This is a genomic window from Streptomyces sp. NPDC048255 (assembly GCF_040652415.1).
Lineage (GTDB): Bacteria > Actinomycetota > Actinomycetes > Streptomycetales > Streptomycetaceae > Streptomyces.
In genome coordinates, this window is record NZ_JBEZMA010000005.1 from 57,672 (window position 1) to 113,520 (window position 55,849).

At 71.4% G+C, this 55,849-nt stretch carries 53 protein-coding genes, 1 tRNA gene and 1 pseudogene (2 of these 55 only partly in view); 30 read left to right on the forward strand and 25 right to left on the reverse strand.

Annotation, left to right across the window (positions count from 1 at the left end):
* On the reverse strand, nt 1–1,438 hold the 5' portion of the coding sequence (locus tag AB0D94_RS06810) for an ABC transporter ATP-binding protein (RefSeq protein ID WP_362046626.1). The gene continues 263 nt to the left of window position 1, outside the view; the window shows 1,438 of its 1,701 coding nt (coding positions 1–1,438); the start codon lies at nt 1,436–1,438; the stop codon falls past the left edge of the window.
* Nucleotides 1,439–1,724: 286 nt separating this feature from the next.
* Here AB0D94_RS06810 and AB0D94_RS06815 point away from each other — a divergent pair, with 286 nt between their 5' ends.
* The 6 genes from AB0D94_RS06815 (at nt 1,725) to AB0D94_RS06840 (ending at nt 7,531) form a co-directional block, all read left to right on the forward strand.
* Nucleotides 1,725–2,801, forward strand: coding sequence for an iron chelate uptake ABC transporter family permease subunit (locus AB0D94_RS06815; RefSeq protein WP_362046629.1), 1,077 nt, complete (start codon nt 1,725–1,727; stop codon nt 2,799–2,801).
* A complete protein-coding gene (locus AB0D94_RS06820; protein ID WP_362046632.1) occupies nt 2,798–3,904 on the forward strand; it encodes an iron chelate uptake ABC transporter family permease subunit in 1,107 nt (368 codons plus the stop codon). The genes AB0D94_RS06815 and AB0D94_RS06820 overlap by 4 nt, the downstream gene beginning before the upstream one ends.
* The gene (locus tag AB0D94_RS06825) at nt 3,901–4,767 is read left to right on the forward strand and encodes an ABC transporter ATP-binding protein (RefSeq protein WP_362046635.1); all 867 of its coding nucleotides are present in this window, start codon (nt 3,901–3,903) and stop codon (nt 4,765–4,767) included. The genes AB0D94_RS06820 and AB0D94_RS06825 overlap by 4 nt, the downstream gene beginning before the upstream one ends.
* Before the next feature lie 211 nt (nt 4,768–4,978).
* The gene (locus tag AB0D94_RS06830; protein WP_362046638.1) at nt 4,979–6,556 is read left to right on the forward strand and encodes an amidohydrolase; all 1,578 of its coding nucleotides are present in this window, start codon (nt 4,979–4,981) and stop codon (nt 6,554–6,556) included.
* Nucleotides 6,553–6,837 carry a hypothetical protein gene (locus tag AB0D94_RS06835; RefSeq protein WP_362046641.1) on the forward strand — a complete coding sequence of 95 codons (285 nt, stop codon included), beginning with the start codon at nt 6,553–6,555 and terminating at the stop codon, nt 6,835–6,837. The genes AB0D94_RS06830 and AB0D94_RS06835 overlap by 4 nt, the downstream gene beginning before the upstream one ends.
* A gap of 214 nt (nt 6,838–7,051) precedes the next feature.
* The gene (locus AB0D94_RS06840) at nt 7,052–7,531 is read left to right on the forward strand and encodes a GNAT family N-acetyltransferase (RefSeq protein WP_362047003.1); all 480 of its coding nucleotides are present in this window, start codon (nt 7,052–7,054) and stop codon (nt 7,529–7,531) included.
* A 90-nt stretch (nt 7,532–7,621) separates the two neighbouring features.
* Here AB0D94_RS06840 and AB0D94_RS06845 read toward each other — a convergent pair whose 3' ends face one another.
* The 11 genes from AB0D94_RS06845 to AB0D94_RS06895 form a co-directional block, all read right to left on the reverse strand.
* Nucleotides 7,622–8,800, reverse strand: a complete 1,179-nt coding sequence (locus AB0D94_RS06845; protein ID WP_362046644.1) for an acetylornithine transaminase — start codon at nt 8,798–8,800, stop codon at nt 7,622–7,624.
* Nucleotides 8,797–9,852: an acetylglutamate kinase gene (gene argB, locus AB0D94_RS06850; protein WP_362046648.1), complete on the reverse strand. Its 1,056-nt coding sequence runs from the start codon at nt 9,850–9,852 to the stop codon at nt 8,797–8,799. Before argB ends, AB0D94_RS06845 begins: the two co-directional genes overlap by 4 nt.
* Nucleotides 9,853–9,863: 11 nt before the next feature.
* The gene (gene argJ / locus AB0D94_RS06855; protein ID WP_362046651.1) at nt 9,864–11,015 is read right to left on the reverse strand and encodes a bifunctional glutamate N-acetyltransferase/amino-acid acetyltransferase ArgJ; all 1,152 of its coding nucleotides are present in this window, start codon (nt 11,013–11,015) and stop codon (nt 9,864–9,866) included.
* Nucleotides 11,012–12,052 carry an N-acetyl-gamma-glutamyl-phosphate reductase gene (gene argC, locus AB0D94_RS06860; protein ID WP_362046654.1) on the reverse strand — a complete coding sequence of 347 codons (1,041 nt, stop codon included), beginning with the start codon at nt 12,050–12,052 and terminating at the stop codon, nt 11,012–11,014. Before argC ends, argJ begins: the two co-directional genes overlap by 4 nt.
* 75 nt (nt 12,053–12,127) lie before the next feature.
* Complete coding sequence (locus tag AB0D94_RS06865; RefSeq protein WP_362046657.1) at nt 12,128–12,796, reverse strand: isochorismatase family protein; 669 nt, start codon at nt 12,794–12,796, stop codon at nt 12,128–12,130.
* A 110-nt stretch (nt 12,797–12,906) separates the two neighbouring features.
* Nucleotides 12,907–13,626, reverse strand: coding sequence for a siderophore-interacting protein (locus AB0D94_RS06870; protein WP_362046660.1), 720 nt, complete (start codon nt 13,624–13,626; stop codon nt 12,907–12,909).
* A gap of 33 nt (nt 13,627–13,659) precedes the next feature.
* Nucleotides 13,660–14,388 carry a DUF2470 domain-containing protein gene (locus AB0D94_RS06875; RefSeq protein WP_362046663.1) on the reverse strand — a complete coding sequence of 243 codons (729 nt, stop codon included), beginning with the start codon at nt 14,386–14,388 and terminating at the stop codon, nt 13,660–13,662.
* A 232-nt stretch (nt 14,389–14,620) separates the two neighbouring features.
* On the reverse strand, nt 14,621–15,628 hold the full coding sequence (locus AB0D94_RS06880; protein WP_362046666.1) for a CU044_5270 family protein: 1,008 nt from the start codon (nt 15,626–15,628) through the stop codon (nt 14,621–14,623).
* Nucleotides 15,625–16,191 (reverse strand): sigma-70 family RNA polymerase sigma factor, encoded by a 567-nt coding sequence (locus AB0D94_RS06885; protein ID WP_362046669.1) that lies wholly within the window; start codon nt 16,189–16,191, stop codon nt 15,625–15,627. Before AB0D94_RS06885 ends, AB0D94_RS06880 begins: the two co-directional genes overlap by 4 nt.
* A gap of 324 nt (nt 16,192–16,515) precedes the next feature.
* Nucleotides 16,516–16,589, reverse strand: a tRNA-Pro gene (locus AB0D94_RS06890).
* A gap of 147 nt (nt 16,590–16,736) precedes the next feature.
* On the reverse strand, nt 16,737–17,675 hold the full coding sequence (locus AB0D94_RS06895; RefSeq protein WP_362046672.1) for a metallophosphoesterase: 939 nt from the start codon (nt 17,673–17,675) through the stop codon (nt 16,737–16,739).
* 68 nt (nt 17,676–17,743) lie between these two features.
* Here AB0D94_RS06895 and AB0D94_RS06900 point away from each other — a divergent pair, with 68 nt between their 5' ends.
* A complete protein-coding gene (locus AB0D94_RS06900; RefSeq protein WP_362046675.1) occupies nt 17,744–18,205 on the forward strand; it encodes a GatB/YqeY domain-containing protein in 462 nt (153 codons plus the stop codon).
* Between the two features lie 125 nt (nt 18,206–18,330).
* On the opposite strand, the gene AB0D94_RS06905 is transcribed toward AB0D94_RS06900, so the two are convergent.
* Nucleotides 18,331–20,646 (reverse strand): transglycosylase domain-containing protein, encoded by a 2,316-nt coding sequence (locus AB0D94_RS06905; RefSeq protein WP_362046678.1) that lies wholly within the window; start codon nt 20,644–20,646, stop codon nt 18,331–18,333.
* 397 nt (nt 20,647–21,043) lie between these two features.
* On the opposite strand from AB0D94_RS06905, the gene AB0D94_RS06910 reads away from it, so the two are divergent.
* Entirely contained in the window at nt 21,044–21,394 is a 351-nt protein-coding gene (locus AB0D94_RS06910; RefSeq protein ID WP_266935892.1) for a WhiB family transcriptional regulator, read from the forward strand.
* A 28-nt stretch (nt 21,395–21,422) separates the two neighbouring features.
* Here AB0D94_RS06910 and AB0D94_RS06915 read toward each other — a convergent pair whose 3' ends face one another.
* Complete coding sequence (locus tag AB0D94_RS06915) at nt 21,423–22,751, reverse strand: ArsA family ATPase (RefSeq protein WP_362046683.1); 1,329 nt, start codon at nt 22,749–22,751, stop codon at nt 21,423–21,425.
* Entirely contained in the window at nt 22,748–23,731 is a 984-nt protein-coding gene (locus tag AB0D94_RS06920) for an ArsA-related P-loop ATPase (RefSeq protein ID WP_362046685.1), read from the reverse strand. The genes AB0D94_RS06915 and AB0D94_RS06920 overlap by 4 nt, the downstream gene beginning before the upstream one ends.
* 72 nt (nt 23,732–23,803) lie before the next feature.
* On the opposite strand from AB0D94_RS06920, the gene AB0D94_RS06925 reads away from it, so the two are divergent.
* The 5 genes from AB0D94_RS06925 (at nt 23,804) to AB0D94_RS06945 (ending at nt 26,706) form a co-directional block, all read left to right on the forward strand.
* Nucleotides 23,804–23,965: a DUF4177 domain-containing protein gene (locus AB0D94_RS06925; RefSeq protein WP_007264966.1), complete on the forward strand. Its 162-nt coding sequence runs from the start codon at nt 23,804–23,806 to the stop codon at nt 23,963–23,965.
* Complete coding sequence (locus AB0D94_RS06930; protein ID WP_362046690.1) at nt 23,962–24,435, forward strand: RidA family protein; 474 nt, start codon at nt 23,962–23,964, stop codon at nt 24,433–24,435. The genes AB0D94_RS06925 and AB0D94_RS06930 overlap by 4 nt, the downstream gene beginning before the upstream one ends.
* A gap of 197 nt (nt 24,436–24,632) precedes the next feature.
* Nucleotides 24,633–25,568 (forward strand): NUDIX hydrolase, encoded by a 936-nt coding sequence (locus tag AB0D94_RS06935; RefSeq protein ID WP_362046693.1) that lies wholly within the window; start codon nt 24,633–24,635, stop codon nt 25,566–25,568.
* Complete coding sequence (locus AB0D94_RS06940) at nt 25,565–26,410, forward strand: MBL fold metallo-hydrolase (RefSeq protein ID WP_362046696.1); 846 nt, start codon at nt 25,565–25,567, stop codon at nt 26,408–26,410. Before AB0D94_RS06935 ends, AB0D94_RS06940 begins: the two co-directional genes overlap by 4 nt.
* Nucleotides 26,407–26,706 (forward strand): hypothetical protein, encoded by a 300-nt coding sequence (locus tag AB0D94_RS06945; RefSeq protein ID WP_362046699.1) that lies wholly within the window; start codon nt 26,407–26,409, stop codon nt 26,704–26,706. The genes AB0D94_RS06940 and AB0D94_RS06945 overlap by 4 nt, the downstream gene beginning before the upstream one ends.
* Nucleotides 26,707–26,778: 72 nt before the next feature.
* Here the strand turns inward: AB0D94_RS06945 and AB0D94_RS06950 are convergent, their stop codons facing one another.
* Nucleotides 26,779–27,591, reverse strand: a complete 813-nt coding sequence (locus tag AB0D94_RS06950; protein WP_362046702.1) for a nucleotidyltransferase domain-containing protein — start codon at nt 27,589–27,591, stop codon at nt 26,779–26,781.
* Between the two features lie 176 nt (nt 27,592–27,767).
* The gene (locus tag AB0D94_RS06955) at nt 27,768–28,442 is read right to left on the reverse strand and encodes a Crp/Fnr family transcriptional regulator (RefSeq protein WP_003981529.1); all 675 of its coding nucleotides are present in this window, start codon (nt 28,440–28,442) and stop codon (nt 27,768–27,770) included.
* A 332-nt stretch (nt 28,443–28,774) separates the two neighbouring features.
* On the opposite strand from AB0D94_RS06955, the gene nth reads away from it, so the two are divergent.
* The 3 genes from nth (at nt 28,775) to AB0D94_RS06970 (ending at nt 31,665) form a co-directional block, all read left to right on the forward strand.
* Nucleotides 28,775–29,560, forward strand: a complete 786-nt coding sequence (gene nth / locus AB0D94_RS06960) for an endonuclease III (protein ID WP_362047006.1) — start codon at nt 28,775–28,777, stop codon at nt 29,558–29,560.
* A 247-nt stretch (nt 29,561–29,807) separates the two neighbouring features.
* The gene (locus AB0D94_RS06965; protein WP_362047009.1) at nt 29,808–30,449 is read left to right on the forward strand and encodes a CoA pyrophosphatase; all 642 of its coding nucleotides are present in this window, start codon (nt 29,808–29,810) and stop codon (nt 30,447–30,449) included.
* Between the two features lie 13 nt (nt 30,450–30,462).
* Nucleotides 30,463–31,665, forward strand: coding sequence for a MarP family serine protease (locus AB0D94_RS06970; RefSeq protein WP_362046707.1), 1,203 nt, complete (start codon nt 30,463–30,465; stop codon nt 31,663–31,665).
* Nucleotides 31,666–32,007: 342 nt separating this feature from the next.
* Here the strand turns inward: AB0D94_RS06970 and AB0D94_RS06975 are convergent, their stop codons facing one another.
* The 5 genes from AB0D94_RS06975 to AB0D94_RS06995 all read right to left on the reverse strand — a co-directional run bounded on the left by AB0D94_RS06975 (nt 32,008) and on the right by AB0D94_RS06995 (nt 39,691).
* Entirely contained in the window at nt 32,008–32,967 is a 960-nt protein-coding gene (locus tag AB0D94_RS06975; protein WP_362046710.1) for an alpha/beta hydrolase, read from the reverse strand.
* Nucleotides 32,964–33,422, reverse strand: a complete 459-nt coding sequence (locus AB0D94_RS06980; RefSeq protein WP_362046713.1) for a phage holin family protein — start codon at nt 33,420–33,422, stop codon at nt 32,964–32,966. Before AB0D94_RS06980 ends, AB0D94_RS06975 begins: the two co-directional genes overlap by 4 nt.
* A 74-nt stretch (nt 33,423–33,496) precedes the next feature.
* On the reverse strand, nt 33,497–34,906 hold the full coding sequence (gene nhaA / locus AB0D94_RS06985; RefSeq protein WP_362046716.1) for a Na+/H+ antiporter NhaA: 1,410 nt from the start codon (nt 34,904–34,906) through the stop codon (nt 33,497–33,499).
* Nucleotides 34,907–35,141: 235 nt separating this feature from the next.
* Nucleotides 35,142–37,139, reverse strand: a complete 1,998-nt coding sequence (acs, locus tag AB0D94_RS06990; protein ID WP_362046719.1) for an acetate--CoA ligase — start codon at nt 37,137–37,139, stop codon at nt 35,142–35,144.
* Nucleotides 37,140–37,324: 185 nt separating this feature from the next.
* Nucleotides 37,325–39,691 (reverse strand): SulP family inorganic anion transporter, encoded by a 2,367-nt coding sequence (locus tag AB0D94_RS06995; protein WP_362046722.1) that lies wholly within the window; start codon nt 39,689–39,691, stop codon nt 37,325–37,327.
* A 235-nt stretch (nt 39,692–39,926) separates the two neighbouring features.
* Between AB0D94_RS06995 and AB0D94_RS07000 the strand changes: the two genes are divergently transcribed.
* Entirely contained in the window at nt 39,927–41,237 is a 1,311-nt protein-coding gene (locus tag AB0D94_RS07000; RefSeq protein ID WP_362046725.1) for a hypothetical protein, read from the forward strand.
* On the opposite strand, the gene AB0D94_RS07005 is transcribed toward AB0D94_RS07000, so the two are convergent.
* Complete coding sequence (locus tag AB0D94_RS07005) at nt 41,191–42,318, reverse strand: ATP-binding protein (protein ID WP_362046728.1); 1,128 nt, start codon at nt 42,316–42,318, stop codon at nt 41,191–41,193. The genes AB0D94_RS07000 and AB0D94_RS07005 overlap by 47 nt on opposite strands.
* 109 nt (nt 42,319–42,427) lie before the next feature.
* On the opposite strand from AB0D94_RS07005, the gene AB0D94_RS07010 reads away from it, so the two are divergent.
* The gene (locus AB0D94_RS07010) at nt 42,428–43,249 is read left to right on the forward strand and encodes an oxidoreductase (protein WP_362046731.1); all 822 of its coding nucleotides are present in this window, start codon (nt 42,428–42,430) and stop codon (nt 43,247–43,249) included.
* Nucleotides 43,250–43,831: 582 nt separating this feature from the next.
* Here AB0D94_RS07010 and AB0D94_RS07015 read toward each other — a convergent pair.
* On the reverse strand, nt 43,832–44,704 hold the full coding sequence (locus AB0D94_RS07015) for an HAD-IB family hydrolase (RefSeq protein ID WP_362046734.1): 873 nt from the start codon (nt 44,702–44,704) through the stop codon (nt 43,832–43,834).
* A gap of 521 nt (nt 44,705–45,225) precedes the next feature.
* On the opposite strand from AB0D94_RS07015, the gene ssd reads away from it, so the two are divergent.
* The 9 genes and pseudogenes from ssd (at nt 45,226) to AB0D94_RS07060 (ending at nt 51,624) form a co-directional block, all read left to right on the forward strand.
* Nucleotides 45,226–46,431, forward strand: coding sequence for a septum site-determining protein Ssd (gene ssd, locus AB0D94_RS07020; RefSeq protein ID WP_362047012.1), 1,206 nt, complete (start codon nt 45,226–45,228; stop codon nt 46,429–46,431).
* Nucleotides 46,428–46,997: pseudogene (locus AB0D94_RS07025) on the forward strand (ATPase, T2SS/T4P/T4SS family); the annotation flags it as partial. The gene ssd and the pseudogene AB0D94_RS07025, both read left to right, overlap by 4 nt.
* A gap of 71 nt (nt 46,998–47,068) precedes the next feature.
* Entirely contained in the window at nt 47,069–48,250 is a 1,182-nt protein-coding gene (locus AB0D94_RS07030) for a helix-turn-helix transcriptional regulator (protein WP_362046737.1), read from the forward strand.
* Between the two features lie 167 nt (nt 48,251–48,417).
* Nucleotides 48,418–48,657: a hypothetical protein gene (locus tag AB0D94_RS07035; protein ID WP_362046740.1), complete on the forward strand. Its 240-nt coding sequence runs from the start codon at nt 48,418–48,420 to the stop codon at nt 48,655–48,657.
* Nucleotides 48,658–48,665: 8 nt separating this feature from the next.
* Nucleotides 48,666–48,872 (forward strand): hypothetical protein, encoded by a 207-nt coding sequence (locus AB0D94_RS07040; protein ID WP_362046743.1) that lies wholly within the window; start codon nt 48,666–48,668, stop codon nt 48,870–48,872.
* Nucleotides 48,869–48,997, forward strand: a complete 129-nt coding sequence (locus AB0D94_RS07045) for a hypothetical protein (RefSeq protein WP_362046746.1) — start codon at nt 48,869–48,871, stop codon at nt 48,995–48,997. The genes AB0D94_RS07040 and AB0D94_RS07045 overlap by 4 nt, the downstream gene beginning before the upstream one ends.
* Before the next feature lie 111 nt (nt 48,998–49,108).
* Nucleotides 49,109–49,267: a hypothetical protein gene (locus AB0D94_RS07050; protein WP_362046749.1), complete on the forward strand. Its 159-nt coding sequence runs from the start codon at nt 49,109–49,111 to the stop codon at nt 49,265–49,267.
* A 133-nt stretch (nt 49,268–49,400) separates the two neighbouring features.
* Nucleotides 49,401–50,327, forward strand: a complete 927-nt coding sequence (locus AB0D94_RS07055) for a hypothetical protein (RefSeq protein WP_362046752.1) — start codon at nt 49,401–49,403, stop codon at nt 50,325–50,327.
* Between the two features lie 40 nt (nt 50,328–50,367).
* A complete protein-coding gene (locus tag AB0D94_RS07060) occupies nt 50,368–51,624 on the forward strand; it encodes a tetratricopeptide repeat protein (protein WP_362046755.1) in 1,257 nt (418 codons plus the stop codon).
* Nucleotides 51,625–53,271: 1,647 nt separating this feature from the next.
* Here the strand turns inward: AB0D94_RS07060 and AB0D94_RS07065 are convergent.
* Nucleotides 53,272–53,877: a GntR family transcriptional regulator gene (locus tag AB0D94_RS07065; protein WP_362046758.1), complete on the reverse strand. Its 606-nt coding sequence runs from the start codon at nt 53,875–53,877 to the stop codon at nt 53,272–53,274.
* Between the two features lie 164 nt (nt 53,878–54,041).
* Here AB0D94_RS07065 and AB0D94_RS07070 point away from each other — a divergent pair, with 164 nt between their 5' ends.
* The 3 genes in view from AB0D94_RS07070 to AB0D94_RS07080 are tightly spaced (each overlapping or abutting the next) and all read left to right on the forward strand, a layout consistent with a single transcriptional unit that may run on beyond the window.
* Nucleotides 54,042–54,458, forward strand: a complete 417-nt coding sequence (locus AB0D94_RS07070) for a hypothetical protein (protein ID WP_362046761.1) — start codon at nt 54,042–54,044, stop codon at nt 54,456–54,458.
* The gene (locus AB0D94_RS07075) at nt 54,458–54,703 is read left to right on the forward strand and encodes a hypothetical protein (RefSeq protein ID WP_362046764.1); all 246 of its coding nucleotides are present in this window, start codon (nt 54,458–54,460) and stop codon (nt 54,701–54,703) included. Before AB0D94_RS07070 ends, AB0D94_RS07075 begins: the two co-directional genes overlap by 1 nt.
* A protein-coding gene (locus AB0D94_RS07080) for a cell division protein FtsK (RefSeq protein WP_362046767.1) crosses the window boundary here: on the forward strand, nt 54,700–55,849 show its 5' portion. It continues 257 nt past the right edge of the window; only the first 1,150 of its 1,407 coding nucleotides appear in the window; it begins with the start codon at nt 54,700–54,702; the stop codon falls past the right edge of the window. The genes AB0D94_RS07075 and AB0D94_RS07080 overlap by 4 nt, the downstream gene beginning before the upstream one ends.

The following is a 55,849-nucleotide window of genomic DNA, read 5'->3' on the forward strand; positions in this document are numbered from 1 at the left end:
CGAGCGCCACACGCTGGCGCTGGCCGCCGGACAGCGACCGGCCGCGCTCGGTGAGGACGGTGTCGACGCCCTCGGGCAGGGCCTGGGCGACGTCGTCCGCCGTCGCGGCGGCCAGCGCGGGTGCCATGTCCGCCGCTTCGGTGGCCGTGGCGCCGGCGCGTACGTTGGCGAGCAGGCTGTCCTCGAAGAGGTCCGCGTCGTGGTGGGCGACCAGGATCGCGCGGCGGGCGTCGTCGGGGCCGAGCTCGGTCAGCGGTACGCCGTCGAGCTCGACGGTCCCCTCGGCCGGGTCGAGTTCGCGGCCCAGGCAGAGCAGCAGGTCGTTCGCGGCGGCCGCGTCGCGGGCGACGACACCGACGAGGGTGCCGGGCGCGATGTCGAGGTCGACGCCGCGCAGCACGCCCTGGGTGACACCGCGCAGCCGGAGCCCTCCGGCGACCGGGTCGGGCAGCGTGGCCGTACCGGCCGCGACGGCGGGCGGCGACGCGAGGACCTCGGCGATCCGGTCGGCCGACGCCCGGCCCTGGGCGAACTCGCCGTTGACGTAGGTGAGGAGCTGGAAGGGGCCGAGGAGGTACTGCGCGAGGCCGACGGCCGCGACCAGCTCACCCACGGTGATGTCGCCGCGCATCGCCAGATGGGCTCCCACGAGCCCGATGGCCGCGATGAAGATGCCGGTCAGGGCGAGGATCGCGCCGTCGTGCCAGGCCCGGCTGGTGGCCGCCCGCAGGGCGGAGGCCAGCGAGCTGCGGCTCGTCTCGCGGTAGCGGGAGACCGCCGCGGCCTCGGCGCCGATGCCCTTCAGCACGCGCAGGCCGGCGACCAGGTCGGCGGCGACGCCCGACGCGTGGGCGGCGTGCTCCTGCTCGGCCTCGCTGCGCCGTTCCAGCGGGCGGCTGATGACGTGGCCGAGCCACAGCATCGGCGGTACGCCGAGGAGGACGAGCAGGCCGAGCGGTACGGAGATCCGCAGCAGGGCGACCGCGCTGATCGCCAGACCGGCGACCGCGGACAGCGTGTACGGCAGCGCGGACGCGACCGAGCCGACGCGCCGGGCGTCGCCGGTCGCGACGGCCGTCAGCGCGCCGGGCAGCCGGCCGCTGTCGGCGCCGCCCCGCGGGTCGAGCACCCGGGCGGCGAGGTCCTGCCGGATCCGGTGCGCGGCGCTCTCGCCCGCGCCCTCCGCGAGCCGCGCGGAGTTGCGGTAGCAGTTGGACAGGATGAAGAACAGGGCGGCGAGCACCAGCAGCCAGCGCAGGAGGGCGCCGGAGGAACCGGTCCCCACCGCCTCGTCGATGACCAGACCGATGACGACCGGGACGAGGGCTTCGCACGCCTGGTGCGCCATGCCGAGGAGCGATGCTCCGGTGACACGGCGACGCTGATCGGCGAGGGCTCTCCGGAGGACGGTGCCTCCCGTTGGTTTTCCAGCGGGCATGCACGCCTCCACAAGAACAGGGCAGGATGAAGAACAGGGCAGGATGGTTAGGTAAGGCTACCTTAATTTGAGCGTCTGCCAAGGGTGCCCGCGGGCCCCCGCAGGCACTCCGCGGTCCGGGCATCCTGTCAGGTCACGCCCCTGCGTTGACCCCGTGGCGACTGTGCGGTTAGGCTCACCTAAGTTCAATGATTGCATGTCATGTCGCCTGCGGCATAGCCATGTTCTCGTTCACGCTTCGCGCGGCTCGCGGGGCACTCGAATTCCGCCGCCAGGGGAGTGGTCGTTGTCCGTCGAAGCCCAGGCGGCGTCCGGAACCAAGACCGGTGACCCCGCCGAACCCTTCGTTCCCGCGGCCCGCCGGGCCGCCGTGGCCCTGCGCGGCCTCGGTCTTCTCGTGACGCTCGGCGCGCTCGTCCTGATCTCGCTCGTCAGCGTCTGGGTGGGCTCCCGGGGGATCCCCTTCGCCTCGACCTGGGACCTCCTGTGGAACCCCGACGGGTCGCAGGCCTCCGTCATCGTCCACCAGTACCGGATACCGCGCACCCTGCTCGGCGTCCTCGTCGGGGTGGCGCTCGGGCTGTCCGGCGCCCTGATGCAGGCTCTGACGCGCAACCCGCTCGCCGACCCCGGACTGCTCGGGGTCAACCTGGGCGCCTCCTCGGGCGTCGTCGTCGCCATCGCCTTCGTGGGTGTGGCCTCGCCCCTCGGCTACGTATGGTTCGCCCTCGCCGGAGCCGCCGCCGCCTCGGTCGGCGTCTACCTCCTCGGTTCCTCCGGGCGGAAGCTGGCCACCCCCGACCGGCTCGTCGTCGCCGGAGCGGCGGTGACCGCCGTGCTGTACGCCTTCAACTGGGGCGTGCTGCTCTTCGACCCGGAGGCCTTCGACCAGTTCCGCTTCTGGACGGTCGGCTCCCTCGCGGGCCGGTACTACGACATCGTGCTGCTCGTCCTGCCGTTCGTCGCCGTCGGCCTGGTCGTCGCCTTCCTCCTCGCCCCCTCCCTCAACGCCCTGGCCATGGGCGACCAGATGGGGCGCTCCCTCGGCGTGAACGTCGGCCGCACCCGCGTCCTGGCGGCCATCGCCGTGATGCTGCTGTGCGGCGCCGCCACCGCCGCCGTCGGGCCGATCAGCTTCGTCGGCCTGGCCGTGCCGCACGTCGCCCGGTTCATCGTCGGCGCCGACCAGCGCTGGGTGTTCGCGTACTCGATGGTGCTCGCACCGGTGCTGCTCGTCGGCTCGGACGTCCTGGGCCGGGTGCTCGGCGCCCCCGGCGAGGTGCAGGTCGGCATCGTCACCGCCTTCATCGGCGCACCCCTGTTCATCGCGCTGTGCCGCCGTCGAAAGCTGGTCATGCTGTGAGCGCCGTACCGGAGACGAAAGCCTCCGCCGCCTCCGTGCCCGGATCCGGGCAGACCCCCGCCCCCCGCGTCGTCAGCGGCCGGATCGTCCGGGTGGGCGGCATCTCGCTGCGCGTGCAGGGCCGCACCGCAGCCGTGACCGCCCTCCTGGTCGCCGCGCTCGTCGTGCTCATCGGCATCACGCTGACCACCGGCGACTTCCAGCTCTCCGTGGGGGAGGTCGTCCAGGCCCTGACCGGCAGCGGCTCCGGCGCCGCGGACTTCGTCGTCAACACCCTGCGCATGCCGCGCATCCTGACCGCGGTGTTCGTCGGCGCGGCCCTCGCGGTGAGCGGGGCGATCCTGCAGAGCCTGACCCGCAACTCCCTCGGCAGCCCCGACATCATCGGCTTCACCAACGGCTCCGCCGTGGGCGCGCTCGTCGTGATCATCGTGCTGCACGGCAGCATGACCCAGATCGCCCTGGGCGCCCTGGCCGGCGGCCTCGCCACCGCCCTCGCCGTCCACCTCCTCATGATCGGCCGCGGGATCCAGGGCTTCCGGCTGGTCGTCATCGGCATCGGCGTCAGCGCCCTGCTGCTCGCCGTCAACTCCTACCTGATCACCCGGGCGACCTTCCAGGAAGCCCTGGAAGCACAGTCCTGGCTGGTGGGCAGCCTGGGGAACCGGCTGTGGACGCACGCCAACGCCATCGGCCTCGCCCTCGCCGTCCTGCTGCCGCCCGCCTTCCTCCTCTCCCGCCGCCTCGCCATGGTCGAGATGGGCGACACCACCGCCAGCGCGCTCGGCGTCGAGGTCTCGCGCACCCGTACGGCCCTCCTCGTCATCAGCGTCGCCCTCGCCGCCTTCGCCACCGCCGTCACCGGCCCCATCTGGTTCATCGCCCTCGCCGCGCCGCAGGTGGTCCGCAGGCTCACCCGGTCGTCCGGCCCCGCGCTGCTGCCGTCCGCCCTGATGGGTGCCTTCCTCCTCCTCCTGAGCGACCTCGTCGTACAGCGGGCCTTCGCGCCCGCGCTGCTCCCGGTCGGCACGGCGACCGGCGCCATCGGCGGGCTGTACCTCATCTGGCTGCTGATCACCGAGTCGCGAAAGAGCCGCGCATGACTGGAACCAACTCGCCGCAGCCCCGGCTGCGCGCAGAGGACCTCACGCTGTCCTACGACCAGCGGACGGTGGCCACGTCCCTGAGCGTCGACATCCCCGACCGCTCCTTCACCGTGATCATCGGGCCGAACGCCTGCGGCAAGTCGACGCTGCTGACGGCGCTCGCACGGATGCTGAAGCCCAAGGCCGGCCAGGTCTACCTCGACGGGGCCGCCATCGCCTCGTACCGCTCCCGCGAGGTGGCCCGCCGCCTCGGACTGCTCCCGCAGTCCTCCAACGCCCCCGGCGGCATCACCGTGGGCGACCTCGTGGCCCGCGGCCGCTACCCGCACCAGCGGCTGCTCAAGCAGTGGTCCGCCGAGGACGAGGAGGCCGTCACCGAGTCGATGCGCCAGACCGGCGTGCTCGAACTCGCCGACCGGCCCGTGGACGACCTCTCCGGCGGCCAGCGCCAGCGCGTCTGGCTCTCCATGGTCCTCGCCCAGCAGACCTCCATCCTGCTGCTGGACGAGCCCACCACCTTCCTCGACATCGCCCACCAGGTCGAGGTGCTGGACCTGTGCGCCGAACTGCACGCCCGCAAGGGCCACACGGTCGTCGCGGTCCTGCACGACCTCAACCAGGCCTGCCGCTACGCCACCCACCTCATCGTGATGCGGCCCGGCGGCACGATCGCCGCCGAGGGGGACCCGGCGAGCATCATGACCGCCGAACTGGTGGAGGACGTGTTCGGGCTGCCCTGCCGCATCATCGAGGACCCGGAGACCGGCACCCCGCTGATGGTCCCCGCGGCACCGAAGCGGTACGCGCCCGAGGACGCGGAAGCCGCCCCCCACGACGCCGTGCTCGCCGAACGCGCCTGACCGGGCCGGACACCTCCTAGATGAGTGAGTCCGAAGTGGCGCCTGCGGGGAGGGGCCAGGCACGCGCGTCTGCGGCGTTGTCGTCGGTCGCCGACGCTCCGCGTCGACTCCCTCCTCCGCCTTGCAGCCGCACGCGCCTGGCCCCTCCCCGCCCGCCCTGGCGGGCGGACGACGCCACTTCGGACTCACTCTTCTAGCGACGGGAACCCCCATGCTGTGCACGAGGCTGACGAACGCGCGCATCCTGACCATGGACCCGGACCACCCGGTCGCCCACGACCTCGGCATCTGGCGGGGCCGGATCGTGGGCCTGGACGAGGCCGTGACCTCGCTGCCGGCCCGCGAGGTGATCGACCTGCAAGGCGCCACCGTGCTGCCCGGGTTCATCGACAGCCACGTCCACCTGACGTGGACCGGGCTGAAGGCGAGCAGCGCGAGCGTCGAGCCCTGTCTGCGCGCCGAGGACGTGCTGGCCGTCGTCGAGGGGGCCGCCCTGGCCAAGCCCGCCGGCGCCTGGGTGGACGTCATGGGGTACGACCAGCGGGCGATGGGCCGTCACCTGACCGCCGCCGAGCTCGACCGGGTCAGCCACGGGCGCAAGGTCTTCCTGATGCACGACTCGGGGCACGGCGCGGTCGTGGGCAGCGCCGTACTGGACCTGCTCCCCGCCGACGTCCCGCACCAGGACGGCTTCCTGGCCGAGAGCGCCATGACCGCCGCGCGCCGGCTGCGGCTGCCCTACTCGCAGGCGGAGATCGCCGACGCCGTCGAACACGCGGCGCGCGTCTGCCTCTCCGAAGGGGTGACCGCCGTCGCCGAAGCGGGCATCGGAGGCGGCCTGCTGGGCAACAGCCCGGTGGAACTCGGTGCCTATCAACTGCTGCGGGACCAGGGCAGGCTGCCCCTGCGGGTCCAGCTCATGGCGGCAGGCGACACGCTCCGCCCGCTCGCCGCGCACCAGGACGACGGCATTCCGCGCGCCCTGGACCTCGGCCTGCGCACCGGCTTCGGCGACGAGTGGCTGTCCCTGGGCGCGCTGAAGATCTACACCGACGGCGGCATGATGGCCCGTACCGCCGCGCTCACCGAGCCCTACACGGGCATGGACCACACCGGGGAGCTCCAGGACGACCCCGACCGCCTCACCGACCTCATCGTGGACGGCCACCTCGCCGGCTGGCAGCTCGCCGTCCACGCCATCGGGGACCGCGCCGCCGACCTCGCGCTCGACGGCCTGGAGCGGGCGCAGCGGCTGCGGCCCCGCCCGGACGCGCGGCACCGCATCGAGCACGCCGGCCTGATCCGCCCCGACCAGCTGCCGCGCTTCGCCCGCCTGGGCGTCAGCGCCGTGGTCCAGCCCGCGTTCCTGTACTCCTTCGGCGACGACTACGCGACCGTGATGGGCGCGGAGCGGGCGCCGTGGATGTACCGGGGACGCGGATTCCTGGACCACGGGGTCACGCTCGTCGGCAGCTCCGACCGGCCCGTCACGGACGGCGCCCCGCTGCGGGCCGTCCAGTTCATGGTCGAGCGGGCCTCCGCCTCCGGCCGGCCCGTCGGCCCGGACGAGGCCGTCACGGTGGAGGAGGCGCTGCGCGCGTACACGGTCGCCGGTGCCCACGCCTGCCGGTGGGACGACAGCGCGGGCAGCCTCACGCCGGGCAAGCGCGCCGACTTCGTGGTCCTGGGGGACGATCCGCGGCAGGTGGACCCGTCCAGGATCGCCGGCATCGAGATCGTCGCGACCTACGTGGACGGCCGCGAGGCGACGGAAGGGAAGAAGCTGTGAGCACGTACACGCACATGGAGGCGCGCCCGGACGCGTGCACGGACGTGCACGCACGCACGGAGGCGAACGCGCTGGAGCGCCTGCTCCCGCTGTGGCAGGCCCCCGAGTTCCCGCCCCGCTGGGTCATCTGGCGGGCGGGCGAGCACGAGGTCATGGTCTTCGACCGGGAGTACAACGTCCCCGTGGACGTGGACGACGCGGCACTGGGGGAGGTCCTGCGCCGGATGCGCGCGGCCGGGGTGCCGGAGAGCGCCGACTACCCTGGCAGGGCGTGCGGGTAACCCCGTCCCGGGTACGGGCCGGAGGGACCGGCGGGCCCGGCCGGTGCGAATCCCCTGGCCGGAGCAGCGACTTGGCGTCAGCCTTAGGTGAGGCTAACCTTACCTCGACCGTTCCATCGGGTACGCGGCGATCCTGCCGTCCTCCGCGCCCGAGGGAACCCGAGGAAGGAACGCCTTGATCACGGCCCCGCCGCGCCCCGCCGCGCTCGCCACGCTGCCGCCCCTCGCACCCCGTCCGACCGGCGCCCCCGGGTTCTTCGTACGGCCCGCGCGCCCGGACGACGGCGCCGCGCTCGCCGCGCTCTCCCGGCCGTTCGTCAGGGCGGGAGCGCTCCGCGAGCGTCCGCTCTCCCTCTACATCGCCCAGGCGGCCGACTTCCTCGTCGCCCAGGCCCCGGACGGCACGCTGGAAGGGTGCCTCGGCATCCGGGTCCACCCCGCCACCGGAGTCCTCTACAACTTCTGCGTGGCCCGGCACCGCCAGGGCTCGGGCATGGGCGCCCGGCTGCTCCAGGCCGCGTTCGCCGCAGCCCGGAACCGCTCCCTGGACACCCTGTTCACCGCGACCACCGGCAGCGGCCGGCTGTTCCTGAGCCACGGGTTCCGCCCGGCCTCCCCGAGCCTGGCCCCGGCCGCCTGGGCGGAGTCCCTCGACCCGCGCCGGGGCGCCCGCGTGCTGGCCCGCGCTCTGTAGACGACGGCCTGCAGACGACGAGGGGGCGGGCCCGTGAGGGACCCGCCCCGAACCGCGGACAAGGCCTGTGGCCTACGGTCGGACCGCGGCTCAGGCGTCGAGGATCGCGGGCAGCGTGCCCACCAGGGCGTCCGCCTGATCCGCCGTCACCGTCAGCGCGGGAGCCAGCCGTACGGTGGCCGGCCCCGCCGCGTTGACGAGGAACCCGGCATCCTGCGCGGCCCGCTGGACCCGCGCGGCCACCGGCTCGGCGAGGACCACGCCCAGCAGCAGCCCCGCGCCCCGCACTTCACGGACCAGCGGGTGCTTGAGGCCCTCGATGCCGGCGCGCAGCCGCTCGCCCACCCGTACGACGTGCGCGAGCAGCCCCTCGGCCTCGACGGTCTCCAGTACGGCGAGTCCGGCCGCGCACGCGATCGGGTTGCCGCCGAAGGTGGTGCCGTGCTGGCCGGGGGTCAGCAGGTCGGCGGCGGGGCCGAAGGCCACCGCGGCGCCGATGGGCAGCCCGCCGCCCAGCCCCTTGGCGAGGGTGACCACGTCGGGGTCGATGCCCGGCTCCGCCTGGTGCGCGAACCAGTGGCCGGTGCGGCCGATCCCGGTCTGCACCTCGTCCAGTACGAGCAGGGTGCCCGTGGCCCGGGTGATCTCGCGGGCGGCCCGCAGATAGCCCTCGGGTGCCGGGATGACCCCGGCCTCGCCCTGGACCGGTTCGAGGAAGACCGCCGCGGTCCGGTCGGTGACGGCCGCGCGCAGCGCCCGCGCGTCGCCGAAGGGGACGTGCGTCACCTCCGGGGGCAGCGGCAGGAAGGGGTCGCGCTTCGCCGGCTGGCCGGTGAGGGCCAGCGCCCCCATGGTGCGCCCGTGGAACCCGCCCTCGGCGGCGACCAGATGGGTCCGGCCGGTCCGGCGGGTGATCTTGAAGGCTGCCTCGGCCGCTTCCGCGCCGGAGTTCGCGAAGAACACCCGCCCAGGCCGCCCCAGCAGCCCCAGCAGGCGCTCCGCCAGGGCGACCGAGGGCTCGGAGACGAACAGGTTCGACACGTGGCCCAGCCGGGCGACCTGGCCCTGGACGGCCTCGACCACGGCCGGGTGCGCGTGCCCGAGGGAGTTGACCGCGATCCCGCCGGTGAAGTCCGTGTACGCCCGCCCGGACTCGTCCCACACCGTGCTGCCCTCGCCCCTGACCAGGGCCAGCGGGGGAGTGCCGTAGGTGTCCATCATCACCGCCCGCCAGCGGTCCGCGAGCGGTGTGGTGGGGTCGGCGCTCACGCGGTGTGCTCCTCGGTGCGGTGCTCGTACTCGTGCTTGTTCTCGTGCTCGTGACTGTGCTTGTTCTCGTTCTCGTTCTCGTGCTCGTTGTTGTTCTCGTGCCCGCTCCGGTCCGCGGGCTCCTCGTCCGGCAGCACCGTGGTCCCCGCGCCGCTCTCGGTGAAGACACCGCCCAGCAGCGCGTGCGGCACCCGGCCGTCGATGACCTGGGCCCGGCCCACGCCCGCCCGTACGGCCCGCAGGCAGCCCTCCATCTTGGGGAGCATGCCGCTCGCCAGCCCCGGCAGCAGGGCGTCCAGTTCACGCGCCGTCAGGCGTTCGATCACCTCGGTGCTGCGCGGCCAGTCCGCGTACAGCCCCTCGACGTCGGTCAGGACCACCAGCCGTTCCGCCCCGAGGGCCACGGCCAGCGCCGACGCCGCGAGATCGGCGTTGACGTTGTAGACCTCCCCGTCCACGCCCCGCGCGATCGGCGAGATCACGGGGATGCGGCCCTGCTCCAGCAGCGTGCGGACCGTACCGGGGTCCACGTCAACCACCTCGCCGACCAGGCCGATGTCCACCGGCCGGCCGTCCACCCACGCCGGCCGCCGTACGGCGGTCATGGTGTGCGCGTCCTCGCCCGACATGCCCACGGCGAAGGGACCGTGGGCGTTGAGCGCGCCGACCAGCTCCCGCTGGACCTGCCCGGTCAGCACCATGCGGACCACGTCCATGGTCTCCGGCGTGGTCACCCGCAGCCCCGCCTCGAAGCGGACCTCCAGGTCGAGGCGGTCGAGCATGGCGCTGATCTGTGGTCCGCCGCCGTGCACGACGACGGGCCGCAGGCCCGCGTGCCACAGTTCCACGACGTCCTGGGCGAAGGTCCGGTGGAGCGAGGGGTCCACCATGGCGTTGCCGCCGAACTTGACGACGACCGTGCGCCCTTGGAGCTCCTCCGGCCAGGGCCGGTCCGCCGCGGCCGGACCGGCCGCCGCCGCGCGCTCGTCCGCGCGGCGGTGTCCGACGAGCGTTCCCGCACCGGCACCCGTACGTGTTCCCGTACCTGTCATCCCCGCCCCGCTCACGAGCTGTACGCGCTGTTCTCGTGGACGTACTCGGCCGTGAGGTCGTTGGTCCAGATCGTCGCGGAGGCGTCCCCCGAGCGCAGGTCCACGGTCACGGTGATCTCGCGTCCCGACAGGTCCACCTTGTCCCGCGACTCGCCGGCCGCCCCGTCGCGGCACACCCAGACGCCGTTGATCGCCACGTCCAGCCGGTCGGGGTCGAAGACGGCGGAGGTGGTGCCGATCGCGGACAGCACCCGGCCCCAGTTCGGGTCCTCGCCGTGCAGCGCGCACTTGAGGAGGTTGTTGCGGGCCACCGACCGGCCCACCTCGACCGCGTCCTGCTCCGAGGCCGCGCCGACGACCGCCACCTCGATCTCCTTGGAGGCGCCCTCGGCGTCCGCGACCAGCTGCCGGGCCAGGTCCGCGCACACGGTGCGCACGGCCCCGGTGAACTCCGCCGCGTCCGGTACGAGGCCCGAGGCGCCGGAAGCGAGCAGCAGCACCGTGTCGTTGGTGGACATGCAGCCGTCCGAGTCCACCCGGTCGAAGGTGGTGCGCACCGCGTCGCGCAGGGCCGGATCGAGGACCTCCGCGCTCACGTCGGCGTCCGTCGTGAGGACGACCAGCATGGTGGCCAGCCCGGGGGCGAGCATGCCCGCGCCCTTGGCCATGCCGCCGACCGTCCAGCCGTCGCGGGTCAGGGCCGCGGTCTTGTGCACGGAGTCCGTGGTCTTGATCGCGACGGCCGCGTCCTCGCCGCCCTCCGCCGACAGCAGGCCGGCGGCGCTGTCGATGCCGGCCGTGATCCGGTCCATGGGCAGCCGGACGCCGATGAGGCCGGTGGAGCACACCGCGACCGCGTCCGGGGCGGTGTCCGTGGCCAGCGCGGTCCGCTCGGCCATCACCTGGGTGTCGACGGCGCCCGCCGGTCCCGTACAGGCGTTGGCGCCGCCGGAGTTGAGGACGACGGCCGAGAGCCGGCCGTCGGCGAGCACGCGCCGGGACCAGTGCACGGGCGCCGCCTGCACGCGGTTGGAGGTGAAGACGCCGGCGGCGGCACGGGACGGTCCCCGGTTCACCACCAGAGCCAGGTCGGGATCACCGGATTCCTTGATTCCGGCGGCCACTCCGGCTGCCAGGAATCCACGGGCGGCGGTCACGCTCACGGAGCCACTCCATTCGTGGGCAGGCCCAGCCGTTCCGGCAGGCCGAGGGCGACGTTCATGCTCTGCACCGCGCCACCCGCGGTGCCCTTCGTCAGGTTGTCGATGGCGCTCACGCAGACCAGCCTGCGGGCGTCGGGGTCCACGGCGATCTGCACCTGGGCGGTGTTGGAGCCGAGGACGGCCGCCGTGGTGGGCCACTGCCCGGGCGGCAGCAGCCGTACGAACGGCTCGTCGCCGTACGCGGCCTCGTACGCGGCCCGTGCCCGCTCCTCGGCGGCACCGACGCCGACTTCCGGGCGCAGCCGGGCCGAACAGGTCGCCAGGATGCCGCGGGGCATGGGCGCCAGCGTCGGGGTGAAGGAGACCGTCACCCGCTCGCCCGCCACCCGGGAGAGGTTCTGCGTGAGCTCGGGGGTGTGCCGGTGGCCGCCGCCGACCCCGTACGGGCTCATGGAGCCCATCACCTCGGCGCCGAGCAGCTGCGTCCTGAGCGACTTGCCGGCGCCCGAGGTCCCGCTGGCGGCGACGATCACCGCCTCGGGCTCGACCAGGGCGGCCGCGTAGGCGGGGAACAGCGCGAGGGTGACCGCGGTCGGGTAGCAGCCCGGTACGGCGATCCGCGTGGCGCCCTTGAGCTCCTCCCGGACGCCGGGCAGTTCGGGCAGGCCGTAGGGCCAGGTGCCGGCGTGCGGGGAGCCGTAGAACCGCTCCCAGTCGGCCGGGTCGCGCAGCCGGAAGTCCGCGCCGCAGTCCACGACCAGGGTGCCGGGCTCCAGCTCCCGCGCCAGCGCGGCCGACTGGCCGTGCGGCAGGGCGAGGAAGACGACGTCGTGGCCCTTCAGCGAAGCCGGGGAGGTCTCCACCAGCTCCCGGTCGGCGAAGGCGGACAACTGCGGCTGTACGGAGCCCAGCAGCCGGCCCACGCTGGTGTGGGCCGTCACCGCGCCGATCTCCACGCCGGGATGCGCCGACAGCAGGCGCAGGATCTCCCCGCCCGCGTAGCCGCTGGCACCGGCCACCGCGACCCGTACGGTCATGTTCTTCCGTCTCTCTCGATCCGTGCGAGGGCAGCGTCATGGTCCGCCCCCGGGGTTCCCGTCACGCGTACGCCCTCAGGCGTTCCGGTGAACGTCTCGCGCCGCCCTTCCGAGCAGCAGGTCGCGCAGGAGGGCCTCGGTGGTGCACACCACGCCGCTGCGCGCCGCCCACCGCAGGGCCATGGCGTGCTCCTCGGCGGAGAAGTCGGCCACCGCGTCGGCGACGACGAAGGGCTGTATGTCGTTCATGAAGGCGTCGGCGGCCGTCAGGAGGATCCCGAGGTGCGCGTACACCCCGCACACGATCAGCTGGTCGCGCCCCTCGGAGCGCAGCAGCCGCCCGAGGTGGCTGCGGAGGAAGGCGTTGTGCCGGACGTTGGCCATCAGGTGCTCGCCCGGTCTGGGCGCGAGCGGCCCGATGATCGCGGCGGCATCCGGCTCGTCCTCGATGCCGGGGCCCCAGACGTCGGCGACCAGGCCGCGCTGACCCGGCGGCTGGGCGGCCGGCTCGGCGCTGAAGACCACCGGTATGCCCAGGCTCCCGGCGAGCGCGCGCAACGCCGTGATGTTCTCGACGAGTTCCATGACGGGGGAGTGCTCCGCCGGGAGCGGCCCCACGAAGTGGTTCTGCATGTCGTGGATCAGCAGGGCGGTGCGGTCGGGGTCGATGGCCCAGGAGGCGCAGGAGCGGGGCAGGGTGGCGCGGTCGGGCATGGGGTAGGAGCCGATGGCCGGCAGGCCCATGGTGAATTCCTCCCCTGATGGCGTACGCGCGCCCGCTTCCCGATCGAGATTTAGCTTAGCCTAACCTAACTTGTCGCTTCTGCCCAGGTGGTCCTTCGGCGAGACACCCCCTATGTAGCGCGCCAGTACCCGAGCGCGTGCAGCCGCTCCTTGGGCACGCCGAGGTCCTTGCGCGCGAAGGCGGCCAGGGTCCGGGTGGTCGAGGTGTCGCAGGCGATCCATATGTAGGCACCGGGGTCGAGGTGCTTGGGCAGTTCCGATCTCACGGTCTCGACCAGGTGCGCCCCGCCGTCGCGGCGCGGTACGTGGACCACCTCGCGGTCCGGGGCCGCGCGGCGCGGGGTCCCCTGTGCCTCCGCGGGGTCCGAGGACTCGAACCAGATGGTCGCCGGGGTCGAGGGCATCGACTCCAGCAGGGAGTTGATGGCGGGTCGGGAGGCCGGGTCGCCCACGACGAGCAGCCGGGACGGCAGGGGGTCCGGCGGGGCGAACCCCGTCCCCTGGAGCGTGGCCTCGATCGTGTCGCCGGGCCGGGCCGCGCGCGCCCAGTCGCTGGCGGGTCCTGAGTGCAGCACGAACTCCATGCTGAAGGTCCCGGTGGCGGGATCCGGGTCCACCAGCGTGTAGCCCCGCTGGTGCGACCGCCCCTCGTGCTCGAACCAGAGCCGCACCCACATGGTGGGGTGCACGCCCGTGGCCTTCAGCATCCCTCCGTCGGTGAAGCTCAGCCGGTGCAGGTGCCCGGAGATCCGCTCGTTGGACCGGACGGTGAAGGTGAAGTCCTTGCCGCGCATGAGCTTGAACGCGACGCCCTGCCAGCCGTGTCCCATGTTTCTCCCCCTGGTGGTCGTGTGTGCCGCGAGTCAGTGTCGCGCAGAGGAGTGGTGGCGGTGCGCGCACCGGCGCGGAGCCGCCAGCAGCTGCCGTACCTGCTCGCCGGCCTCGGCCGCGTCCCGCGCCGGGACGGCGAAGCGAAGGCGCAGATCGCAGTGGCCCGTCCCGTACTCGCAGCGCAGGGTGATGCCGTGGCGGTCGACGGCGAACGGAAGCACTCGCCGCACACCCGCGGGCACCCGCGACCCGGCCAGGCCGAGCAGCTCCGAGACCATGTCCTCGTGGGCGTCGGCGAGATGCGTCAGCATCCCGGCCTCCTCGACGGCGAGCGGGTCGGGGGCGGCGAGGGTCACCTCGTCGAACCCCGCGTCCACCACACCCGCCGCGGTCCGCAGCACCACGCGCGCGGTGTCGAGCCGCAGGCGCTCGCCGTCGCCGTGACTGCCCGCCGGGGCCAGCCAGCCGGAGATCGTCACCCTGGCCCGTACCCGGTCGCGGACCGCGGTCGGCGCGATGTCGGTGAACTCCAGCAGGGCGGCGAGACTGCCGCGCGGCGCGAGGGCGATCCGGGCGGCGAGCGGGCTGTCCGCCGGAGGGTGCAGCGTGATCCGCCCCTTCGGGTCCACGGAGTGCATGCCGATCAGGTCGTATCCCTGCCCCTCCGTGGTGAGGGACAGCGAGACCGCCCGCGCCAGCACGGAGCGCACGCGCTCGGCGGCCGTCGGCTCGGACAGTGCGGTGCCTGCGGCAGCGTTCACGAGAACTCCTCGCGGTACGGACGGAATCGGGCCCTCGGCGGAGTCAATCCCCTCAAGACCCCTTCGATTGAGGTAAGGCTAACCTAACTAACCAACGGAGCCTGCGTCCAGGCCTTCTGTACGGCGCCGAGCAGTGGTTCGGCGTGTGGCCCTCGGCGCCGTCGGCGGCCCGGCAGGTGCCCTTGCTCCAGGTCGCGGGCCCACCAGCAGATCCTTCGGCCCGAACGTGCCGTCAGGACCTCGGCAGCTGTTCGGGGCGGTCGGTGACGCCCCGGGCGACAATCGCCACCGAAGTCACAGCCGTTCCAGCTTTGCCCCAGGCGTTGTCCTTGAGGACCACCGTGCGCGCCCCCAGAAGCCGCAGGCTCTCCTTGTCGAAGATCCACTCGGTTCGCTCACCGTTGTGAACGCGGGCGACCGCAACACCCGTCCGACCGGCGGCGTCCTCCACCTCGGGAACGAGGACGACACCGGGGATCCGGGCTGCCGCACGGTAGAGCGCTGCGCTCAGGCCCGGCGGGGCCTCGATGCTCCGCAGCAGGTCACCGATCGCGACGAACGCCTGCTGGTCCGGGCCGGTGGTCGAGCCCGAGCCGGAGCCGTGGTTGAGGCGCGTGTCCTCGTAGATCAACTCCAGCAGCTTGTCGGGGTCGGTCGGCAGCGTTTCGAGGAATCGGTACGTCGGCCCGTTGAGGCTCGGCGGGCCCTCCGGCGGGTGCCTGTCGGTTCCGGTCGCGGTTCGTACCACCATGCCGGCCGAGCCGTCGACCGACAGCCAACGCTCAGCCGACTCATCGGTGGGGGCCGCCTCCATCCCTCCTCCTCGGACTTCCGTCAGGGAGGTGGAGTGCCCGACCGTCTTCGTGTACATGAACTGCCCGTCGCGCACTGCCGGGGCGGGGGCTGTCGCCGCCGCCAGCGCGACGCGGTCCAAGAGCTGTACGGCCGCGGGCTCAGGACGAGCGGCATCGGGCCGTGCACCGGAGCCGTGTCCCCCCAGAGCGAAGGCAACCGCCACGGCGCATGCCGCTGCCGCTGCCGCTGCCGCCAGGGAAAGAGCCAGAGGGCGCCTGGACCGGCGGGGGGCGGTCTGCTCACCTCGTGCTGCTTCACGCATCAGGTGCTCCTTGATCAGGAGATGGCCCCTGAAGGGCAGTTCCGCATCGGAGAGCCCGGGCAGGCGCCGGCGGAGCTCGTCACGCTCGGATGGTGCGATGCGTGCGTCATCGGCGGCGTTCACAGGTTTCCCTCCCGTGCGGTACGGGACACGGATGCGCGCCCCTCGGCCGGCTCCGCGGCCAGTTCGGCGGTGGTCAGTTTGCGAAGGCGGCTACGCGCCCGGGACAGCCGGGAACGGACGGTTGCCTCCTTGGTGCCGCACGCCTCGGCCACCTCGGCGTGGCTGAGGCCGGCCCAGACGGACAGGACGATGACCTCCCGGTCGGCACGCCGCAGTTGGTCCAGGGCTGCCAGCGCGGCCGATGCCCTGGCGGTGTCCGCGATGCGGGAGACCACCGCATCCGCCGGGTCCGGGATGACCTCTGATCTGGGTAAGCGGGCCATTGCATCGCTGTGCCGACGCGCGGCCCTGCGGGTGTTGCGTATGACATTGCCGGCGACCCCGAGCAGCCATGCCCGGTGGCTCGTGACTCCGTCGAGGGTCTCGCGGAGCCGCCATGCTTCAAGAAAGGTGAGCGAGACGATGTCCTCCGCCCCTGCGCGGTCGGACGTCATGCGGACGGCATGCGCGTACACCGCCTGGGCGTGCGCATCGTAGATTTCCGCGAACAGTTGCTGGTCCACACTGGGTAGTGTCCGCTCGGCACCATCCGTTGCATGTGACGCTCATCGCATCGGGCATCGAGGGTGCAGCAGCTCCACTGCGTCTCAGTCGGTCAGGCTCTTACGGCGGAGCCGGAGGAGTGCGTACTGCCCTCGGGGCCGCTGCTCTCGATCTTGCACCCGCAGTCCAGCGAGACCTCGCCGCCGTCCCCCGATGCGCGGGCCTCCCGACCTCGGGGCCACCCCGCCAAGATCTTCTCCCGGGTTTCGCCCGAACGATCACCCGATACGCAGGAAGGGCCTGACCCGCGATGCGGATCAAGCCCTTGACCTGGTCTTACGAAGTCGGGGTGGCGGGATTTGAACCCACGACCTCTTCGTCCCGAACGAAGCGCGCTGCCAAGCTGCGCTACACCCCGATCGCCGCCTTGCAGGCGTTGCTGCCCTGGCGACATCGATTACTTTAGCGGACCTCTCGCCGGAGACGAAATCCGGTTTTCGCGGAGGCGGCCCCCGGGGCCTGCCGAAGGACGGCCGGGAGGGCGCGGGAGCCGCCGGCCACAGCACTAGGCCTTCGGTGTCAGCGTCAGGAGCGTGGCCTCCGGGGGACACGCGAAGCGGACCGGGGTGAAGCGGTTGGTGCCGCAGCCCGCCGAGACGTGGAGGTAGGCGCGGTGGCCGCCGCTCTCGTGCGTCGAGAGGCCCTTCACGCGCTTGGTGTCCAGGTCGCAGTTGGTGACCAGGGCGCCGTAGAAGGGGATGCACAGCTGCCCGCCGTGCGTGTGCCCGGCGAGGATCAGCGGGTAGCCGTCCGACGTGAAGGACTCCAGCGTGCGCAGGTACGGGGCGTGCACCACGGCCACGGAGAAGTCCGCGTCGGCCTCCGGGCCGCCCGCCACCTGCTCGTACCGGTCCCGCTTGATGTGCGGGTCGTCCAGGCCGGTGAAGGCCAGCTCCATGCCGTCCACCTTCAGGCGCGCCCGGGTGTTGGTGAGGTTCAGCCAGCCCGCCGCGTCGAAGGCGTCCCGCATTTCCTCCCACGGGTTGTGGACGGCGCCGACGACCGGCTTGTTGCCGTTCAGCCCGTGCCGGCCCTGCGCCTTCTCCAGCAGGTAGCGCCCGGGGTTGCGCAGCCGCGGCCCGTAGTAGTCGTTCGACCCGAAGACGTACACGCCCGGGAAGTCCATCAGGGGGCCCAGGGCGTCGAGCACCTCGGGGATCCCCTCGGTGTCGGAGAGGTTGTCCCCGGTGTTCACCACGAAGTCCGGGCGCAGCCCCGCAAGGGACTGGAGCCAGGCGCGCTTCTTGCGCTGCCCGCGGACCATGTGGATGTCCGAGACCTGGAGTACGCGCAGCGGGCGCATACCCGGGGGAAGGACGGGCACCGTGATCCGGCGCAGGCGGAAGGACCGCGCCTCGAAACCGGCGGCATAGGCCACTCCCGCTGCCCCCACCGCCGCGATCCCGGCCGCCGTCTTCAGGGGTACTCCGTAACGCGCACGCATGGCCCCATCGTCGCAGACCCGGAAAACGGACGGGCGCCAGCGCCCCGGTACCTGGCAGACTCGGGTGCATGACCACGCTGAAGGCCAAGCTCCAGGAAGACCTCACGACCGCCATCAGGGCGCGCGACGAACTGCACTCGTCCACGCTGCGCCTGACCCTCTCCGCCATCACCAAGGAGGAGGTCGCGGGCAAGGAGGCGCGCGTGCTCTCCGACGAGGAAGTCCTCAAGGTGATCGCCAAGGAGGCGAAGAAGCGCCGTGAGGCCGCGGAGGCGTTCGCGCAGGGCGGCCGTCCCGAGCAGGCCGCGCGCGAGACCGCGGAGGGCGAGTTCCTCGACACGTACCTGCCCAAGCAGCTTTCCGACGAGGAGCTCGCCGCGATCGTGGCGCAGGCCGTCGAGGAGGCCAGGGCGGCGGGCGCCGAGGGGCCGCGGGCCATGGGCGCCGTCATGAAGATCGTGAACCCGAAGGTCGCGGGGCTGGCGGACGGCGGCCGCGTCGCCGCCGCCGTAAAGCAGCAGCTCGCCTAGGAGCGGCTCGCCCAGCGGCAGCTCGCCCAACGGCGGCTCGCCCGGCGGCAGCTTCTCGGACGGACAGAAGGGGAGGGCCCCAGCCGGATCCGGCTGGGGCCCTCCCCTTCTGTACGTCTTCGCCGCTAGTCGTCGTCGCGGCCGCCGATGATGCCCGGGAAGTCCGGGAACGGGTTGCTGGGATCGTCCGGGTCGCCCCCGGTGCCGCCCGGGTTGCCGCCGGTGGCTCCCACGGTGGTCCCGGCGGCCGTCTGCCCGCCGGGGCGTCCGCCGGGCTTGTTGTCGCCGCCGGGCTTGCCGGGCTTCGCGGGCCTGTTCGGGCTCGTGGTGGGACGGCCGCCGTTGCTGCCGCCGCCCGGGACCGCCGGCTCCGGGATGCTGACCGTGGTGAAGCCGGGGGCCTCGCGCCCGGCCAGCGCGCCCGTGACCGCGTCCTTCCAGATCGGACCGGGCAGACCGCCGCCGAAGACCTTGTCGTAGGACCTGCCGCCGATCTCGATGTTCTCCATCGAGATCTTCTTCGCGCCGCCCGAGCCGACCCACACCGCGCCCGAGATGTTCGGGGTGTAGCCCACGAACCAGGCGTTGTGGCGGGAGTCCGTCGTACCGGTCTTGCCCGCGTTGTCGCGGTCGGTCAGGCCGGCCCGCTCACCGGTACCGGAGTCGACCACCCCGCGCAGCAGGGTGTTGACCGTGTCGGCCGTGTTCTGTGACATCGCCCGGTCGCACTTGGACTTCGGCACCGCGAGCGCCTTGCCGTGCGCGTCGGTGATCGACTCTATGGCGACCGGGGTGCAGTAGACCCCGCGGTTGGCGAAGGTGGCGTACGCGTTGGCCATCGTCAGGGGGGACAGCTCGGCGGAGCCCAGTGCGATGGACGGCGCCTCGGGCAGCTTGGTGCCGGCGGCCGGGACGACGCCGAGCTTCTGCGTCATCTCGATCACCGGGCAGAGCCCGATCTCGCCGATCATCTCGACGAAATAGGTGTTGATGGACTTCTCCATCGCCGTCTTCAGCGCGTACGGACCGATCTCGTCCTCGGTCTCGTTCTCCGCCGTCGCGAGCTTCCCGTTCTCCGGCAGGTTCAGCCACTGGCTGCCGTCGCACTTCGGGATCGGGCTCGGGTAGTCCATCTTGTTCGGCGCCGCGTACACCTTCGTGGGCGGCATGCCCCGCTCCAGCGCCGCGGCCGCGATGAACGGCTTGAAGGTCGAGCCGACCTGGAAGCCGAAGTTCGAGCCGCCCATCCGCTTGTCGACGGAGTAGTTGATCTGCGTCTCGTTCTTCGCGAAGCCGTACGGCTTGGACTGACCCATCGCCAGCACCCGTCCGGTGCCCGGCTGGATCATGGTCACGGCCGTCGCGATCGAGTCCTCCTGGTAGACGTGGTCCTTGATCGACTCGTTCGCCGCGTCCTGCGCCTGCGGGTCCAGGGTCGTCCGGACGGTCAGACCGCCCTGGTTCCAGACCTTCGCCCGCTCCTCGCGCGTCTTGCCGAAGACCGCGTCGGTCAGGAAGGAGTTCTTCACGTAGTCGCAGAAGAACCCGGCGCCCTTGACCGCGGTGATGCAGCCGTTCTTCGGCTTGGTCACCTTCAGTACGACCGGCTTCGCCTTCGCCGCGTCCGCCTCCGCCTGCGAGATGTCCTTGATGTCGGCCATCCGCTGGAGGACGAGGTTGCGGCGCTTCGTCGCCTCGGTCACGTCGTTGACCGGGTCGTACCGGCTCGGCGACTGCACGACGCCCGCCAGCAGCGCCGACTCCTCCAGGGTCAGGTCCTTGGCCGGCTTGCTGAAGTAGCGCTGGGCCGCGGATTCGATCCCGTAGGCCTGCTGGCCGAAGAAGGTGATGTTGAGGTAGTTCTCGAGGATCTTCTTCTTCCCGAGCTCCTCCTCGACCTGGATCGAGTACTTGAGCTCGCGGATCTTGCGGCCGAGGCTCTTCTCCTGGGCCTCGCGGACCTTGGTCTCGTCGTCACCGGCCTCTTCGACGAACACGTTCTTCACGTACTGCTGAGTGAGCGTCGAGGCGCCCTGTGCGGCGCCGCCTTCCTGCGCGTTGCGGTTGACCGCGCGCAGGATGCCCTTGAGGTCGACCGCGCCGTGCTCGTAGAAACGAGAGTCCTCGATCGCGACGATCGCCTTCTGCATGTACGGGGAGATCGCCGTGAGCGGGACCACCTGCCGGTCGCGCGAATAGACGGTGGCGATCAAGCCACCTTCCGCGTCCAGAATCGTGGTCCGCTGACTCAGCGGCGGAGTCTTGAGATTGGCCGGGATCTCATCGAATCCCTCGACCGTGCCCTTGGCCGCCAGCCCCAGTGCGCCTGCGGCCGGAATCGCCATGCCGGCCAGCACAACTCCGGAGAGGACGGACACCCCGAGGAACTTGGCGGCCTGCTGGCTCCCCGTGAGCCCGCCGCCCGAGCGCTTCTTTCCCATGGAGGGCAGCCTACGTTCTCATTCGCCGGACACACGCGAATGCCTTGGCCTAAGCTGTCCCCAACTGTCACAGCAGTGCGGTCCGACATCAACCCCGCGGCTTGATTTTCACCCTTCCCGAATGGGGTGGACTCATGTCCGAATCCCGCCGCCCGCTCTGACCGCACCGTGTCGAAGCCCTCCCGATTCCACCCGAATTGCCGGAATGGCCGGGCATGTCGCCGGATCACTCCGTCGGGTGATCTGCCGCTTACCCATAGTCCGTTCGGACCATTCAAGATTGGGCCCGTCGGGGGTGTTGCGCCGTGCCCACCTTCCGTAACGTCCTCAACTGGCAGCGGTGAATATGCCGCTACCGCCGTGGGGGAGCCTCGATTCGGGAGAGGACGGCGCCGGGATGGGCTGGGTAACCGACTGGAGTGCGCAGGCAGCCTGCCGCACTACCGATCCGGATGAACTGTTCGTACAAGGAGCAGCACAGAACAGGGCCAAGGCGGTGTGCACCGGATGTCCGGTGCGGACCGAATGCCTGGCCGACGCGCTCGACAATCGTGTCGAGTTCGGTGTGTGGGGCGGAATGACCGAGCGGGAACGACGTGCGCTGCTGCGCCGGCGTCCCACCGTCACCTCGTGGCGACGGCTGCTCGAAACCGCCCGCACGGAGTACGAGCGCAGTACGGGCATCCTCACCATGGATGCCGACACGGAGGTCGACGTTCCGTACGAGACGTACGCGGCAGCCGGGTAACCACCCGCGCGCCACGTCGTACGAACGCCTACGCTCCGGCCGGAACCCCGGCCGCGAGTCGCTCTCCGATGGCCCGAAGCCCGGCGAGGTCGTGCACATCGCCGGGCAGGGCGGCCACCGCGGCCACCGCCACTTCGGGATGCAGTGAGGTGAAGCGGTCGCGGGTGCGCTGCTCACGCGCGATCACCTGCATCCGTTCCGCGTGCAGGCGCAGCAGTCCGGCCGTGATCGTGTCCACCGCGGTCTCGTTCAGCATGATCTCGTCCACCGCGGTCTCGTTCGGCGTGATCTCGTCCACGTCGGCCGTGAGGCTTTCGGCGCTGGGGGAGCCGGTCTCGGGAGAGCCCGCGGCCGAGTCACGAAGTCCAGCTTTCCCGGACTCCTGATCGACAATGCGGCCCTCTTCAAGATTCTCTGCGGCGGCCAACGCCCGTTCGGCGGACAGCTGGTCGGCGCCGCTCCCGTGGACCCTGTTGAGCACCAGCCCGGCCAGTGGCATGCCCTCGGCGGCCAGCCGCTCCACGAAGTACGCCGCCTCGCGCAGCGCGTCCGGCTCGGGCGCAGCGACCACCAGGAAGGCCGTACCGGGAGCCTGGAGCAGCCGGAAGGTCGCGTCCGCGCGGGTGCGGAAACCGCCGAACATCGTGTCCATCGCGGCCACGAAGGTCTGCACGTCCTTCAGCAGCGAGGCGCCCATCAGCTTGCTGAGGGTGCCCGTCATCATCGACATGCCGACATTGAGGAACTTCATCCCCGCCCGGCCGCCCACCTTCGCCGGAGCCATCAGCACCCGGATGAACTTCCCGTCCAGGAAGGACCCGAGCCGCTTCGGCGCGTCCAGGAAGTCCAGCGCGGACCGGCTCGGCGGAGTGTCGACGATGATCAGGTCCCAGTCGTCCCGGGCCCGCAGCTGGCCCAGCTTCTCCATCGCCATGTACTCCTGCGTGCCCGCGAAACCGGCCGACAGGGACTGGTAGAAGGGGTTCGCCAGGATGGCCCGGGCCCGCTCGCCGTCCGCGTGCGCCTCGACGATCTCGTCGAAGGTCCGCTTCATGTCCAGCATCATGGCGTGCAGTTGACCGCCGCCTGCGCCCACGCCCACGACCTCGCGCGGGGTGTTGTCCAGCGAGTCGATCCCCATCGACTGCGCGAGCCGCCGCGCCGGGTCGATGGTGAGCACGACCGCCTTCCGCCCGCGCTCGGCGGCCCGTACGCCCAGTGCCGCGGCCGTGGTGGTCTTGCCGACCCCGCCCGCCCCGCAGCACACGATGATCCGGTTCTCCGGGTCGTCCAGCAGCCGGTCGACCGCCAGCCACGGCGGAGTGTCCAGCCCCATCGTGTCCACCCCCTCGCTCATTCGGCCACCGACTGCTTGCGCAGGTCCTTGGCCAGCGCGTACAGCCCGGCCAGGTCCACCCCCGTGCCGAGCAGGGGGAGTTCGTACGTCGGCACCCGCAGCTCCTTCAGTACGGCGCGCTGCGCGCGCTCCAGCTCCACCCGGCTCGCGTGCTCCGCGGCCTGGTCGAGCAGCGGCTCCACCAGCCGTTCGGCCAGCCCGCCCCGCCGCGCCCCGCCGAGGCCCGCCCGGGACAGGGCCTTGGCCACCTCGGCGCGGTGGCCGTCGGCCGCGGCGCGCAGGGTGTCCTCGTCCAAGTGGTGCGGCCGGACCATGTTCACCACGACCCGACCCACCGGAAGCCCGGCCTCCGTAAGCTCCGCGATACCGTCCGCGGTCTCCTGGACGGGCATCTCCTCCAGCAGGGTGACCAGGTGGACGGCCGTCTCGGGGGACTTGAGCACCTTCATCACGGCCTGGGCCTGGTTGTGGATCGGCCCGAACCGGGCCAGCCCCGCCACCTCGTCGTTGACGTTCAGGAACCGGGTGATCCGCCCGGTCGGCGGCGCGTCCATGATCACGTGGTCGTAGACGTACCGGCCGGCCTTGTCCTTGCGGCGAACCGCCTCGCAGGCCTTGCCCGTCAGCAGGACGTCCCGCAGCCCGGGCGCGATGGTCGTCGCGAAGTCGATGGCGCCGAGCTTCTTGAGCGCGCGCCCGGCCGAGCCGAGCTTGTAGAACATCTGGAGGTAGTCCAGCAGCGCCCGCTCGGCGTCGATGGCGAGCGCGTAGACCTCCCCGCCCCCGCCGGGCGCGACGGCGATCTTCCGTTCCTCGTACGGGAGCGCCTCGGCGCCGAAGAGCTGCGCGAGCCCCTGCCTGCCCTCGACCTCCACCAGAAGAGTCCGCCTGCCCTCGCGTGCGAGGGCGAGCGCGAGTGCTGCGGCGACCGTGGTCTTGCCGGTGCCGCCCTTGCCGCTGACCACCTGGAGCCTGCTCACAGCGTCCGAGCCTAACCACTCGCCTCTCGGGGCGCGCATGAGGCCCGCACGAGAGGTACTACCCTCGCTCCCATGACCAAGAAGTTCGAATACGCGACGGTCCCCCTGCTGGTCCACGCCACCAAGCAGATCCTGGACACCTGGGGCGAGGACGGCTGGGAGCTCGTCCAGGTCGTGCCCGGCCCGAACAACCCCGAGCAGCTCGTGGCCTACCTCAAGCGGGAGAAGGCATGAGCGGCGTCGTCGACGCGAAGCTGGCCGAACTCGGCCTGACCCTCCCCGAGGTCGTCCCGCCGCTGGCCACCTACCAGCCGGCCGTGCGCTCGGGCGTGTACGTGTACACCGCGGGCCAGCTCCCGATGGTCAAGGGCAGCCTGCCGGTCACGGGCAAGGTCGGCGCCGAGGTCTCGGCGGAGCAGGCCAAGGAACTGGCCGCGACCTGCGCGCTGAACGCCCTGGCCGCGGTCAAGTCGGTGGTCGGCGACCTCGACAAGATCGCGCGTGTCGTGAAGGTCGTCGGCTTCATCGCCTCGGCCCCCGACTTCACCGGCCAGCCGGGCGTGCTCAACGGCGCCAGTGAACTCCTGGGCGCCGTCCTCGGCGACAAGGGCGTCCACGCCCGCAGCGCGGTCGGCGTGGCGGTCCTCCCGCTGGACGCCCCGGTCGAGATCGAGATCCAGGTCGAACTCGTAGCCGGAGCCTGACCCCTCCGGGGCGGGTTCCACGAGCCCGGTCCTTCGCCGCTGCGTGCGGCGGACGGCCGGGCTCCGGCACATCCAGCGGCACATCCAGCCCCTCCGGCGTTTGGGGAGCGGGGTCCGGGGCGGAGCCCCAGCAGCGGCGCCGCAGACGAAACCGGGCGGCCCTCGAACATCGGGCCGGATGGCCGTAGCATCCCGGCATGCCGAATGGTCAGCACGGTCAGCAGCAGGCACATGCGCAGGCCCAGCCGCAGCCGCAGTCGCAACCCCCCGCCGGAGGCCAGTGGTACCCGCCGGAGTGGCCCGACCGCATCCGCGCGCTCGCGGACGGTTCCCTCACCCCGGTGGATCCCCGGCGCGCCGCCACCGTGATGCTGCTGCGCGACACCCCCGCCGGACCGGCCGTCCACATGCTGCGCAGGCGGGCCTCCATGGCCTTCGCCGGAGGCGCGTACGCCTATCCCGGCGGCGGGGTCGACCCCCGCGACGAGGAGCACCAGGTGGGCTGGGCCGGGCCCTCCCGGCGGGACTGGGCCGCACGGCTCGGGACGGATGCCGCCGCCGCGCAGGCCATCGTGTGCGGGGCCGTCCGCGAGACCTTCGAGGAGGCGGGCGTCCTGCTCGCCGGCGAGAGCCCGGACACCGTCGTGGGCGACACCACCGGTGACGACTGGGAGGCCGACCGGCAGGCCCTCGTCGCCCGGGAGCTGTCCTTCGCCGAGTTCCTCGACCGCCGCGGGCTGCGGCTGCGCTCCGACCTGCTCGGGGCGTGGGCGCGCTGGATCACCCCGGAGTTCGAGCCGCGCCGCTACGACACCTGGTTCTTCGTCGCCGCCCTCCCCGAGGGCCAGCGCACCCGCAACGCCTCCACCGAGGCCGACCGGACCGTCTGGATCCGCCCGGCCGACGCCGCCGACGGCTACGACAAGGGCGAGCTGCTGATGATGCCGCCCACCATCGCCACGCTGCGCTCCCTGGAGCCGTACGGCAGCGCCGCCGAGGCCCTGGCCGGGGCCGCGGCGCAGGACCTCACCCCGGTCCTGGCCCAGGCCACGCTGGAGGACGGCGAGCTGGTGCTCAGCTGGCCGGGCCACGACGAGTTCACCAAGCGCGTCCGCCCCGGAGGCCCCGCATGACCGACGCCGCCGCACTGCCCGGACAGCCCCGGGGGGTGGTCACCTCCGGGCCGGCCACCGCCCGCGCGGTCAACGTGCTGGCCCCCAACGCCTCCCCCATGACCCTGGACGGCACCAACACCTGGCTCCTGTCCGAGCCCGGCTCCGACCTGGCCGTGGTCGTCGACCCCGGCCCGCTGGACGACGTACACCTGCGCGCCGTCATCGCGGCCGCCGAGCACGCGGGCAAGCGGATCGCCCTCACCCTGCTCACCCACGGCCACCCGGACCACGCCGAGGGCGCCGGCCGGTTCGCCGAGCTCACCGGCACCAAGGTGCGGGCCCTGGACCCGGCTCTGCGCCTCGGCGACGAGGGACTGGCCGCCGGGGACGTGATCCGCACCGGCGGGCTGGAGCTGCGCGTCGTCCCGACCCCGGGCCACACCTCCGACTCGCTCTGCTTCCACCTCCCCGCCGACCGGGCCGTCCTCACCGGCGACACGATCCTGGGCCGGGGCACGACCGTCGTGGCGCATCCCGACGGCCGCCTGGGCGACTACCTGGACTCCCTGCGCCGCCTGCGCTCGCTCACCGTCGACGACGGGGTGCACACCGTCCTGCCGGGCCACGGGCCGGTCCTGGAGGACGCCCAGGGCGCCGTCGAGTTCTACCTGGCCCACCGCGCGCACCGCCTCGCGCAGGTCGAGACGGCGGTCGAGAACGGCTTCGTCACCCCCGAGGCGGTGGTCGCCCAGGTCTACGCGGACGTGGACCGCTCCCTGTGGCCGGCCGCGGAATGGTCCGTACGGGCGCAGCTCGAGTACCTTCAAGATCACGGACTGATTCCCGGGGGACCCGAATGACCACGCTCTTCCTACTGCTCGCACTCATCGCCACGGCCGGCTGGATCACCTCCACGGTGTCCCTGCGGATGAAGGCCCTGGAGACCAGGGCGGACCGCCTGGAGCGGCGCCTGGGCCTGGTGCTGGAGCACTTCGGCATCGAGGAGCCGGAGCACCCCGTGACGGACGCCGTACGGGCCCTCCTGCGCGACGGGCGCAAGATCGAGGCCATCAAGGTCTACCGGCAGGGCACCGGCGCGGGCCTCGCGGAGGCCAAGCAGGCCGTGGAGGCCATCGCGGTCACCGAAGCCGTCTAGGGCCTCCAGGGCCTCCAGGACGTCCGGGCCCGTCCGGGCCGCCCCAGGACGGCCCAGGAAGGGCCCAAGGGCCTACGAGGACTCCGGGCGCGGCCTCTTCACGCCGTGCCGGGCCGCGTACTCCCGCGCCAGCCACGGACCCAGGTCCTCGGTGTACGCGCGCAGCACCTCCGGGTCGGCGACCGGGTCCAGGGCCACGGCGGCAGCGTCCCGCAGCTGCGCGGCGCGCTGCGGGTAGTACCGGCCGAAGATCTCGGCGGATTCGGCGAGATCGCTGGTCCAGCCGCCCCAGAGCGGCATCACCAGCGTGAACCCGGTGCGCACCAGGCGCCGAGCGAAGGCCCGGCTCAGCGCGCGGTACTCCTCCGGCGTCGACGCCTCCCGCACCCTGGCCCGCCAGCGGGGGAGCAGGACGGCCAGGTCCCCGTTGGTCTCGCGGGCGAGCAGGCTGTCGGGACGGTAGCGCGGCAGGTGCTCGGCCAGGTCCGCGCCGAGCAGCGGGGTGCACAGACAGGCCAGGAACCAGCCGAAGTCGTACCGCTCCTCCTCGCTGAGCACGGTGGCCTTGTCGTGGAGCAGGATCCCGACTCCGTCGACCTCCGGGAAGTCCTCGTCGAGCCCGCGCGCCAGTACCTCGGCGGTGTCCCGGTCCTCACCGGAGGGCTCGCGGTGCAGCACGACCACCAGGTCGAGGTCGGACCGCCCCGGCCGCGCCGTCCCGCGCGGCACGGACCCGTACAGGTACGCGCTGTGCAGCCGCTGCCCGTACGCCTCGCCGATCCGCCCCCGCGCGGCGGCCACGAGGCCCCTGAACTCCCCCTGCACCCGCCCGAGGGACCCCTCCCGCTCGAAGTACCCGTCGGCGTCCAGGCCTCTGCGCTCCATGCCCCCACTGTGCACGCCTCAGCCCGAATCCAGCCTCGCCTAGGCCAAATCCAGCCCCGCCGGCGTTTGAGGCGCGGGGGTCCGGGGGGCGGAGCCCCCGCAACGGTGCCGCACCCGAATACGCGAAGGGGCCCCGCCCGAGGTACAGGCAGGGCCCTCAACAGCCAGGACCAGCGTCAGCGAGACCGCTTCGCGAGGCGCTCCACGTCCAGCAGGATCACCGCGCGAGCCTCCAGGCGGAGCCAGCCGCGGCCCGCGAAGTCGGCCAGGGCCTTGTTCACGGTCTCGCGGGAGGCGCCGACGAGCTGCGCGAGCTCCTCCTGCGTCAGGTCGTGCACCACGTGGATGCCCTCCTCCGACTGCACGCCGAACCGGCGCGACAGGTCGAGGAGCGCCCGCGCCACACGGCCGGGAACGTCGGAGAAGACCAGGTCGGACATCTGGTCGTTGGTCTTGCGCAGGCGCCGGGCGACGGCGCGCAGCAGCGCGGTCGCGACCTCGGGCCGGGCGTTCAGCCACGGCTGGAGGTCACCGTGCCCGAGGCCGAGGAGCTTGACCTCGGTCAGGGCGGTGGCGGTGGCGGTGCGCGGGCCCGGGTCGAAGAGCGACAGCTCGCCGATCAGCTCGCCGGGGCCGAGGACGGCCAGCATGTTCTCGCGGCCGTCGGGGGAGGTGCGGTGCAGCTTCACCTTGCCCTCGGTCACCACGTACAGCCGGTCGCCGGGGTCGCCCTCGTGGAACAGGGCGTCACCGCGTGCGAGGGTCACCTCGCCCATGGAGGCGCGGAGCTCCGCGGCCTGCTCGTCATCGAGCGCCGCGAAGAGCGGGGCGCGCCGCAGAACGTCGTCCACGAGTCTCTCTCCTATGTCGACCAGCTCAGGGGACCGTGCTCCCCATTTTGCCGGACGGCTCAAACAGTGCGATCAATCACAAGGATGCCGGACGTACGGGTGTGCTGTGCGGCGAGAGGCCAATCGGAGTGGTGTTACCTGAGGTCCGGGCGGGTGTCAGCGCCCGGCCTTAGGCTGGCCGGGTGTCCAATAAGCCGGTGAGAGCACAGGCCAAGGGGTCCGCGGGAGTGACGGCACCCCCCGATTCAGCCGTGGGCGAACAAGCCCCCGTGGAGGTGCCCGCGAAGGCCCCGCCCCGCTCCGAGGGCAAAGCTTCGGCCAAGAAACCGAAGGTGCCGCAGCCGGAATCACGCCTGGCCATGGTGCGCAGGGCCCGCCGCATCAACCGCGAACTGGCCGAGATCTATCCGTACGCCCATCCGGAGCTCGACTTCCGCAATCCCTTCGAGCTGCTGGTCGCGACCGTGCTCTCCGCGCAGACCACCGACCTGCGCGTGAACCAGACGACCCCGGCGCTCTTCGCCGCCTACCCGACCCCCGAGGACATGGCCGCGGCCGTTCCCGAGGATCTGGAGGAGCTGATCCGGCCGACCGGGTTCTTCCGGGCGAAGTCCAGGTCCCTGCTCGGCCTCTCGCAGGCCCTGCGGGACAGGTTCGGCGGCGAGGTGCCGGGCCGCATCGAGGACCTGGTCACCCTGCCCGGAGTGGGCCGCAAGACGGCGAACGTGGTCCTCGGCAATGCCTTCGGTGTCCCGGGCATCACCGTGGACACGCATTTCGGCCGGCTGGTCCGCCGGTGGAAGTGGACCGAGCAGGAGGACCCGGAGAAGGTCGAGGCGGAGATCTGCGCGATCTTCCCCAAGAGCGAGTGGACGATGCTCTCGCACCGCGTCGTCTTCCACGGCCGCCGGATCTGCCATGCGCGCAAGCCCGCGTGCGGGGTCTGCCCGATCGCCCCGCTCTGCCCTGCGTACGGGGAGGGCGAGACCGACCCGGAGAAGGCGAGGAAGCTGCTCAAGTACGAGAAGGGCGGCCAGCCCGGCCAGCGGCTGACCCCGCCCGCCGACTACCCCGGCCTCCCGGCCCAGCCGCTGGGCGGCCCGCAGGCGCGGCCGTAGGAACGAATCGGTACCCGGACCGCGTTTGCGGTGTGGGGGAACACGGACAGGGGTGCCTATGACTGGGGCGACACAGAACCGACCGGTGGCGGAAGCCGGAGCGCACGACGCGGCTCCGCACGAGGCCGGCCCGCACCGCGCCGGCCCGCGGGGCGCCGGGGCTCATGGCGCCGACGCGCCCGGCGCCGGCCCGCGTACGGAGCCCCGCGCGGGCACGGGCGGCAGCACCGCCCTCAGCACGCGGGGCCTGCCCGAGTGGCTCGACCCGGTCGTGGAGGCCGCGCGTACCGTCCGCCCGAACCAGCTCAGCCGCTTCCTGCCGCCCGAGGACGGCCGCGGGCGGCAGTCCGCCGTGCTCATCCTCTTCGGCGAGGGCCCCCGTGGCCCCGAGCTGCTGCTGATGGAGCGGGCCGGGAGCCTGCGCTCGCACGCCGGCCAGCCCTCCTTCCCCGGCGGCGCCCTCGACCCCGAGGACGGCGACCCGCACACCACCGGCCCGCTGCGCGCCGCCCTGCGCGAGGCCGAGGAGGAGACCGGGCTGGACCCCGCCGGGGTGCAGCTCTTCGGGGTGCTGCCCCGCCTCTACATCCCGGTCAGCGAGTTCGTCGTGACCCCGGTCCTCGGCTGGTGGCGGGCCCCCAGCCCGGTCGGCGCCGTGGACCCGGCCGAGACCGCCCGGGTGTTCACGGTGCCCGTGGCCGATCTCACGGATCCCGGGCACCGTGTCACCGCGGTCCACCCGAGCGGCCACCACGGCCCCGCTTTCACCGTCGAATCGGCCCTGGTCTGGGGTTTCACCGCCGGGGTCATCGACCGTCTGCTGCACTTCGCGGGCTGGGAGGTCCCGTGGGACCGCTCACGTCAGGTCCCGCTCGACTGGCGCTCGTGAGACGGTGACCCACGTGAACGTGCTGGACATCTTGTTGCTGCTCGCCGCCGTGTGGTTCGCGATCATCGGCTACCGCCAGGGCTTCGTCGTCGGCATCCTGTCGGTGATCGGCTTCCTCGGCGGCGGCCTCATCGCCGTGTCCCTGATCCCGCCGATCTGGGACCGGGTGACGGACAACGGGAAGCAGGCGTCCTCCACGGTCGTCGTCATCGCCGTCGTCGTGATCATCATCTGCGCCTCGATCGGGCAGGCCCTGACCACCCACCTCGGCAGCAAACTCCGCCGCCAGATCACCGGGTCCCCGGCGCGCGCCCTCGACGCGACCGGCGGGGCCCTGGTCAACGTGGTCGCGATGCTGCTGGTGGCGTGGCTGATCGGTTCCATGCTCGCCTGGACCTCGCTGCCCACGCTGGGCAAGGAGGTCCGCAACTCCAAGGTGCTGCTCGGCGTGTCGCGGGTACTGCCCGACCAGGCCAACACCTGGTTCTCGGACTTCAGTTCCACGCTCGCCCGCAACGGCTTCCCCCCGGTCTTCAACCCGTTCTCCAACGAGCCCATCACCGAGGTGAGGGCGCCCGATCCGGCGCTGGCCAGCAGCCCGGTCAGCGATCAGGCCAAGCGCTCGATCGTGAAGGTCGTCGGCACCGCGCCCAGTTGCAGCAAGGTGCTGGAGGGCACCGGCTTCGTCTTCGCGCCGGGCAAGGTCATGACCAACGCGCACGTCGTGGGCGGGGTCGGCGAGCCGACCGTACAGATCGGCGGCGAGGGCAAGCTGTACGACGGCAAGGTCGTGCTCTACGACTGGGAGCGCGACATCGCCGTCCTGGACGTGCCCAACCTGAAGGCGCAGCCGCTGGAGTTCGCCGAGAAGGACGCGACGAGCGGCAGCGACGCGATCGTCGCCGGCTTCCCCGAGAACGGTGCGTACGACGTCCGCGCGGCCCGCGTGCGCGGCCGGATCAACGCCAACGGCCCGGACATCTACCACCGGGGCACCGTCCGACGGGACGTCTACTCGCTGTACGCGACGGTCCGCCAGGGCAACTCCGGCGGTCCGCTGCTGACGCCCGACGGCAAGGTCTACGGGGTCGTCTTCGCCAAGTCCCTCGACGACCCGAACACGGGGTACGTGCTGACGGTCGACGAGATCCGCGACGACATCCGGATCGGGAGGACCGCCGACCGCCGGGTCGACAGCCAGGGCTGCGCCCTCTGAGCCGTACGGGCACGGGGGCCCGTACGGCGGGGAGGTCGGTTTTCGTGCGGTCTACGTCCGTGGATGGCGCAGGCGTGCCGAGACCCAGCGGGCCCGGCGGCGCAGGATACGGGGGATCCCGAGTCGGGGGTCATGGCCGTGGCGGCCCGCCCTCTCGTGGGTGCCCGGGTCAGCCGCCGGGCGGTGTTCGTGTGCGGTGTCACCGTAGTCGTGCGTCCAGCTCATACTCCGAGCTGTGCCCGGGCCCCAAGGTCGGTAACCCCGTCCAGGGCGGCCAATTGGCCTATGCGCCAGGCAATTGAACGCTTGTAGGACAAGCGAGCGGACGTGCCTGGCGGACCGTCAGCGGTCCGGCTCGGGATCCTTCAGCCAGTTGACCAGCTCGGTCGAGAAGGCCGCCGGGTCCTCCTCGTGCGGGAAGTGCCCGAGACCGTCGAACAGCCGCCAGCGGTACGGGGCTTCGACGTACTCCCCGGAGCCGGCCGCGCTGCGCGTACGCATCACCGGGTCGAGCGAGCCGTGCAGGTGCAGCGTCGGCACCCGCACCGGCCGCTTCATCCGCCGGTTGAACTGGAGCCCGTCCGGCCGCGCGATGGACCGCATCATCCAGCGGTACGGCTCGACCGAGCAGTGCGCCGTGGACGGGATGCACATCGCCCGCTGGTACACCGTCAGGTCCTCGTCCTCGGGCAGCCGCGGCCCGGACCAGTCCCGGATCAGCTGCCCCACGAGCGCCCCGTCGTCGGCGACGAGCTGCCGCTCCGGGACGAACGGCCGCTGGAAGCCCCAGATGTGCGAACTCGCCCGCGTCTGGCCGAAGTCCGACAGCATCGCCGAGCGCCAGCGGCGCGGGTGCGGCATGGACGAGACCACGAGCCGGCGCACCAGCTTGGGCCGCATCACGGCCGCCGTCCACGCGAGGTACCCGCCGAGGTCGTGCCCGACGAGGGCGGCGTCCGGCTCGCCGAGGGACCGGATGACCCCGGTGACGTCCAGGGCCAGGTTGGCGGGGTCGTAGCCGCGCGGGGTGCGGTCGCTGCCGCCCACACCGCGCAGGTCCATCGCGACCGCCCGGTACCCGGCGTCGGCGAGCGCGGTCAGCTGGTGCCGCCACGTCCACCAGAACTGCGGGAAACCGTGCAGGAGCAGCACCAGCGGCCCGTCACCGACCTCGGCCACGTGGAACCGGGCGCCGTTGGCCGCGACATCGCGGTGCGTCACCGCCCGGCCGCCGGGGAGGTCGAGCCGTACCGCCGTGGCGGCGGTGGGGGGAGTGCCGGGATCCGGGGTGGACGCTGTCATGAGGACGAGCGTGCCACACCCACAGCCTTGTCACTCACCGGCCGCGGGTGCGGCTTGACGGTTCCGACGACGGCCGCGGTCTGCTTGACGGAGGCGATGGACCTCTCCGGCGGCTTGACCTTCTTGAACTTCTTCACCGCGAGCAGCGCCAGCAGGCCTGCGAGCAGCAGGAACGCCGAGCCGACGATGAGGAAGGACCAGGCGAGCCCGAGCCCGAGGTTGTGGATCCCGTAGGCCGCGGCGAAGCTCAGCACCGGCAGGGAGAAGAGGGCGAACACTCCTGCGACGGTGATGGCGGCGCCGCCGATGCCCGCGCGCTTGACGTCCTGGCGGATCTCCGCCTTGGCGAGGGCGATCTCGTCGTGCACCAGGGCGGACATCTCGGCGGTGGCCGAGGCGACCAGTTGGCCGAGTGTGCGCTCGGCTCCCTGCGCCTCTTGGTCCACTGCGCTCATCGCTCTCTCCCTCTGTCGTCGGCTGTCGACTGCTGTGGTCCGCCGTCGGCGGCTGTCCCGCGTCGTCAGTCAGATCATGCCGGACTGCCGGCCTCACTGCTGGACCCGGCCGCCGCTTCGGCCTTGCGGCGGTGCTCTGCGGCCCTGTCCTCGTAGATCTTCGCCATCCGGAGGTGGTAATCCGGGTTGTGCTCCTCGTAGATGTCCGGGATGCCGTCGAGGTCCTCGTCCCGCTCCTCGGCGTCGGTGAGCGCCCGGTACGTGCGGTTGCGGAGCTTGAGCATGATTCCCGCGACCACGGCGGCGATGAGGGAGCCGATCAGGACGGCCGCCTTGACCTCGTCGGTGAGGACCGCGTCTCCGGCGAAGGCGAGCTCGCCGATCAGGAGGGAGACGGTGAAGCCGATGCCCGCGAGCGTGGCCACGGCGAGTACGTCGGGCCAGGCGAGGTCCTCGTTGAGCTCGGCCTTGGTGAAGCGGGCGGCCAGCCAGGTGCCGCCGAAGATGCCCACCGTCTTGCCGACGACCAGGCCGAGGACCACGCCGAGGGTCTCGGGGCGGGTGAAGACCTGGGCGAGGGCCTCGTCGGAGAGGGAGACCCCGGCGGCGAAGAGGGCGAAGAAGGGCACGGCCAGGCCGGCGGAAACGGGCCGGACCAGGTGCTCGATGTGCTCGCCGGGGGAGTGCTCCTCGCCCTCCTTGCGGGAGCAGCGCAGCATCAGGCCCATGGCGACGCCGGCGATGGTGGAGTGGACCCCGCTGTTGTACATCAGGCCCCAGATGACCAGGGCGAGCGGGAGGTAGACGTACCAGCCGCGGACGTTCTTGCGCAGCAGGAACCAGAAGAGCATCAGGCCCACGACGGCGCCGCCGAGCGCCAGGAAGTCGATCTCGCTGGTGAAGAACACCGCGATGATCAGGATCGCGAAGAGGTCGTCGACTACGGCGAGGGTCAGCAGGAAGGCGCGCAGCGCGGAGGGCAGCGAGGTGCCGATGACCGCGAGGACGGCGAGTGCGAAGGCGATGTCGGTGGCGGTCGGGACCGCCCAGCCGTCCATCGAGCCGCTGCCGAGGGTGTTGACGAGTACGTAGACCAGCGCGGGTACGGCCATGCCGCAGAGCGCGGCGATCACCGGGAGGGCTGCGGCCTTGGCGTCGCGCAGATCGCCCGCGACGAGTTCGCGCTTGAGCTCGACGCCGGCGACGAAGAAGAAGATGGCGAGCAGGCCGTCGGCCGCCCAGTGCTGGAGCGAGAGGTCCAGGCCCAGGGAGGCAGGGCCTATGTGGAAGGACCGGACGCTGTCGTAGCTGTCCGAGAGGGCCGGAATGTTCGCCCAGATCAGGGCGGCGATCGCGGCCACCAGCAGGAGCACGCCGCCCACGGTCTCGGTTCGCAGCGCGTCGGCGACGAAACGGCGCTCGGGCAGCGAGAGCCGGCCGAGCAGCTTGCGGCCCTGGTGGTCGGTGGGGGTGGGCGCGGCCACGGGGGGAACCTCCGGTTGGTCGACGGCATGACAATGCAGTTGCCGACCAGACTTCCCGGCGCACCCTGTGGTCTTTCTTTACGCTTTCAATATTTTACAGGGTGTGTGCGAGGGCGTATCCGGCGATCTTCACCATAAGCGCGAAAGGGGCATCCGGCGCGTCGCGCCGCATGCCCCTCCTCCCGCCGATCCGCGGCCCGTACGTGTCCTACGGGCCGGGGCCGGGCCGGGTGCGTCAGTCCTCGCTCCCGGCGGCCGGCAGCCTGCTCTGGATCAGCTCCATGACCGAGGAGTCGGCGAGCGTCGTGACGTCACCGACCGCGCGGTTCTCCGCCACGTCGCGCAGCAGGCGGCGCATGATCTTGCCCGAGCGGGTCTTCGGCAGCTCCTGGACCGGCAGGATCCGCTTCGGCTTGGCGATCGGGCCGAGCGTGGCGCCCACGTGGTTGCGGAGTTCCCCGACCAGCCCCTCGGTCTCGGAGGCGCTGCCGCGCAGGATGACGAAGGCAACGATGGCCTGGCCCGTGGTCTCGTCGTTGGCGCCGACCACGGCCGCCTCGGCGACCGAGGGGTGCGAGACGAGCGCCGACTCGACCTCGGTGGTCGAGATGTTGTGGCCGGAGACCAGCATGACGTCGTCCACCCGGCCGAGCAGCCAGATGTCGCCGTCCTCGTCCTTCTTGGCTCCGTCGCCCGCGAAGTACTTGCCCTCGAAGCGCGACCAGTAGGTGTCGAGGAACCGCTGGTCGTCGCCCCAGATGGTGCGCAGCATCGACGGCCACGGCTCGGTGAGGACCAGGTAGCCGCCTCCGCCGTTCGGGACCTCGTTCGCCTCGTCGTCCACGACGGTGGCGGAGATTCCGGGCAGCGCGCGCTGCGCGGAGCCGGGCTTGGTCTCGGTGACACCGGGCAGCGGGGAGATCATCATCGCGCCGGTCTCGGTCTGCCACCAGGTGTCCACGATCGGGCAGCGGTCGCCGCCGATGTGCTTGCGGTACCAGATCCAGGCCTCGGGGTTGATCGGCTCGCCGACCGAGCCCAGTACGCGCAGGCTCGACAGGTCGAACTTCGCGGGGATGTCGTCGCCCCACTTCATGAACGTGCGGATGGCCGTGGGCGCCGTGTAGAGGATGGTGACGCCGTACTTCTGAACGACCTCCCAGAACCGGCCCTGGTGCGGGGTGTCCGGCGTGCCCTCGTACATCACCTGGGTGGCGCCGTTGGCGAGCGGCCCGTAGACGATGTAGGAGTGCCCGGTCACCCAGCCGATGTCGGCGGTGCACCAGTAGACGTCGGTCTCCGGCTTCAGGTCGAAGACCGCGTGGTGGGTGTACGCGGCCTGCGTGAGGTAGCCGCCAGAGGTGTGCAGGATGCCCTTCGGCTTACCCGTGGTCCCCGAGGTGTAGAGGATGAAGAGCGGGTGCTCCGCGTCGAAGGCCTGCGGGGTGTGCTCGGCGGACTGGCGGCCGACCACGTCGTGCCACCAGACGTCGCGGCCCTCGGTGAAGGCGGTGTCCTGGCCGGTGCGGCGTACGACGAGGACGTGCTCGACCTGCGGGCACTTGGCGACGGCCTCGTCGATGGCGGGCTTGAGGGCGCTGGGCTTGCCGCGGCGGTATCCGCCGTCGGCGGTGATGACCAGCTTGGCGTCGGCGTCCTGGATGCGGGAGGCGACGGCATCGGCCGAGAAGCCGCCGAAGACCACGGAGTGCGCGGCGCCCACGCGGGCGCACGCCAGCATCGCGACGACCGCCTCGGGGATCATCGGCAGGTACACGGCGACGCGGTCGCCTGCCACGACACCCAGCTCGGTCAGGGCGTTGGCGGCCTTGGAGACCTCGTCCTTGAGCTCGGCGTAGGTGATCGCGCGGCTGTCGCCGGGCTCGCCCTCGAAGTGGAGGGCGACGCGGTCGCCGTTGCCGGCCTCGACGTGGCGGTCCACGCAGTTGTACGCGACGTTCAGCTTGCCGTCCGCGAACCACTTCGCGAAGGGCGGATTGCTCCAGTCGAGCGTCTCGGTCGGCTCGGTGGCCCAGGTCAGCCGCCGCGCCTGCTCGGCCCAGAAGCCCAGCCGGTCCGCGTCGGCCTGTGTGTACGCAGCCTGTGTCACGTTGGCGGCGGCGGCCAGATCGGCAGGCGGTGCGAACCGCCGCTCCTCCTTGAGCAGATTGGCCAGGCTCTCGTTGCTCACGACATCTCCCTTTCCCAGGGTGTCCGTTGTGTCCCCGGGCATAGCTCATCAGTCAGCGGCCCAGGTGACAAGGGGTAGCCGAGAATTGGTTTAGACCTATAGCACGTCTGGGCGCGCGTGCGGGCCACGCGAACGGCGTACGAAGGGCCCCTTCCCGCTGCAGGGTGCAGGAAGGGGCCAAACGATTGCACGGATACGGGAGGCTATCGGTTCATTGACGGCGTGTTTCAGGCGTTCTGGCCGACGCTGTCGAAGACCCGGCAGTCGAAGAAGTCCTCGCCCTCGGAGAGCAGGTACGCCTGCGCCTCACCCACGTGGAAGTACATCCCGTGCAGCTCCAGGGTGCCCTCGGCGAGGCGCCGGGCCACCGACTCGTGGGCCCGCAGGTGCTCCAGCTGCTGCACCACGTTGGTCAGGCAGAGCTGCTCCACGGCGTCCGCGGGCAGCCGGCCGGCGATCCGGGCCCAGGCGTGGTGACGGCTGCCCATCCGCTCCAGGCTGGGCAGCCCGTGCCGCAGCCAGCGGCGCAGCGGGGTCATGGGGGTCGTCGGCGAGGAGTTGAGCAGGGCCTGCATCGCCCCGCAGCCCGAGTGCCCGCAGACCGTGATGCTGTCCACCTTGAGCACGTCCACGGCGTACTCGATGGCCGCCGCGACCGAGTCGTCCGTGGACTCGGCTCCCGGCAGCGGGACGAGATTGCCGACATTGCGGACCGTGAACAGGTCGCCCGGGCCGCTGGCCGTGATCATGCTGGTCACCAGGCGGGAGTCCGCGCAGGTGAGGAAGAGCTGTGAGGGCCGCTGCCCCTCGCGCGCCAGCCGGGCCAGCTCGTCACGCACGAGCGGGGCGGTGTCCCGCTGGAACGTGCCGATTCCGTTCGCCAGCTGACCGGCTCCGCGGCTCCGGGGCGCGGGGTGTTCCGCCGCTGCCGTCGCCGCCTCTGCCGCCGTCACCGCGGAGGCCGAGGCCGAAGCCGGAGCCGGGGTCGCGGCCGTACGGGCGTGCGCGGGCCGGTGGTCGCAGTGGTTCTGCCACGGGGTCCAGGGCCGGCAGCACTGGTGTGTCCCGCGCGGGGCGGTCCGCCGGTCGGCCTCCGAGGTGCGTGCTCCGGAGCGGCCGGTGACCTCCGCCGAACCCCCGTGCGCCAGATGGGAGTCCTGCCAGTCCTGGAGGGTCTCGTACGCCGCGTGGTCCATGAACGAGCCGTCCAGCTCCACCACCGCGTGCGCGTCGTGCGGGATCTGGTTCAGCACCCGGCTCAGCCGGGGTACCGCGAGGAAGGTCAACTGGCCGCGCGCCCACACCCGGTGGACCCCGCTGTCCTGCTTCTCCAGCGTGATCCGGGTCCGGGCGAGGCGGTGCAGGGCCAGTGCGACGGCCACCGCGATGCCGATGGCGACGCCCTCCAGGACCCCGCCGAGCACCACGGCCGCGATGGTCGTGCCGTAGACCAGGACCTCGCCGTGCCGGTTGACGCTGCGCAGGTGCGTGATGCTGACCATCTGCACGCCCACGGCCATCACCAGGGCGGCCAGAGCGGCGAGCGGGATCAGGTCGAGGACCGGGACCAGCAGGCCGGCCGCGAGCAGTACCCAGAAGCCGTGGAACATCGCCGATCTGCGGCTGGTCGCACCGGCCTTGACGTTCGCCACGCTGCGGACGGCCACGCCCGTGATGGGCAGTCCGCCCAGGGCTCCCGAGACGATGTTCGCCGCGCCCTGGCCCCGCAGTTCGCGGTTGAGGTCGGCGCGCGGCGGCCGGTCGGCCGTCCTCCGCTCGGAGCCGATCAGCTTGTCGGTGGCGACCGCGGACAGCAGGGACTCGACGCTGCCGACCAGGGTGATGGTCAGTACGGCGGCGATGAGGCCGAGGAGCGGTCCCTGGGGCAGTTCGGGCAGGGCGTGGCTGCGCCAGGACGGCAGGTCCACCCGGGGCAGCGTGAGCCCGGCGAGCGTGGCGAAGGCCGTGGCCGTGGCGACGGCGGCGAGTGCGGCGGGCACCTTGCGCAGGGCGCCGCCGGCCCGTCCGGGCAGCCGGGGCCAGCCGAGCAGGACGACCAGCGTCAGCACGCTGACGCCGAGCGCGGCCGGGTGCAGGTCGGCCAACTGGCCGGGCAGCCCGACGACGTTGGCCACGGCGGAGCTCTGCGGGGTGCCGCCGAGCACGATGTGCAGCTGGGCCAGCGCGATGGTCACGCCGATGCCCGCGAGCATGCCGTGCACGATGGCCGGGCTCACCATGAGCGCCGACCGGGCGGTCCGCAGGAAGGCGAGGCCGAGCTGGCACAGCCCGGCGAGCACGGTGATGGCGCAGGTGGTGCGCCAGCCGTAGTGCTGGATCAACTCGGCGGTGACGACGGTGAGTCCGGCGGCGGGCCCGCTCACCTGGAGCGGAGCGCCGCCGAGCCGCCCGGCCACGATCCCGCCGACCGCCGCGGCGACCAGTCCCGCCTGGAGCGGTGCGCCGGTGGCGAGGGCGATGCCGAGGGAGAGCGGCAGGGCGATCAGGAAGACGGCTACGGAGGCGGAGAGATCGGCGGGGAGATCTGCTCGGGCGGATTGGTTCTTGGGGGTGGTGGGTGCGGTGGCTGTCATAAGGTCCCGTCTCCTCTGAGGAGGGATGAAGCGGCGGGAGTCTCAACACTCGGTAAATGGATGGTAATGGAGAGTAAAGAGAAGTGGTGGGCAATACGGTCAAATGGACTACGAATTAGCACGCACGAGTGAATAAGCATTTTGTCCGGCTTGTCAGATCCTCTTCACACCGCACCGCATGGGAAGTTGCGGCGCGGAAGTCCTGCGACGGAACTGCGAGGGAGAGGTGGGGCGGATGATCGCCGCCACGAAGAAGATCGCTGGTGGCCTGGTCGCCACGGCGCTGGTCCTGGGCGCCGCCGGGTGCAGCGGCTCGGAGTCCGACAGGTCCGCTGCCCAGGGCGGTGCCAAGAAGGGCGCCGCCGCACCGGAGGCCCCCGGCAGCGTGAACCGGCCCATCGGCGACGGATCGACCGCCTACACCGGCCCGCAGCCGAACGTGCAGAAGCCGCAGAAGCTGAAGCCCGGTGAAAAGCCCCCGCAGTTCGTGGTGTTCTCGTGGGACGGGGCCGGCGAGGACAGCCAGAAGCTCTTCTCGCACTTCCGCGAGGTCGGCAAGAAGTACAACGCCCGGATGACGTACTTCCTGAGCGGCGTGTACATGCTCCCGGAGGAGAAACGTTCCCTCTACACCGCCCCGCAGCACGAGCCCGGCCGCTCGGACATCGGCTTCGGCGACCTCCAGGGCATCAAGGACACCGCCACCCAGGTGCGCGCGGCCTGGCTGGAGGGCAACGAGATCGGCACCCACTTCAACGGCCACTTCTGCGGCCCCGACGGCGGCGTCGGCACCTGGTCCGTGGACGAGTGGAAGAGCGAGATCAGCCAGGCCAAGTCCTTCGTCAAGAACTGGAAGACCAACGCGGGCCTGAAGGACATGCAGGCGCTCCCCTTCGACTACGACAAGGAGCTCGTCGGGGCCCGCACCCCCTGCCTCGAAGGCCAGAAGAACTTCATGCTGGCGGCCAAGGACCTGGGCTTCCGCTACGACTCCAGCGGCATCAGCAAGCAGATCTGGCCCAAGAAGACGGACGGGCTCTGGGACATCCCGCTGCAGCTGGTGCCCGTGCCGGGCCGCGCCTTCGAGACCCTGAGCATGGACTACAACTTCATGACGAACCAGTCCGGAACGACCTCGCAGGGCGACCCCTCGCAGCACGCGTACTGGGGCGACCAGATGCGCGACGGCCTGCGCCAGGCCTTCGACCGCGTCTACCAGGGCAACCGGGCGCCGCTGATCATCGGTAACCACTTCGAGTCCTGGAACGGCGGCACCTACATGCGCGCCGTCGAGGAGTCCATCAAGACCATGTGCACCCAGAAGGAGGTGCGCTGCGTACCGTTCCGCGAGCTGGCGGACTGGCTGGACGCCCAGGACCCCAAGACCGTGGAGTGGATGCGCACCCTCGACGTCGGCGAGGCGCCGAAGGACGGCTGGGCGAAGTTCCTGACGGCGGGGCCGCCGCCGAAGCCCGCGGCCCCCGCGGACTCCGCCGAGGTCAAGCAGGCTGAGGAGCCGGCTGATGAGGGTGCGGACGAGGGCTGACGAGCTCCCCCGGCTCTCCGGGCTCCGGCCTCCTGGGCTCCATGAGCTCGCCGGGCCGCTCCTGCCCGCCTGGCTCGTCCCGTTCGCCTCGCTCCCCTGCGTCCCCTCGTCCACCGAGCCCCTCGTGCAGGACGAAACCGGGGTCGACCTGGTCCGCCAGGTCGACCCCGGTCTTCGAGTTGCCCCAGCTCTCCGCGTTCTTGAGGTGGAAGCCCACCATCTGCTCGGTGTACCGGTCCCAGTCGCGGTGTGCGTAGGAGTCGTCGGCCGCGTCCTGGAGGGCCTGGAGGGCCAGCCGGTTGGTCGCCTCCAGCAGCTCGAAGGCGGCCGGGCGACCCTTCTCCATGGCCCGTACCCAGTCCGAGTGCCCGACGGTGACCAGCAGGTCCTCGCCCACCTCGTCCTGGAGGAACTCGATGTCCTCCGGGCCCTGCACCTTGTTGCCGATCACCTTGAGGGCGACCCCGAAGTCCCGCGCGTACTCCTTGTACTGGCGGTAGACGGAGACGCCCTTGCGGGTCGGTTCGGCGACCAGGAAGGTCACGTCGAAGCGGGTGAACATGCCCGAGGCGAAGGAGTCGGAGCCGGCCGTCATGTCGACGACGACGTACTCGTCCGGGCCGTCGACCAAGTGGTTGAGGCACAGTTCGACCGCTCCGACCTTGGAGTGGTAGCAGGCCACGCCCAGGTCCGCCTCGGTGAACGGCCCGGTGGCCATGAGCCGTACGGGCTCCCCGTCGAGCAGCAGCGTGCGCGCGCAGGCCTCGTACACCGGGTTGTCCTCGGTGACGGTCAGCAGGCGCGAGCCCGTGCCGGGCGGGGTGGTCTTGATCATCGTCTCGGCGGACGCGATGCGCGGGTTGGAACCCCGCAGGTACTCCTTGATCAGCGGCAGGTGCGCACCGAGGGCGGGCAGTGCGGCGGCCTCGTCCTCACCGAGTCCGAGCGCGGCGCCCAGGTGCTGGTTGATGTCGGCGTCCACCGCGACGACGGGGGCTTCATTGGCGGCGAGGTGGCGGATGAAGAGGGAGGACAGCGTGGTCTTGCCGCTGCCGCCCTTTCCCACGAAAGCGATCTTCATGTTCACCAAGCGTAGTGGGTCCGTTGCGCTGTGTGGTCTGGGTGAGTGAAGAAGACCACTCCAAGGAGGGGTCGGTGCTATGGGTCCGCAGTGCGTAGGCTCCCTACTTATGAGTAGCGCTTCTGACCCGTTGGCCGCCCTGACCGGGCTGCCGGGTGTCGCCGAGTCCGTGGATTCCGTACGCAAGGCCGTGGACCGGGTCTACGGACACCGGGTGATGCGCCGTCGCAGCGGGGAGATCACCTCGGAGGCCGCGCTGCGCGGCGCCCGCGGGAGCGCGGCGCTGTCCGGGGCCGACTGGGCACTGGAGGAGGTGCGCCGCCGGACCGACTTCGGCTCGGAACCGGAGGCGTTGACGGTGGGCGCTGCGCTGCGGCTGACCGCCGAGGCCGGCCAGCTGCTGAGCATCTGGCGCCAGTCGCCGCTGCGCGTCCTGGCGAGGCTGCACCTGGTGGCCTCGGGCTCCACGGCGGCCGGAGACGTGGTGGGCCGGCCCCGCCTCGCGGGCGAACCGGTGGACGAGCCCCTGGTGGACCTGCCGCTGCCGAGCGCGGAGGAAGTCGCGGGCCGGCTGGACGGCCTCTCCGGCCTGATCATCGCGGGCGGATCGGCCCCGGCGCTGGTCACGGCGGCCGTGGTGCACGGCGAACTGCTGGCCCTGCGCCCCTTCGGCACCTACAACGGCCTGGTCGCGCGGGCGGCCGAGCGGATCGTCCTGATCAACAGCGGGCTGGACCCCAAGGCGATCTGCCCGGCGGAGGTCGGCCACGCCGAACAAGGGCGCGAGGCCTATCTGGCGGCCTTCGAGGGCTACGTCTCGGGAACCCGGGAGGGGATGGCCGCCTGGATCGCCCACTGCGGCCGGGCGATCGAACTCGGTGTCCGTGAGTCGACGGCGGTCTGCGAAGCCCTGCAGCGCGGCGCGGCCTGAGTACTGCCCGGACAAAGGGTTGCGGCGACACCGTCTTGCTTTGGTGTCGCCGCTGGCACTTGCGCCCAGTTACCAAGCGTCCTCGAAAGTTGCCCATCAGGTCGGGAGCTTTGCCCGTCACCTGGTGCGCTGGCCCGTAATCGACGGGTCGACGTCGCGTGGGTGCTCGGCGTTCGTGCTTCGGTCCGTGGGCCTTACTGCGTTTTAAAGATGATCCTCTCGGATGTTCTTTGGTCTCGCGGGCCGTTAACTACTTTGTACTCCGCTTGGGAGATATGCGAAACCCCTGGCTCCACTTCTTTACTTTCGGGAGCGAGTCGGGATGAACCGGACGTCCTGAAACGTGGCAGGTCAGGGCAGTCCAGGACATCCGGGCAGGTGCGGCTCGGACGCGGATCGGGCGTGGTTCAGACGCGGACCGGGCGTGGCTCGGACGCGGATCGGGCGTGGTTCAGCGCGGCTCGGCGTTGCCAGGCCGGCCAGTTCGGGCGATCCGGGCGGGCCAGGCCGGCTGGGCCAGGCCAGCTGGGCCAGTCAGGGCGGGCCCGGGCCTGTTCGGCCCGGGCCCGACCCCGGATCGGCTCAGGCGGAGGCGGCGGCCAGCGCGCTCGCCCGGCGCCGGCTCGCGTACCAGACCAGCCCTGCGGTGGCGGCGGCAGCGCCCACGGCCGCCGCTGCGACCAGCGCCGGCCGCGCCGGCATCGACAGCCCCGGAAGCCGCTGCTTCAGCCGTACGGGCCGGTTGAAGACGAGAACCGGCCACTCCCGTGCAACGGCCTCCCGGCGCAGCGCCCGGTCCGGATTGACGGCGTGCGGGTGTCCGACCGCCTCCAGCATCGGGATGTCGGTGGCCGAGTCGCTGTACGCGTAGCACTTCGCGAGGTCGTACCCCTCGGACTCCGCGAGCTCGCGGACGGCTTCCGCCTTCGTGGGTCCGTAGGCGTAGTACTCGATCTCGCCGGTGAAGCAGCCGTCCTCGCCCACGACCATGCGGGTGGCGACGACCCGGTCCGCGCCGAGCATCTCGCCGATCGGCTCGACGACCTCCGCGCCGGAGGTCGACACGATCACCACGTCGCGGCCCGCCGTGTGGTGGGCCTCGATGAGGGACGCCGCCTCGTCGTAGATGATCGGGTCGATGAGGTCGTGCAGGGCTTCCGCGACGATCTCCCGGACCTGCTGCACGTTCCACCCCTTGCAGAGGGCGGACAGGTACTCGCGCATCCGCTCCATCTGGTCGTGGTCGGCGCCACCGGCCAGGAAGATGAACTGCGTGTACGCGGTGCGCAGCACGGCTCGCCGGTTGATGAGCCCGCCCTGGTAGAAGGACTTGCTGAACGTCAGAGTGCTCGACTTCGCAATGACCGTCTTGTCCAGGTCGAAGAAGGCTGCGGTACGAGGCAAGGAGTGCGGCAAGGGCTGATTTTCCACGACCCGAGCATATGCGCCCACCATTCGGCGTAAGGTGTGGCGCGTGGGTTTGCCTGAGAAGCCTCTCGGGTACACCATGGAAGTCACGGATCGTTCGCGACCGTGCTAACCCGGTCTGGCTCCTCCCCCCCCGAGTCGGACCGTGGGGACGACCCCCGCTCTCCCCCCCGGCGGGGGTCGTCGCATGTCCGGACGCGGTTCGCGTCCCTGCCTTCGGCCCCAAGTGTCCATTCCTACGGCCCCTTCTCTCGTGTGGGCCGTCGTGGCGAAGGCCCCTCACCCCCTTCAACTCGTGACGCTGTGTAGTTGTTCCGGAGCGCTCCGGAACTCACCTGTCAGGGTGAAGGGGATATCCACAATCGGTTGGCTGTCCACAGTTTTCGCGCAAGATCCACTTCTTATTCCTGATCGCTGCACGGTGATTCCAGCCGCGAAGTCCGCGGTGCTGGATTTGCAGTGAGAAGGGGGCGGAGATCGTGGCGCGATCGAAGTCGTATGGAGTGACGCGGTCCGCGGTGGCGGCCGGGAGCAGGCCGCCGGTCGGGCTGGGCTCGACGGCGCCGGGTGGCGGGCGGCCGCTGATCATCACCGAGGATCCCCTGCTGCTCGACGACCTGCTGCGGCTGTGCGCCGCCGCGGGTGCCGAACCACATGTGCACCACACGATGCCGGAGCAAAGCGCGACCGGTGACGGGAGCGCCGGGAGCGTCGGCAGTGGCGAGCGAACGGGCCCGGGGCGCAGCGGAACTGCCGTGGCCGACAGGGCGGTCGGGAGGGTGGGGACCACCGGGAGCGCCGGGAGCGTCGGCTGGGAGTCCGCGCCGCTCGTACTGGTCGGGGACGACGCCGCCCGGCGGGTGCGCGGGGCGCCCCGCCGGGACGGGGTGTTCCTCGTCGGCCGGGACCTGGACGACCCCCAGGTGTGGCAGCGGGCCGTGGAGATCGGCGCGCAGGAGGTGCTCCGGCTCCCCGACGCGGAGGGGCTGCTCGTCGACCGGATCGCCGATGTGGTCGAGGGCGCCGGGCGTCCGGCTCTCGCCGTCGGGGTGATCGGCGGCAGCGGCGGGGCGGGAGCATCCACCCTCGCCTGCGCGCTCGCCCTCCGGGCCGCCCGCACCGGGGAGCGGACCATCCTCATCGACGGCGACCCGCTCGGCGGAGGCATGGACGTACTGCTGGGCGGCGAGGCCGCGGAAGGGCTGCGCTGGCCCGACTTCGCGGGCTCGCGGGGTCGGGTCGGCGCCGGGGCCCTGGAGGAGTCCCTGCCCGAACTGCACGCGCTGAGGGTGCTCAGCTGGGACCGCGGGGACCGGGTCGTGGTGCCGCCCGCCGCGATGCGGTCGGTGGTGGCCGCCGCGCGCCGCCGCGGCGGGGTCGTGGTGGTCGACCTGCCGCGGCGGGTCGACGAAGCCGTGGCCGAGGTGCTGGCGCAGCTGGACCTGGTGCTGATGGTGGTGCCGGGCGAGTTGCGGGCCGTTGCCGCGGCGGGCCGGGTGGCGGCCGGGGTGCGGATGGTGGCCCGGGACGTGCGCGTCGTCGTACGGGGCCGCTCCCCGGGCGGGCTCGAGCCCGAGGCCGTGGCGGGGCTGCTGGGGGCGCCGCTGGCCGGTGAGGTGCCGGTCGAGGTGGGGCTCCCGGGGCGGGTGGCCGAGGGGGAACCGCCGGGGTCCGAGGGGCGGGGCGCGCTGGCCCGGTTCTGCGACGGCTTCTGGCGGCGCGCGCTCGGCTCCGCCCAGGGGGTGCCGGCATGAGCGCCGTGCTGCTGGACGCGGTGCGCCAGCGGCTCGCCGAGAGCGGGGCCGAGCCGACCCCGGCCCGGGTGGCCGCGGCGCTGCGGGCCCAGGGGCGGCTGCTGGGGGACACGGAAGTGCTCGGGGTGGCCGCCGAGTTGAGGTCCGAACTGGTCGGGGCGGGCCCGCTGGAGACGCTGCTCGACGACCCGGAGGTCACCGATGTGCTGGTGGCTGCCCCCGACCGGGTGTGGGTGGACCGCGGCGGCGGGCTGGAGCTGACCGGCGTGACCTTCGAAGGCCCCGACGCCGTGCGCAGGCTCGCCCAGCGGCTGGCCGCGGTCGCGGGCCGGCGGCTGGACGACGCCCGGCCCTGGGTGGACGCCCGGATGCCGGACGGCACCCGGCTGCACGCGGTACTGCCCCCGGTGGCGGTCGGGTCGGCCTGCCTCTCGTTGCGGGTGGTGCGGCCGAGGGCCTTCACGCTGGAGGAACTCGTCGCGGCGGGCACACTGCCGCCCGGCGGGCACCGGCTGCTCCGGGACATGATCGAGGCCCGGCTGTCGTTCCTCGTCTCCGGAGGTACGTAGACCTGCTAATGAAGACTATCCGAGGGGCTATACGACTCAGTACCGTCCCAGTAGACGAAGGGGACGCTATGAAGTGGAACGAGCACACCACCGGCCAGCGGATCAAGCTGCTTCGCGGATCCGTCACTCAGGAAGAACTAGCCGAGACCGCCGGCCTGTCCATCGCCACCATCCGCAAAGCCGAGCAGGACCGGGGACAGATCTCCCTGCCCACCCTCCTGCGGCTCGCTCACGCCCTGGGCGCCGACGTCTCCGTGATCGTGGGTCAGCAGGCTCCCCGGAGGGCGATGCTCGCGGACGACCGGACCACCCTGCGCGAACTGTCACGCACCGTCCACGACACCGCAGCAGGGATCGGAACCGACAGGGAACCCGTCGACTTCGCCGCCGATCTCACAGCGGGATGGGACGCCTACCGCGCCGGCCGGATCGGCGTCGCCGGACGGTTCGCCGCATCCTGCGTCCGAGACGCAGCAACGGCCCTCGCGGACGCCGCGCCGGATCGCCGGATGACCGCGCGGGGAGTCCTAGCCGACGCGTACCGTCTCTCCGCCTACGTCGCCAACCAGCTCGGAGCCCGTGATCTCGCGTACGCCGCCATCGGCCACGCCGCCGACCAGGCCCGCCAGGCCGGGGATCCGGTACGGGAAGCCTCCGTCGCCTCCGGGCGCTCGTGGGTCTATCTGCGGGACGCCCGGCTCGATGACGCCGAACACACCGCGGCCATCTCCTACACCAGCATCGAGCCCACCTATGGCGACCGTGACCCTGTACGCCTCGCCACCTACGGATGGCACGTGACCTTCGCGGCCGTCGTCGCGGCCCGCCAGGGAGACAACACCACCGCCGAGGATCTGCTGTCCCAGGGGTCCGCCGTCGCCGCCCGGCTGGGCCGTGACGTCATGGTCAACGGCACCGCGTTCGGCCCCGCAGCCGTCACCGCGCAGGCCGTCGGGATCGCTGTGTCCACCGGCAAGGCCGGAAAGGCCCTGGACCTCGCCGAGGCGGTACACGACTGGTCCGCACTGCACCAGGCCGCACAGAACCGGCTCCAGCTCGACATCGCCCTCGCCCAGTGCACGACCGGGCAGTACGACACGTGCCTGGACACGCTGCTGACGGTGTGCAAGGACCACCCGGAATGGGTGCGCCACCAGACCCTCCCCGGCGTCATCGCCCAACGGGCCGGGTACGCCACCACCTCTCGGTCCCGGAAGATCGCAAAGATCATCGGCGCCACCCTCGCGTAAGTGCTACCGGGCGTAGCAGTCGGACCCTGTGCGGATCCCGGTAGTGCTACGCCCCTGCTCTTCACTCACTGCAACGATGCGCTCACTCTGTAGAGGCCCCGCAGGCAGTCGGTCCCCGTCGTCCCCCTTCTGGGACCGGCTGCCGCCCCTCCTCGAAGGAGCGCGCCATGACCGAGCCTCTCCCTCGCCGAACGCCCCTTGTCCGGCAGCTCGAAGACCAGCCCGAGCCGCGCATTCCCTGGGACGCCTTCGCCGCCCCGGCCGACGTCACCGAGGCGTACGGCCAGCCGTCCCCGGCCCTGATGGCGCGAGCGAAACACGGCAGGCGCAGGCTCGGTGCCGTCCATGCCCGCATCGACCTTGCGGACGACCAGCACGACCGGGCTGGCATGGACGGTACGGAGTGAGCCGGCGCATGGACGTTCCGTCCTGGCTGCACGAGGGTGCCCGCGTCCTGGACCCGGCCAAGGAGGCCGAGGGGATCGTCCAGTTCATCGGCGAGTGGGAGGACCCCCAGACCCGTCGCGTCCTCCCCGAAGCGATCTTCCTGCGCCCCGAAGGGGGCGGCGTCGAATGGGTCGTCCCCGGCCACCAGGCGCTCCGCCAGGCAGACGCCCGATGAGCGACCGGAGCCACTTACCGCGCGACCCGTGGGGGTGGCGCCAGCAGCTCGCCACCGCGCTCTACGTGCTCGCCGTCAGCGCCCTGGTCTTCGCGCTCGCCGGGGCGGGCAACTCCAGCCACTGACTCACAGACTCCCCGCCCGGCCAGGTCTCGCAGGCGTCGGCACGGGCGGGGGAACTACGCCCTCCCGCCGGGAGGGTCGCACCACTCGCCCATCGTGAGAGGAGCACCACCATGACCAGCACCACCCAGATCGACAACCTGACGCGGCGTCTGGACCACTCGGTCCCGGACGGCGTCTTCGAGCCGGAGACGGGTGTCGAGTCCCTGACGCGGCGTCTGGACCACTCGGTCCCCGACGGCGACTTCGCTCCGGAGGGAACCGAGATCTGATCTCGGTCCTGAACTGATGCCGCCTGGTTGACGGCATGGCGGGTCGGCTCGGGTGCTCATCCTGAGCCGACCCGCCGCAATCTGCGCCACTGCCTGATCCGCCATCCGCACATCGCAGCCAAGGGGAGTCACGTTGCAGACCACCATTTCCACCCGTGTAGAGTCCGGCTCCTTCTTCGATCTGGACCGGAAGGAGTCGGCGCTGAACCGTCTGCGCGAAGAGTGCGCCGAGTGGGCTCTGCCGTTCGCCCTGATGGAACGCCTCGTGAAGTCCGGCGTCCCTTACGCCGAGCATGCCCGCGCCCTGCGCAGCGACAGCGTCCACGCCTCCGGAGTCGGCTTCGACTGGTTCGACGCCGAACTCCCCGCACAGATCGCCGACGAGATCAACCTCAGCGATTACGAGATCGTGGAGCACACCGACGAGCGGCGCGCGGCACTGACCCAGGCCTTGGAGCGCCTGGCCACCGTCCACCCCGACGGCTTCGCCCGCGTGCGCGAGTTCGTCCGGGGACTCCTCTGGGTGGCCCTCAAGCCCGGCATCCGCAACTCCTCACTGACCAGCTCCAGCGATCCGGCGCTCCCGTACGTCATCGTGTTCTCCGAGAAGGCGCGGCACCACATCCCGCCGAACACCGTCAGCCCGGAGCCGTCCCGCCTCTTCCTCGCGGAGAACCTCCTGCACGAGGCCGTGCACCAGTCGGTCAGCTTCCACGTCCTCCAGCACCAGGTCTTCGCCGACGGCTACTCCTCCCAGACCTCCCCCAAGATCGAAATCGCGTGGCGTGCCACACAGGGCGTCGCCCGAAACCAGTTCTGGGAGGTGGACCGGGCCTTCCACGCGACCTGCGTTTACAACCAACTGCTGCGGTTTCGCCGGACCGAACTCGACCGCGACGACCTGACCACAAACGAGCGTGCGAGCTTCCAGGCCGCCTACGACGAGGGCATGCCTGCCGTCCGCTACCTCATGGGCCAGCTCGAACTCCTGGATGAGCACTTCACCGTGCACGGCAGGGAACTGCTGGCCGACCTGCGACACCAAACTGACCAGCTCTAGCACCGGCGACCGGAGCGGGAACCGAGCAAGGGAGAGATGAGTGCTCCAGCACCTCATCACACAAGGTGAAGACCTGCGCATGGTCCCCACCGACCACGACCAGTTGGCCACCGCCGTGGAGAAGATCCGCGGGGAACTCCAGGCGCTCCCCGAAGGTACGGACATCGCCAGGGCCCGCGTCCTGGCCCGGTGGACCGGCATCGGCCTGCTGAGCCTGGGCCACCACGACGACGCACGCGTGTTTCTGCGGCAGGCGCTCGACCTGGCCACAGCCAGCGGCAACTCCGGGGCCGTCATCGCCACCGAGCTCAACCTCGGCGACGCGTACCGCTACGCCGGTGAGGCCCAGACCGCTGACGTGCTCTACCGCAGGGCCCTGGACGGCGCCCGAAGCCAGCACCCGGAACTCCTCGACTTCGCCCTCCAGCACCTCGGCAAGCACCTCATGGAACAGGGCAGCCTCACGCCGGCCCGCGCCCACCTACAGGAAGCCCTGCGGCTGCGGACCGCCAAGGGCGACGCCGGGCTGATCGAATCCACCCAGACCGCACTCGACCGCGTCGAACTGCTGATCAGCCACGCAAGCGCCGATACGCCCGCATCAGCGGATGGTGCCGCAGAAGCGGCACAGTGGAGCAGCCGATGGACCTCATGGCTCCAATCCCGCACCACCGCCCGGACACCGGCCCAGTGGGAGGAAGGGTTTCCAACTCTCCGGGACGCCGTACGCGATCTCACCGCGCACGAGCGGGTGCACCCCCGCCACCTGCGTGATCAGTCGTTCCCCGTCGAGTTGCTCGCCGGCATGGCGGAGGAGGCCGAGAAGGCCCTGGCCGCTGACGGATACCTGCACAACGGCAAGTGGAACGCGGCCGTCGGCGAGGCGGCGAACCGATTCGCGGGACAAGTCGATCTCGCCGCTGTCGTAGCGCGGTCCACCGGCCTGGAGGTCCAGCAGCCCCACACCGGCGTCTACATCGCCTACCTGGAGGAAGGGCAGTTCCTCGACTTCCACGTTGACGAATTCGGCTTCGGGGAGGCCAACCTGATCCTGTGCCTCAAGCACGATCGCCTCACCGCGACCCCCACGGTGAGCTGCACCGTCTTCATCAACGCCTACGGCTACCTTGAATGCGATCTCGCACCGGGAGACTGTGTCGTGTTCGATGGAGCGCTCACGCCGCACGGCCGGACGCCCCTCGGCGTCGGAGAGCGCGTCATCCTTGCCAGCTTCGGCTTCCACGCACGCGATCAGGCTTCGCGTACCGTCAACCAACTTCCACCGGTCCCCCGCTGAGGACGGTGGACCCCCTGGCGAGGGAGTCCACCGGTGCTCGACATCGCGCGAGAGGCTGGCGGAAGGCAACCCCACCCCCCGCCGTCCGCATCGGCGGCGGAGTTCACTGCCTGACGCCCGCACCACCTCCCTCAGACCCCGGCGCATTTCCCCTGCGTCGGGGTCTTCGCGCGTGAACTCCGGCCCACGGGTTAGCCGTTGCCGACGTCGGCCGGTCACTTTCCCGCGCCGGTGGCTGGAGCGGCTTTGGCCGGTGTCCTGTTCGGGTTGGGGTCGGGCATGTTCAGGGGGCCTTACGCTGTCCGGCAACTCGGGCAGGCTTTGATCCTGCCCGGAATTTGATCGAGTGGCCCCCTGGACTTGCCCGACTCGGGCCCCGAGCCGAACAGGTGGGTAAAGCCGTGGAGGCCGCCGGCCCCGGCCACGTGTGGGTGGACAGCAATCCGCGGTGACCTGTACGGGCTTGGCGTGCGTCCCGTTCCTGTTGGCCGTGTTCGCCGTCGGGCAGCTCCCGGGGTTCCTCCGGGACACGACTGACCGCTTCCTCGGACTTGCGGCGCGAGTGGGCGGGGGCCGTCGCGGGCGGTGGCGGAGACATGGAGCCAGCGGCGGCCTGGGGCCGCCGCGCCGCGCGGCCCGCGTCAGCGGGCCGCCTTGATCCAGTAAAGAAACTTTGGACAGCTCATCCCTTCGGCCGCTTCGGCCGGTAGGCGTGGGCTGTTTTGCCATGCTCTGCCCCAGTCTGATCGCGGAATCGCTCTCCCTTATCCACAGGGTCGGCATGTTCTGGTGTCTACGAGCCGCTTTCACGGGCTTATCCACAGGTCATGACGAAAGAGGGTCCGGGATGTCGGTTTGGGTGAGTTATTCGCTTTCACCCATTGCGTGCGGCTCGCGCTGGATGGTCCGGGGCCCGTGCGCACGGAAGGCGTTCGGTGTGATCCAGGGCACTTCGCGCGAGGTCACACGCGGGGCGTCTCTCGCACCTCTATGTGTGATCCGCGATTGCGGGCCGACATATATAGCCGACGATCCCCGGTCAGCCAAACCGGGGATTCTCCGGACCCTTGTAAGTACAGGCCGGGGAGCCGGATTCAGGAGGGGAGTTGATTGTGATGCAGACCACATGGGCGGAGCGTCACACGGGGGCTGTTTTCCCCACCTGTAGCAAGCGACAGGGCCGGACCGGTCCGGGGGCCTATACCGCGGACTCCGTGAATTCGGAATTCCCGGATTCTCCGGAGGATCAGGGTGTGAGGGCAGAGCGAAAGGAGACCGTGATGGCGGACCAGGCACGCAGGCCGGAGGGGGTCCACCCTGTCCGCCTGGCGGGATGCGATGCCGGATCGCGTGCGCGTGGGGCGGGCGCTGAGCCAATGCCGTCCCGTGGGGCGGGAGCTGCGGGATCGAGGGGTCGAGCAATCGGCCCGGATGCCTCAGGGTTGCCCGGACCGGACGGCCCCCGCAGTGATGAAGGGCCGCTATCGCCGGGCGCTGTCCGGCAGGAAATACCGCACGCACGCAACAAGAACGGGGTGGGCATGAACGAGCGGGAACAGCAGGTAATGGCCGGGTATCTGGCTCAACTGGGCGAGCGGGTGGAGCGGTTGGCCCAGTTGGCGGAAGAGGTCGCGAGCGTGCTGGGCGCTATGCCTGGTCCGGCTTCTGCACTGCCTCAAGAACCTGCTGGAAAAGCTGCGTGAGCTGGTCTACCTGCTGCGTGAGGGTCTCTACCTGTTGGGCCAGGGCGTTGAACTCCGGGCTGGCGTCCGGCCGGGTCAGCGTTCCCGGCTCGTGGGTGGCCGTGGATGCCCCAGGGGTCTGCGCGGCGGGCTCGGCCTCGCCGGAGGTCTGGGCCTCGGGCTTCGGCTCGCCCCTGAGCAGCTCGCGCAGCGAGAGCGGGCTACCGGCGCCGGTCCACAACTCTTTGCGGCCGACCTGCATCGTGTACCAGGCCGGAGGGACGTAGTCGCCGACCGGTTCGCCCGGATGCTCGGCGTCGCCGGCCTCTTCGCTCCGAGGTGACAGGACGAAGCTGCCCCGGCCCTGGATGGTGTGGATCAGGCCCTCGTCCCGCAGGACGCGCAGTGCGCTGCGGGCGGTCATGTTGGCGACCTCGAACCGCTCTTGCAGCTCACGGTGTGAGGGGAGCTGCTGGCCGGGCTGTAGGACACCCCGCTCGATCTCGTCGCGCAGCACGTCCGCCATCCGCTTGTAGGGCGGGCGCGTGTCGCTGGAGGGCCGTTTCGTCATGGGCCCAGAGTAGCGGCCCCTAGCCCAGCTATCCCGTGTTCCGCCAACCCACTTAGCTAGACCTAGCTAAGCCACGCAGCGATTCGATGTTGACCTGGCTAGCTGGGCGAGGTACGTTTTTCCCATCAGCCCCACCAGGGGCCCCAAATCACAGGAGTGAACACATGGCCCGTATCCCGGTCCTCGTCAAGCAGACCGACAACTACATCACCGGCACGGGCGGCACCCCGAAGATCAAGAACCCGCAGACGGGGGAGATCGCGACCGACCGCGACACGGGGGAGATCCTCTACACGGTCACGGTCATGCAGATGTCGGACGGCCGCGCCGAGGTCCTCAAGATCACCGTGCCGCAGTCCGGTCTCCCGGTGGGCCTGGCGGCGGGAGTCATGGTCCGTCCGGTGGACCTGATCGCCACCCCGTGGGCCCGCATCTTCAACGGCAGCCTCTCCGACGGCGTCGCCTACCGGGTCACCCGTCTGGAACTGGCCCCCGCCCCCGCCATGGCCGCGCCCGCTGCTCCGGCCGCGACGGTCTCCGAGTCGGCCGATTCGGCTGCTGCGATCAAGAAGGCCGCGTAATGGGCGCCACTGCCGGGCGGGGTTCTACGACTCCGCCCGGTGGCGGCAAGGGCGTCCTGTCGCTGTCCGAGGACGTGCTGGCCGTCTTCACCGCCCACGGGATCGAACTGGACCCGATCGCCCGGATGCACGTCTCCGACGCGGTCTTTCAGGCCCGGATGTCGGTCTACGGATACGGCATCTGCGCGCAAGTCAACCGGTCCATCGAGGACATGAAGAAGAAGGGGCTGGGGAGGCCGCGATGAGCGTGGAAGAGGTCTTCGGCTGGGCGCCGGTGGTAATGGTGCTCTGCGCCGTGCTGCTGGTGGTGTGGGCCGTGGTCAAGACGGTCCGCTACGTGCGGGCGGACAAGGAGACGCGCCGGAGCATCCGGCAGGCCGTGAAGATCCGGATGACGTGGGCGCGCCTGGCGAAGATGGCCGGGCTGTCGGTCATCGACCGAACCCCGCCTTGGCTGTCCTTCCTCAACACTGGCAAGGACGCCCCGGAGCCCAAGCCGCGCGAACTGGTCCCGATGATCAAGACCCGGCCGGACAGGTACGGGGTGATCGTCCACGTCAAGCTGTTGCCGAAGGTCGGGATCAAGGAACTTCAGGACAAGGCCCGGTTCCTGGCCGATGCCTGGGGCTGCGTCCGGGTCGCAGTCGAGGCGGGCAAGCCGGGCCACGCGATCTTGCGGGCGATCCGCACCGACCCGCTGACCGGTCAAACCGAGTACGTGCCGACCGGGAGGCCGCCCACTGACCTGACGGTGTGGCCGGTCGGCCGCGACGAGTACGGAGCCCGGGTCCACATCGAGCTCAAGAACAAGTCGGGGGCGGTGGTCGCGGGCGGTGTCGGCGGCGGCAAGTCCAACCAGCTCACCGCGCTGATCACCTACTTCGGGCCGTCCCCGGCCGTGCAGTTCGCGGTGATCGACGGCAAGGTGTCCAACGCCGCCCACGGTGACTACGCGGACGTGCTGCCCCGTGTGTTCGCGCACGCCGGAAACGACCTGCGTGAGGCCAACGCGCTCCTGCGGCGCCTGGTCAAGCTGCTTCACGACCGCGCCACGATGGCTAGGGCGGTACTGGGCACGGCGAACATGTGGAACGTCGGCCCCAGCAAACAGTGGCCGCTGGTGATCGCCATCATCGACGAGTCCCACACCTTCTTCCACGACCACAAGGGCAGCGACAAGGAGACCCGCGAACTCGCCGCGCTCGCGGCGGAAAACGTCCGCCTGGTGGGTCTGCTCGTCAAGGGCGGCCGGTCGGTCGGGATCTTCACGGTGCCGGCCACTCAGAAGGCGACCGGCGACGCCATCCCCACCTCGATCAGGGACGTGTGCAGCGCCGCCCTGTCCTTCTACCAGCGCACCACCGAAGCATCTGTCGCCGCCCTCGGGGATG

Excerpts from the sequence above, each read along its gene's own strand:
- AB0D94_RS06925 (WP_007264966.1), top strand. The coding sequence starts at position 23,804 with ATGACCAAGAAGTTCGAATACGCGACGGTCCCCCTGCTGGTCCACGCC.
- AB0D94_RS06980 (WP_362046713.1), bottom strand. The coding sequence starts at position 33,422 with ATGAGCGCAGTGGACCAAGAGGCGCAGGGAGCCGAGCGCACACTCGGC.
- AB0D94_RS06825 (WP_362046635.1), top strand. The coding sequence starts at position 3,901 with ATGACTGGAACCAACTCGCCGCAGCCCCGGCTGCGCGCAGAGGACCTC.
- AB0D94_RS07000 (WP_362046725.1), top strand. The coding sequence starts at position 39,927 with ATGATCGCCGCCACGAAGAAGATCGCTGGTGGCCTGGTCGCCACGGCG.
- AB0D94_RS06950 (WP_362046702.1), bottom strand. The coding sequence starts at position 27,591 with ATGGAGCGCAGAGGCCTGGACGCCGACGGGTACTTCGAGCGGGAGGGG.
- AB0D94_RS06945 (WP_362046699.1), top strand. The coding sequence starts at position 26,407 with ATGACCACGCTCTTCCTACTGCTCGCACTCATCGCCACGGCCGGCTGG.
- AB0D94_RS07015 (WP_362046734.1), bottom strand. The coding sequence starts at position 44,704 with ATGGTGGGCGCATATGCTCGGGTCGTGGAAAATCAGCCCTTGCCGCAC.
- argB (WP_362046648.1), bottom strand. The coding sequence starts at position 9,852 with ATGACAGGTACGGGAACACGTACGGGTGCCGGTGCGGGAACGCTCGTC.
- AB0D94_RS07010 (WP_362046731.1), top strand. The coding sequence starts at position 42,428 with ATGAGTAGCGCTTCTGACCCGTTGGCCGCCCTGACCGGGCTGCCGGGT.
- AB0D94_RS07005 (WP_362046728.1), bottom strand. The coding sequence starts at position 42,318 with ATGAAGATCGCTTTCGTGGGAAAGGGCGGCAGCGGCAAGACCACGCTG.
- AB0D94_RS06935 (WP_362046693.1), top strand. The coding sequence starts at position 24,633 with ATGCCGAATGGTCAGCACGGTCAGCAGCAGGCACATGCGCAGGCCCAG.
- AB0D94_RS06870 (WP_362046660.1), bottom strand. The coding sequence starts at position 13,626 with ATGGGACACGGCTGGCAGGGCGTCGCGTTCAAGCTCATGCGCGGCAAG.
- AB0D94_RS06940 (WP_362046696.1), top strand. The coding sequence starts at position 25,565 with ATGACCGACGCCGCCGCACTGCCCGGACAGCCCCGGGGGGTGGTCACC.
- AB0D94_RS07045 (WP_362046746.1), top strand. The coding sequence starts at position 48,869 with ATGAGCGACCGGAGCCACTTACCGCGCGACCCGTGGGGGTGGCGCCAG.
- AB0D94_RS07030 (WP_362046737.1), top strand. The coding sequence starts at position 47,069 with ATGAAGTGGAACGAGCACACCACCGGCCAGCGGATCAAGCTGCTTCGC.
- AB0D94_RS07035 (WP_362046740.1), top strand. The coding sequence starts at position 48,418 with ATGACCGAGCCTCTCCCTCGCCGAACGCCCCTTGTCCGGCAGCTCGAA.
- AB0D94_RS06995 (WP_362046722.1), bottom strand. The coding sequence starts at position 39,691 with ATGACAGCCACCGCACCCACCACCCCCAAGAACCAATCCGCCCGAGCA.
- argC (WP_362046654.1), bottom strand. The coding sequence starts at position 12,052 with ATGACCGTACGGGTCGCGGTGGCCGGTGCCAGCGGCTACGCGGGCGGG.
- AB0D94_RS06865 (WP_362046657.1), bottom strand. The coding sequence starts at position 12,796 with ATGGGCCTGCCGGCCATCGGCTCCTACCCCATGCCCGACCGCGCCACC.
- AB0D94_RS06905 (WP_362046678.1), bottom strand. The coding sequence starts at position 20,646 with ATGGGAAAGAAGCGCTCGGGCGGCGGGCTCACGGGGAGCCAGCAGGCC.
- acs (WP_362046719.1), bottom strand. The coding sequence starts at position 37,139 with ATGCCCGGGGACACAACGGACACCCTGGGAAAGGGAGATGTCGTGAGC.
- AB0D94_RS07050 (WP_362046749.1), top strand. The coding sequence starts at position 49,109 with ATGACCAGCACCACCCAGATCGACAACCTGACGCGGCGTCTGGACCAC.
- AB0D94_RS06975 (WP_362046710.1), bottom strand. The coding sequence starts at position 32,967 with ATGACAGCGTCCACCCCGGATCCCGGCACTCCCCCCACCGCCGCCACG.
- AB0D94_RS07065 (WP_362046758.1), bottom strand. The coding sequence starts at position 53,877 with ATGACGAAACGGCCCTCCAGCGACACGCGCCCGCCCTACAAGCGGATG.
- AB0D94_RS06930 (WP_362046690.1), top strand. The coding sequence starts at position 23,962 with ATGAGCGGCGTCGTCGACGCGAAGCTGGCCGAACTCGGCCTGACCCTC.
- AB0D94_RS06910 (WP_266935892.1), top strand. The coding sequence starts at position 21,044 with ATGGGCTGGGTAACCGACTGGAGTGCGCAGGCAGCCTGCCGCACTACC.
- AB0D94_RS06915 (WP_362046683.1), bottom strand. The coding sequence starts at position 22,751 with ATGAGCGAGGGGGTGGACACGATGGGGCTGGACACTCCGCCGTGGCTG.
- AB0D94_RS07070 (WP_362046761.1), top strand. The coding sequence starts at position 54,042 with ATGGCCCGTATCCCGGTCCTCGTCAAGCAGACCGACAACTACATCACC.
- AB0D94_RS07040 (WP_362046743.1), top strand. The coding sequence starts at position 48,666 with ATGGACGTTCCGTCCTGGCTGCACGAGGGTGCCCGCGTCCTGGACCCG.
- AB0D94_RS06895 (WP_362046672.1), bottom strand. The coding sequence starts at position 17,675 with ATGCGTGCGCGTTACGGAGTACCCCTGAAGACGGCGGCCGGGATCGCG.
- AB0D94_RS07075 (WP_362046764.1), top strand. The coding sequence starts at position 54,458 with ATGGGCGCCACTGCCGGGCGGGGTTCTACGACTCCGCCCGGTGGCGGC.
- AB0D94_RS06900 (WP_362046675.1), top strand. The coding sequence starts at position 17,744 with ATGACCACGCTGAAGGCCAAGCTCCAGGAAGACCTCACGACCGCCATC.
- AB0D94_RS06830 (WP_362046638.1), top strand. The coding sequence starts at position 4,979 with ATGCTGTGCACGAGGCTGACGAACGCGCGCATCCTGACCATGGACCCG.